52 protein-coding genes and 5 tRNA genes (1 of these 57 running past the window's edge) are annotated in these 57,671 nt (G+C 23.2%); 20 read left to right on the top strand and 37 right to left on the bottom strand.

What is annotated here, in order from left to right; genetic code table 11:
- The 4 genes from mscS to ACOI1G_RS00270 all read right to left on the bottom strand — a co-directional run.
- Positions 1-513 carry the 5' portion of a small-conductance mechanosensitive channel MscS gene (gene mscS, locus ACOI1G_RS00285; RefSeq protein WP_422667353.1) on the bottom strand. It extends 333 nt beyond the left edge of the window, so 513 of the gene's 846 nt are visible here — the first part of the coding sequence; its start codon is at positions 511-513; the stop codon falls past the left edge of the window.
- A 159-nt stretch (positions 514-672) separates the two neighbouring features.
- Positions 673-1,749: a class II fructose-bisphosphate aldolase gene (fbaA, locus tag ACOI1G_RS00280; RefSeq protein ID WP_422667352.1), complete on the bottom strand. Its 1,077-nt coding sequence runs from the start codon at positions 1,747-1,749 to the stop codon at positions 673-675.
- Between the two features lie 40 nt (positions 1,750-1,789).
- Positions 1,790-2,959 (bottom strand): phosphoglycerate kinase, encoded by a 1,170-nt coding sequence (locus ACOI1G_RS00275; RefSeq protein ID WP_422667351.1) that lies wholly within the window; start codon positions 2,957-2,959, stop codon positions 1,790-1,792.
- A gap of 119 nt (positions 2,960-3,078) precedes the next feature.
- The gene (locus ACOI1G_RS00270; protein WP_422667350.1) at positions 3,079-3,672 is read right to left on the bottom strand and encodes a YhgN family NAAT transporter; all 594 of its coding nucleotides are present in this window, start codon (positions 3,670-3,672) and stop codon (positions 3,079-3,081) included.
- Between the two features lie 402 nt (positions 3,673-4,074).
- Here ACOI1G_RS00270 and asd point away from each other — a divergent pair, with 402 nt between their 5' ends.
- Positions 4,075-5,190 carry an aspartate-semialdehyde dehydrogenase gene (asd, locus tag ACOI1G_RS00265; protein WP_422667349.1) on the top strand — a complete coding sequence of 372 codons (1,116 nt, stop codon included), beginning with the start codon at positions 4,075-4,077 and terminating at the stop codon, positions 5,188-5,190.
- 95 nt (positions 5,191-5,285) lie between these two features.
- Here the strand turns inward: asd and tusA are convergent, their stop codons facing one another.
- The 12 genes from tusA to prfB all read right to left on the bottom strand — a co-directional run bounded on the left by tusA (position 5,286) and on the right by prfB (position 18,718).
- Entirely contained in the window at positions 5,286-5,519 is a 234-nt protein-coding gene (tusA, locus tag ACOI1G_RS00260; protein WP_422667348.1) for a sulfurtransferase TusA, read from the bottom strand.
- Between the two features lie 54 nt (positions 5,520-5,573).
- A complete protein-coding gene (gene nadD, locus ACOI1G_RS00255; protein ID WP_422667607.1) occupies positions 5,574-6,200 on the bottom strand; it encodes a nicotinate-nucleotide adenylyltransferase in 627 nt (208 codons plus the stop codon).
- A 25-nt stretch (positions 6,201-6,225) separates the two neighbouring features.
- Positions 6,226-7,227: a DNA polymerase III subunit delta gene (gene holA, locus ACOI1G_RS00250; RefSeq protein WP_422667347.1), complete on the bottom strand. Its 1,002-nt coding sequence runs from the start codon at positions 7,225-7,227 to the stop codon at positions 6,226-6,228.
- 66 nt (positions 7,228-7,293) lie between these two features.
- On the bottom strand, positions 7,294-9,885 hold the full coding sequence (gene leuS, locus ACOI1G_RS00245; protein WP_422667346.1) for a leucine--tRNA ligase: 2,592 nt from the start codon (positions 9,883-9,885) through the stop codon (positions 7,294-7,296).
- Between the two features lie 361 nt (positions 9,886-10,246).
- A complete protein-coding gene (corC, locus tag ACOI1G_RS00240) occupies positions 10,247-11,116 on the bottom strand; it encodes a CNNM family magnesium/cobalt transport protein CorC (protein ID WP_422667345.1) in 870 nt (289 codons plus the stop codon).
- Between the two features lie 90 nt (positions 11,117-11,206).
- A complete protein-coding gene (gene ybeY, locus ACOI1G_RS00235) occupies positions 11,207-11,509 on the bottom strand; it encodes an rRNA maturation RNase YbeY (RefSeq protein WP_422667344.1) in 303 nt (100 codons plus the stop codon).
- Between the two features lie 162 nt (positions 11,510-11,671).
- On the bottom strand, positions 11,672-12,994 hold the full coding sequence (gene miaB / locus ACOI1G_RS00230; RefSeq protein WP_422667343.1) for a tRNA (N6-isopentenyl adenosine(37)-C2)-methylthiotransferase MiaB: 1,323 nt from the start codon (positions 12,992-12,994) through the stop codon (positions 11,672-11,674).
- An 84-nt stretch (positions 12,995-13,078) separates the two neighbouring features.
- Positions 13,079-13,873, bottom strand: a complete 795-nt coding sequence (gene thyA, locus ACOI1G_RS00225) for a thymidylate synthase (protein WP_422667342.1) — start codon at positions 13,871-13,873, stop codon at positions 13,079-13,081.
- Positions 13,836-14,738 (bottom strand): prolipoprotein diacylglyceryl transferase, encoded by a 903-nt coding sequence (gene lgt, locus ACOI1G_RS00220; RefSeq protein WP_422667341.1) that lies wholly within the window; start codon positions 14,736-14,738, stop codon positions 13,836-13,838. The genes thyA and lgt overlap by 38 nt, the downstream gene beginning before the upstream one ends.
- Before the next feature lie 51 nt (positions 14,739-14,789).
- Positions 14,790-16,034 (bottom strand): diaminopimelate decarboxylase, encoded by a 1,245-nt coding sequence (gene lysA, locus ACOI1G_RS00215; protein ID WP_422667340.1) that lies wholly within the window; start codon positions 16,032-16,034, stop codon positions 14,790-14,792.
- 83 nt (positions 16,035-16,117) lie between these two features.
- Positions 16,118-17,617 carry a lysine--tRNA ligase gene (gene lysS, locus ACOI1G_RS00210; RefSeq protein ID WP_422667339.1) on the bottom strand — a complete coding sequence of 500 codons (1,500 nt, stop codon included), beginning with the start codon at positions 17,615-17,617 and terminating at the stop codon, positions 16,118-16,120.
- Positions 17,618-17,619: 2 nt separating this feature from the next.
- Positions 17,620-18,718 (bottom strand): peptide chain release factor 2 gene (gene prfB / locus ACOI1G_RS00205; protein ID WP_422667338.1). Its coding sequence is split into 2 segments (ribosomal slippage): positions 17,620-18,642 and positions 18,644-18,718, totalling 1,098 coding nucleotides; the frame shifts between segments, so codons are not numbered across the junction.
- 178 nt (positions 18,719-18,896) lie between these two features.
- Between prfB and ygfZ the strand changes: the two genes are divergently transcribed.
- Positions 18,897-19,856: a tRNA-modifying protein YgfZ gene (gene ygfZ / locus ACOI1G_RS00200; protein ID WP_422667337.1), complete on the top strand. Its 960-nt coding sequence runs from the start codon at positions 18,897-18,899 to the stop codon at positions 19,854-19,856.
- Positions 19,857-19,941: 85 nt separating this feature from the next.
- Positions 19,942-20,565, top strand: coding sequence for a guanylate kinase (gene gmk, locus ACOI1G_RS00195; protein WP_422667336.1), 624 nt, complete (start codon positions 19,942-19,944; stop codon positions 20,563-20,565).
- 106 nt (positions 20,566-20,671) lie between these two features.
- On the opposite strand, the gene typA is transcribed toward gmk, so the two are convergent.
- Positions 20,672-22,492, bottom strand: coding sequence for a translational GTPase TypA (gene typA / locus ACOI1G_RS00190; RefSeq protein ID WP_422667335.1), 1,821 nt, complete (start codon positions 22,490-22,492; stop codon positions 20,672-20,674).
- A 239-nt stretch (positions 22,493-22,731) separates the two neighbouring features.
- Here typA and yihA point away from each other — a divergent pair, with 239 nt between their 5' ends.
- Positions 22,732-23,346, top strand: coding sequence for a ribosome biogenesis GTP-binding protein YihA/YsxC (yihA, locus tag ACOI1G_RS00185; protein WP_422667334.1), 615 nt, complete (start codon positions 22,732-22,734; stop codon positions 23,344-23,346).
- A 21-nt stretch (positions 23,347-23,367) separates the two neighbouring features.
- On the opposite strand, the gene ACOI1G_RS00180 is transcribed toward yihA, so the two are convergent.
- Both ACOI1G_RS00180 and ACOI1G_RS00175 read right to left on the bottom strand, forming a co-directional pair.
- Positions 23,368-24,234 carry a 5'-3' exonuclease gene (locus ACOI1G_RS00180; protein ID WP_422667606.1) on the bottom strand — a complete coding sequence of 289 codons (867 nt, stop codon included), beginning with the start codon at positions 24,232-24,234 and terminating at the stop codon, positions 23,368-23,370.
- A 128-nt stretch (positions 24,235-24,362) separates the two neighbouring features.
- Positions 24,363-24,989 (bottom strand): DsbA family protein, encoded by a 627-nt coding sequence (locus ACOI1G_RS00175; protein WP_422667333.1) that lies wholly within the window; start codon positions 24,987-24,989, stop codon positions 24,363-24,365.
- Positions 24,990-25,311: 322 nt separating this feature from the next.
- Between ACOI1G_RS00175 and ACOI1G_RS00170 the strand changes: the two genes are divergently transcribed.
- The 9 genes from ACOI1G_RS00170 to ACOI1G_RS00130 all read left to right on the top strand — a co-directional run bounded on the left by ACOI1G_RS00170 (position 25,312) and on the right by ACOI1G_RS00130 (position 35,235).
- A complete protein-coding gene (locus tag ACOI1G_RS00170) occupies positions 25,312-27,114 on the top strand; it encodes an assimilatory sulfite reductase (NADPH) flavoprotein subunit (protein WP_422667332.1) in 1,803 nt (600 codons plus the stop codon).
- Positions 27,114-28,835 (top strand): assimilatory sulfite reductase (NADPH) hemoprotein subunit, encoded by a 1,722-nt coding sequence (gene cysI / locus ACOI1G_RS00165; protein ID WP_422667331.1) that lies wholly within the window; start codon positions 27,114-27,116, stop codon positions 28,833-28,835. The genes ACOI1G_RS00170 and cysI overlap by 1 nt, the downstream gene beginning before the upstream one ends.
- A gap of 3 nt (positions 28,836-28,838) precedes the next feature.
- Positions 28,839-29,573 (top strand): phosphoadenylyl-sulfate reductase, encoded by a 735-nt coding sequence (locus ACOI1G_RS00160; protein ID WP_422667330.1) that lies wholly within the window; start codon positions 28,839-28,841, stop codon positions 29,571-29,573.
- A gap of 108 nt (positions 29,574-29,681) precedes the next feature.
- Positions 29,682-31,103 carry a siroheme synthase CysG gene (gene cysG / locus ACOI1G_RS00155; protein WP_422667329.1) on the top strand — a complete coding sequence of 474 codons (1,422 nt, stop codon included), beginning with the start codon at positions 29,682-29,684 and terminating at the stop codon, positions 31,101-31,103.
- Positions 31,104-31,112: 9 nt separating this feature from the next.
- Complete coding sequence (cysD, locus tag ACOI1G_RS00150; protein ID WP_422667328.1) at positions 31,113-32,021, top strand: sulfate adenylyltransferase subunit CysD; 909 nt, start codon at positions 31,113-31,115, stop codon at positions 32,019-32,021.
- A 26-nt stretch (positions 32,022-32,047) separates the two neighbouring features.
- Entirely contained in the window at positions 32,048-33,460 is a 1,413-nt protein-coding gene (gene cysN / locus ACOI1G_RS00145; protein WP_422667605.1) for a sulfate adenylyltransferase subunit CysN, read from the top strand.
- A gap of 10 nt (positions 33,461-33,470) precedes the next feature.
- The gene (gene cysC / locus ACOI1G_RS00140) at positions 33,471-34,082 is read left to right on the top strand and encodes an adenylyl-sulfate kinase (RefSeq protein WP_422667327.1); all 612 of its coding nucleotides are present in this window, start codon (positions 33,471-33,473) and stop codon (positions 34,080-34,082) included.
- Positions 34,083-34,152: 70 nt separating this feature from the next.
- On the top strand, positions 34,153-34,317 hold the full coding sequence (locus ACOI1G_RS00135; protein ID WP_422667326.1) for a cell division protein FtsB: 165 nt from the start codon (positions 34,153-34,155) through the stop codon (positions 34,315-34,317).
- A 183-nt stretch (positions 34,318-34,500) separates the two neighbouring features.
- A complete protein-coding gene (locus ACOI1G_RS00130; protein ID WP_422667325.1) occupies positions 34,501-35,235 on the top strand; it encodes a peptidoglycan DD-metalloendopeptidase family protein in 735 nt (244 codons plus the stop codon).
- Positions 35,236-35,318: 83 nt separating this feature from the next.
- Here the strand turns inward: ACOI1G_RS00130 and eno are convergent, their stop codons facing one another.
- From eno to glnS, 3 genes are all read right to left on the bottom strand, one after another.
- A complete protein-coding gene (gene eno / locus ACOI1G_RS00125) occupies positions 35,319-36,626 on the bottom strand; it encodes a phosphopyruvate hydratase (protein WP_422667324.1) in 1,308 nt (435 codons plus the stop codon).
- Positions 36,627-36,646: 20 nt separating this feature from the next.
- Positions 36,647-38,257, bottom strand: a complete 1,611-nt coding sequence (locus ACOI1G_RS00120) for a CTP synthase (protein WP_422667323.1) — start codon at positions 38,255-38,257, stop codon at positions 36,647-36,649.
- A gap of 226 nt (positions 38,258-38,483) precedes the next feature.
- Complete coding sequence (gene glnS / locus ACOI1G_RS00115; RefSeq protein ID WP_422667322.1) at positions 38,484-40,190, bottom strand: glutamine--tRNA ligase; 1,707 nt, start codon at positions 40,188-40,190, stop codon at positions 38,484-38,486.
- Between the two features lie 171 nt (positions 40,191-40,361).
- Here glnS and ACOI1G_RS00110 point away from each other — a divergent pair.
- The 4 genes from ACOI1G_RS00110 to rpiA all read left to right on the top strand — a co-directional run bounded on the left by ACOI1G_RS00110 (position 40,362) and on the right by rpiA (position 41,480).
- Positions 40,362-40,435, top strand: a tRNA-Met gene (locus ACOI1G_RS00110).
- Between the two features lie 10 nt (positions 40,436-40,445).
- A tRNA-Leu gene (locus ACOI1G_RS00105) sits at positions 40,446-40,527 on the top strand.
- A gap of 40 nt (positions 40,528-40,567) precedes the next feature.
- A tRNA-Gln gene (locus ACOI1G_RS00100) sits at positions 40,568-40,641 on the top strand.
- A gap of 179 nt (positions 40,642-40,820) precedes the next feature.
- Entirely contained in the window at positions 40,821-41,480 is a 660-nt protein-coding gene (gene rpiA / locus ACOI1G_RS00095) for a ribose-5-phosphate isomerase RpiA (protein ID WP_422667321.1), read from the top strand.
- Between the two features lie 49 nt (positions 41,481-41,529).
- Here the strand turns inward: rpiA and ACOI1G_RS00090 are convergent, their stop codons facing one another.
- From ACOI1G_RS00090 to ACOI1G_RS00055, 8 genes are all read right to left on the bottom strand, one after another.
- Positions 41,530-42,270: a 16S rRNA (uracil(1498)-N(3))-methyltransferase gene (locus ACOI1G_RS00090; protein ID WP_422667320.1), complete on the bottom strand. Its 741-nt coding sequence runs from the start codon at positions 42,268-42,270 to the stop codon at positions 41,530-41,532.
- The gene (locus ACOI1G_RS00085) at positions 42,267-42,971 is read right to left on the bottom strand and encodes an endonuclease (RefSeq protein ID WP_422667319.1); all 705 of its coding nucleotides are present in this window, start codon (positions 42,969-42,971) and stop codon (positions 42,267-42,269) included. Before ACOI1G_RS00085 ends, ACOI1G_RS00090 begins: the two co-directional genes overlap by 4 nt.
- A 268-nt stretch (positions 42,972-43,239) precedes the next feature.
- Positions 43,240-44,787 carry a glutamate--cysteine ligase gene (gene gshA / locus ACOI1G_RS00080; RefSeq protein ID WP_422667318.1) on the bottom strand — a complete coding sequence of 516 codons (1,548 nt, stop codon included), beginning with the start codon at positions 44,785-44,787 and terminating at the stop codon, positions 43,240-43,242.
- A gap of 148 nt (positions 44,788-44,935) precedes the next feature.
- Positions 44,936-45,009: transfer RNA gene (locus ACOI1G_RS00075), tRNA-Arg, on the bottom strand.
- A 14-nt stretch (positions 45,010-45,023) separates the two neighbouring features.
- A tRNA-Ser gene (locus tag ACOI1G_RS00070) sits at positions 45,024-45,114 on the bottom strand.
- A gap of 141 nt (positions 45,115-45,255) precedes the next feature.
- Positions 45,256-45,441 carry a carbon storage regulator CsrA gene (gene csrA / locus ACOI1G_RS00065; protein WP_422667317.1) on the bottom strand — a complete coding sequence of 62 codons (186 nt, stop codon included), beginning with the start codon at positions 45,439-45,441 and terminating at the stop codon, positions 45,256-45,258.
- A 145-nt stretch (positions 45,442-45,586) separates the two neighbouring features.
- Positions 45,587-48,229, bottom strand: a complete 2,643-nt coding sequence (alaS, locus tag ACOI1G_RS00060; RefSeq protein ID WP_422667316.1) for an alanine--tRNA ligase — start codon at positions 48,227-48,229, stop codon at positions 45,587-45,589.
- Between the two features lie 107 nt (positions 48,230-48,336).
- Entirely contained in the window at positions 48,337-49,071 is a 735-nt protein-coding gene (locus tag ACOI1G_RS00055; RefSeq protein WP_422667315.1) for an outer membrane protein assembly factor BamD, read from the bottom strand.
- Positions 49,072-49,205: 134 nt separating this feature from the next.
- Between ACOI1G_RS00055 and rluD the strand changes: the two genes are divergently transcribed.
- Complete coding sequence (gene rluD / locus ACOI1G_RS00050; protein WP_422667314.1) at positions 49,206-50,141, top strand: 23S rRNA pseudouridine(1911/1915/1917) synthase RluD; 936 nt, start codon at positions 49,206-49,208, stop codon at positions 50,139-50,141.
- A 20-nt stretch (positions 50,142-50,161) separates the two neighbouring features.
- On the opposite strand, the gene aroQ is transcribed toward rluD, so the two are convergent.
- The gene (gene aroQ / locus ACOI1G_RS00045) at positions 50,162-50,611 is read right to left on the bottom strand and encodes a type II 3-dehydroquinate dehydratase (RefSeq protein WP_422667313.1); all 450 of its coding nucleotides are present in this window, start codon (positions 50,609-50,611) and stop codon (positions 50,162-50,164) included.
- 227 nt (positions 50,612-50,838) lie between these two features.
- On the opposite strand from aroQ, the gene tldD reads away from it, so the two are divergent.
- The gene (tldD, locus tag ACOI1G_RS00040; protein ID WP_422667312.1) at positions 50,839-52,290 is read left to right on the top strand and encodes a metalloprotease TldD; all 1,452 of its coding nucleotides are present in this window, start codon (positions 50,839-50,841) and stop codon (positions 52,288-52,290) included.
- Positions 52,291-52,361: 71 nt separating this feature from the next.
- On the opposite strand, the gene rplS is transcribed toward tldD, so the two are convergent.
- The 6 genes from rplS to ACOI1G_RS00010 form a co-directional block, all read right to left on the bottom strand.
- Entirely contained in the window at positions 52,362-52,709 is a 348-nt protein-coding gene (rplS, locus tag ACOI1G_RS00035) for a 50S ribosomal protein L19 (protein WP_422667311.1), read from the bottom strand.
- A 38-nt stretch (positions 52,710-52,747) separates the two neighbouring features.
- Entirely contained in the window at positions 52,748-53,500 is a 753-nt protein-coding gene (trmD, locus tag ACOI1G_RS00030) for a tRNA (guanosine(37)-N1)-methyltransferase TrmD (RefSeq protein ID WP_422667310.1), read from the bottom strand.
- Between the two features lie 40 nt (positions 53,501-53,540).
- Complete coding sequence (gene rimM / locus ACOI1G_RS00025) at positions 53,541-54,077, bottom strand: ribosome maturation factor RimM (RefSeq protein ID WP_422667309.1); 537 nt, start codon at positions 54,075-54,077, stop codon at positions 53,541-53,543.
- The gene (gene rpsP, locus ACOI1G_RS00020) at positions 54,064-54,312 is read right to left on the bottom strand and encodes a 30S ribosomal protein S16 (protein ID WP_422667308.1); all 249 of its coding nucleotides are present in this window, start codon (positions 54,310-54,312) and stop codon (positions 54,064-54,066) included. Before rpsP ends, rimM begins: the two co-directional genes overlap by 14 nt.
- Before the next feature lie 105 nt (positions 54,313-54,417).
- The gene (gene ffh / locus ACOI1G_RS00015) at positions 54,418-55,767 is read right to left on the bottom strand and encodes a signal recognition particle protein (protein WP_422667307.1); all 1,350 of its coding nucleotides are present in this window, start codon (positions 55,765-55,767) and stop codon (positions 54,418-54,420) included.
- 86 nt (positions 55,768-55,853) lie between these two features.
- Positions 55,854-57,011: a chorismate mutase gene (locus ACOI1G_RS00010; protein ID WP_422667306.1), complete on the bottom strand. Its 1,158-nt coding sequence runs from the start codon at positions 57,009-57,011 to the stop codon at positions 55,854-55,856.
- 231 nt (positions 57,012-57,242) lie between these two features.
- Between ACOI1G_RS00010 and rplM the strand changes: the two genes are divergently transcribed.
- Entirely contained in the window at positions 57,243-57,671 is a 429-nt protein-coding gene (gene rplM, locus ACOI1G_RS00005) for a 50S ribosomal protein L13 (RefSeq protein WP_422667305.1), read from the top strand.

The raw sequence follows: 57,671 nt of genomic DNA, 5'->3' as shown, positions 1-57,671 counted from the left end.
AATAATTTTATTATTCGGTACTACAACCATTTTTCCATCTAAAGTTCGTAATGTAGTATAAAAAATATGAATATTTAATACAGTTCCTGATACATTTCCTAAATTAACATATTCTCCAGTTTTAAAAGGTCTCAATGCAACAAGTAATACTCCAGCTGCAAAATTTGATAAAGATCCCTGTAAAGCTAGTCCAATTGCCATACCGGCAGCACCTAATATTGCTATAATAGATGTAGTTTGAACACCAATTCTTCCCAATGAAGCGATTAATGTAAAAGTAATCACAATATATCGTATTAATGCAGAAAGAAATCCAGAGATAGTAATATCTATATGACGAGTAATTAATACTTGATTAACACCTGTAGATAACATTTTACCTATAAATATACCAGTGATTAAAATAAATATAGATGATGTAAGATTTATTATATATTCTAGTAATAGTTCTTGATTACGTATTAACCAGTTTCCAGCGTGATTAATATCATTTACTACATTTAATTCATGCATTTTGATCTCTATAATTAATTTTTGATATTTTTATAATTTATTTTTTACAAATAGATTTAAAATATTAATATATTTATATTTATTTAAAATATGATTCTTTCGGAGAATATTTTTTATTCCCCGCAATAATATTTAAATTAATTTATTATAATATTATATCTATAATATGTTAAAAGCATTTAATTCTTTAAATGCTTTTTCTAATCTAATAGACATAGATTCTTGTGCTTCTCTTATCCAAGATCGAGGATCATAATATTTTTTATTAGGTTGATTTTTTTCATTTTCGCTACCTAATTGATTTTGTAAAAATTTTTTGTTTTTATTATAAAATTTTAATACACCGTTCCATGTTGCCCATTGCATATCAGTATCAATATTCATTTTTACTACACCATATCTAATAGATTCTTGTATTTCTTTTAGATTAGAACCGGAACCACCATGAAATACTAGATTTAGTGGTAGTTCATTTAAGTGATGTTTCATAGAAACATATTCTTGTGATTGTTTTAAAATGATTGGTTTTAATTCAACGTTTCCCGGCTGATATACACCATGTATATTACCAAATGAAGCTGCAATACTAAAATTATTACTAATCTTGCTTAATTTTTCATATGCATAATTTACATCATTTGGGTGTGTATATAATAATTTTTTATCTATCTTACTGTTATCTATACCATCCTCTTCACCACCAGTACATCCTAATTCTATTTCTAGCATCATATTAATTCTTTTCATTTTTTTTAAATATTGGCTACAAATAGATATGTTATTTTGTAAGGACTCTTTAGATAAATCGATCATATGAGAGGTAAATAAAGGTTTTCCGTAATTTTTATAATAATGAACACCTTCTTCTAATAGTCCATCAATCCATTCTAAAATATCTTTTGAACAATGATCAGTATGAAGAATAACAGGTACATCATAGTCTTTTGCAATTAAATGTGTATGCTGCGCACCAGATATAGCTCCTTTGATCGCTGATTCTTGTTTTTTTTTAAATCTATTTTTATAACCTGAAATAAAAGAAGATCCACTATGAGAAAATTGTATAATAATTGGGGATCGTACTCTTGCTGCTGTTTCTAATACAGTATTAATAGAATCTGTTCCTATGCAATTTACAGCTGGTATTGCAAATTTATTTTTTTTAGCTATATTAAATATTAATTGAGCTTCATAACCAGTTATAACACCAGGTTTAACAAAATTTAAAATATTCATTTTTTTCCTGTGATATTTTTATAAAACATGTATAATTTTATTATAATTGATTTTGAAAATGATTTTCTAGCATTTGTATAGAAGGTAATTTTTTACCTTCTATAAATTCTAAAAAAGCTCCTCCTCCAGTAGAGATATAAGAAATATTATTTTTAATATTAAACATATCAATAACAGATAATGTATCACCACCTCCAGCGATGGAAAAAGCATTACTATCAGAAATGGCTTTAGCAATCATTTCAGTACCTATTCTAAAATGTTTAAATTCAAATACTCCTACCGGACCATTCCAGATAATAGTTTTGGCTTTTTTTATAATATCAGTAATTTTTTGAATAGTTTTATCACCAAAATCCATAATTTCTTCATTATCTTTAATATTAGAAATTAATTTAATAACTGCTTTTTCTTTATGAGAAAAATTTTTTCCTACTCTAGAATCAATAGGTACAATAATATTATATTTATCATATAATTTTTTTGCTTTTAATATAAAATTTTTTTCATATAGAGATTTTCCAATTTTATTATTTATTGCTAAAAATGTATTAGCTATTCCACCTCCTACTATTACAGTATCTGAAATTTGTGATATTTTATTTAATATATTAAATTTTGTTGATACTTTTGATCCTCCGATAATAGAAATTAAAGGACGTTGAGGATTTTTTATAGCTTTTTTTAAAGAATTAATTTCAGATATTAAAAGTGGTCCAGCACATGCAATTTTAACAAAATTTCCAATACCATAAGTAGATGCTTGTATTCTATGTGCACTACCAAAAGCATCCATAACAAAAATATCACATAGATTAGCATATTGTTTTGATAACTTATGATCATTTTTTAATTCTCCACAATTAAATCGAACATTTTCTAATATATATATTTCTCCAGGATTAATATCAATACCATTTAAATAATCATTAGAAAAGTATATTTTTTCTTTTTTAAAATAATTTTTTAAGTACTGAAAGATTGGAAATAAAGAATATTTTTTTGTATATATTCCTTCTTGAGGTCTTCCTAAATGGGACATGATCATAATTTTAGCATTATTTTTAATAGCTAATTCAATAGTTGGTAAAGTTGCAATAATTCTTGCATCAGATGTAATTTTTCCATCTTCAATAGGTACATTTAAATCAACTCTAATTAATACTTTTTTATTATTTAAGTCTAAATCGACCATTTTTTTAATATTCATAAATTACCATTTTATATGATGTTTCATGTAAATATAAAATTTTTTATTTTTTAATAAACACTTTAAATTGTAATATTATTAAAAATATATTTTTATATATTATTCTGTCAATTAGTATTTTAACGATTTAACCAGATTTTAATTCCATCTAAAAACATTTGTGTTGATAACATGATTAAAATTAATCCCATAAGACGTTCTAAAGCATTAGCTCCTTTAATGCCAAAAAATTGTAAGAAAAAACCAGATAATAAAAGTATTATTAATGTTAATAACCAAGAGATAAATAATGATAGAACTAAAGAAGAAATATTATTTAAATATTGGTGAGATAGTAACATTAATGTTGCAAGTAAAGATGGTCCGGCTACTAAAGGAATGGCTAAAGGGACTAAAAAAGGTTCTTCATCTAAAGACATAGAATTATTTTCTATATTTTCAGAAGGAAAAATCATACTTAAAGCTATAAAAAATAAAATAATTCCCCCTGATATTGATACAGTTTCAGTTTTTAAATTTAGAATATTTAATATTTTTTCTCCAATGAATAAAAATAGTAACATAATAATTAATGCAATAATCATTTCTCGTATAACTATAATTTTTTGTCTTCTGGGTTCTATTTTTTTTAATATTGCCATAAAAATTGGAAGATTACCTAAAGGATCCATAATTAGAGTTAATAATATAGTGGTAGAAATTATTTCAGTCATTTTAATTTATTATACCCTTTATATACTTATTATATTTTATTAAATTTTTTATTAATATAGAAAATAATTTTCTATATAAAATAGTTAAAAAATATACATTATATATTATGATATATGATCTGTAATAATAATTTATATGAATAAATTATAAAATTTCTTTAAATATATGATAATTTTATAGTAAATTTAAAATTAAAATAGATTTTTTTATTTTAATTTTTTTAATAAATATTTTTTAATAATTTTATTTTATAACGAAATTTTTTAAAAATATAAATGATATATTTTATTTATATTAAAAATTTTTAGTAATAAAATTTTTATATTTTTTTGGAGGCCGATAAATATCATTAAATTATTTAAAAGTAAAAATAATTTATTTAAATAATCGTGTATTACTTTATGCTAAAATCTGTTGGTTTGGTTGGCTGGCGTGGTATGGTTGGATCTGTTTTAATACAAAGAATGAAAGAAGAAAATGATTTTTTAAATTTTCATCCTTATTTTTTCTCTACTTCTCAATTCGGTAGTAATGGTCCATTAATTAATAATATTTTATATAAAAATTTAAAAAATGCCTATGATATTGATTTTCTAAAAGAAATGGATATTATTTTAACTTGTCAAGGAGGAAATTATACTAAAGATGTATATTTTAAATTACGTAGTATTGGTTGGAATGGATATTGGATAGATGCAGCATCTACTTTAAGAATACATAATGATGCTATTATTATATTAGATCCTGTGAATAATGAATTTATAATAAATTCTATTAATAATGGTATAAAAACTTTTGTTGGAGGAAATTGTACTGTTAGTTTAATGCTTATGTCATTAGCTGGTTTATTTCAAAATGAATTGATTGAATGGATTTCAGTATCTACTTATCAATCTGCTTCTGGAGCAGGTGCTCAATATATTAAAGAATTATTAAAACAAATGGGAAAATTATATAATGTTGTTTCTGATTCATTATATAATGATTCTTTTTCTATTTTAGATATTTTAAATCAAGTGACAAATTCTATACACAGTAAAAATTTTCCTATAGATTATTTTTCAGTTCCATTAGCTAGTAGTTTAATACCATGGATTGATTCAAAAATGGAACATGGACAAACTCGTGAAGAATGGAAAGGAGAATTTGAGACAAATAAAATTTTACAATCTAGAAATCCTATTTTAATTGATAGTTTATGTGTACGTATCAGTTCGTTAAGATGTCATAGTCAAGCATTTACCATTAAGCTTAAGAAAAATTTATCTATCCAAAATATTGAGGAAATTATTAAAAATCATAATATTTGGGTTAATGTTATTCCAAATACTAAACAAGACACATTATTAAAACTTACACCTTCTGCTGTTACGAATACATTAAATATACCTATAGGTCGTATAAAAAAACTAAGCATAGGAAATAAATATATTTCTGCATTTACTGTAGGTGATCAATTATTATGGGGTGCTGCAGAACCATTAAGAAGAATGTTAAATTTGTTAATTAATTTATAATTTTTATATTTTTTTATTATTATAATTACAGTATACACTATTCTTAACATATTCATTTAATTTATATAACATATGTTAAATTTAGTGTATATTTTTTATTCTTTTTTTTTTAATAAATATTTATAAGGTTTTTGTTTAATATTACATGTTAATAATTTATATTTCATAAAAAAACAAAATTTAGGAATATCTCTTATAGTTGCAGGATCATCAGATAAAATCATTATAATTTCATTTATTTTCATTTTTCTTAATTCTTTTCTAATAATCATAATGGTTTCAGGACATCTTAATCCAATGACATTTATAGTTTTATCTTTTTTTTTCATTATTTTTTTTTGCGTATCTTATATTTAAATGTTATTTATTATTTTGTAGATAATTTATAAATATAATTTTTTTAAATTAATATATTGTTGGACAGCATATGGTAATAATTGAGAAGAATTTTTTCCTTGAAAATAATTATCTCTTATTTGGCTAGATGAAATATTAATTAATGGTATTTTAGAAAAAAAAATTAATCCAGCAGTTTGATAATGTAATAACTTAATATTATTTGTCATATGAGAATTAATCCACTTTTTTAAAAAAATATTTTTTTTTTCTGTACATTTTCTAGGTAGTATTATTAAATGAGTCAATAATAGTATTTTTTTCCAATCTTTCCATGTATCAAATAATTCTAAATTATCCTGTCCTATTATAAAAAACAATGGTTTTAAATATCCAATTTTTTTTCTAATTTTTTTTAAAGTATCTATAGTATAAAAAATTCTTTTATCTTTAGATTCTAAAATACTTATTGTAAATAAATAATTATTTTTAATAGCTAATTTAATCATATTAATTTTATCTATAATCGATATTTCTGTTATTTTTTTATGAGGCGGGTTTCTATTAGGTAATAATATAATTTTTTTAATTTTTATTTCTTTAGCAATATTTTGCGCAGAATAAATATGTCCATAGTGAATAGGATTAAAATTTCCACCAAATATTGCATAAATTTTTTGATTTTTTTTTTCATAGAAATCATTGTGAAATTAATAGTAATGTTAATGTTTTTAAATATAACCAGATATCATTATCATATTTTTTTTTAATTTTTATTTCTATTTGTACTAGTATTTTGATAGCTTTTATACATTGATCAACCTGAATATATTTACAAGCATGTATAAAAAATACAGATCTGGTGTGTGAAAAATATTTTTTTTGAATAAATTTATTTATATTAATTTTTTTTTCTTTTTTCATAAATAATAATTTTAATATATCTTTTTGTAAACAACGTATTAAAATAAGAGGATTATACTTTTGCATAGAAAAACTATGTAATATATCAAGAGATTTTTTTTTATCACCATTAAAAATAGAATTGATCCATTCTATAGGAGAATAAATAGAAAAATTATTAATAATTTTTTTTGTTTCTTTTATTGTAATATGTTTTTTAGGCCAGATCAGAAATAGTATATCTAATATTTGTGAAACAAAGATAGTATTTCCTTCATAATTTTTACAGATTAATAGATAAGATTTTTGATCTATATTGATATTTTTTTTTTGTATTTCATATTTTACCCATTTTATAAATTGATATTTTTTTAGAGTAAAACAAGATATAATTATACCTGGTGTATATAACTTATGAAGATTATTTTTTTCTAGAAAGATACTAGATAATTTATAACATTTTAAGATTACTAAATTATCTTTATGAAATAATGGAGATATTTGATTAATATTTTTAATTAGTACGGGAGTAGTTATTTTTATTAAAAGATTAATGATTAAAATATTTTTTTTATCAAATAGATTTCTCGTTTGATAAAAATTAATAATTTGATTCCAATCTATATTTTTTTCTATATTAATAATATTTTTTTTAATAAATCCTTGTTTATATGCTAATTGACAGATCATTTTTTGATTATTTTTTAAAAAAAGAATATCTTCTCCTAAAAATATATAATATAAATGCAATTTTTTATTTAATTTATTTTTTAGTATTTCTGGATATATATTGTTCATACTTAGATTAACACCAAACAAATTATAAAATATTAATTTTTTATTATAAAGATATAATAATAGATATTATATTTTAGAAGTTATAAAATTAATTATTTTATGTGGAATATAGATAAAATTATTAAAATTAATATTATTTATATTTTTTTGAATTATAGTATTACTTTTTATTTGTGATAAAATTTCTTCTTGAGTAGACCGATGAGATACTTTTATAACGCATTTTGTTTTTCCATTAATTTGAACAATTATAGTACTAAAATTTTCAAATAATATTTCTTTTTTAGCTATGGGCCATGTTTCATGATCAATATCATTAATGCTATTTGGATTTATGTTTCTCCATAGAATAAAAGAAAAATGTGGTGTAAAGGGATATAGCATTTTTATAATGGAAATTAAAGATTCTCGCATAATAGACTGATCTATTATACTATTAATTGAGCTATTTATTAATAAATTGACAAATTTCATGATTGCAGCAATGGCAGTATTGAATGTTTTTCTTTTTTTCATATCATGTGACACTTTTTCAATAGTTTTATGTAAATAGCAGTATAGTGTTTTTTGTTTTTGATTTAATTCTTTAATGTTGATTATTGTATCTGTATGTTTTTTTTGAATATAATGGTATGTTAATTTCCATATTTTCTTTAAAAAACGATGCATTCCCTTCACTCCTGATTCTTTCCATTCTAGTGCAGATTCTACTGGTGCTGCAAACATAATAAATAGGCGAATAGTATCTGCGCCATATTGATTAATCATTAATTCTGGTTCAATACCATTATACTTTGATTTAGACATTTTTATCATTCCAGCATAAATAACTTTTTGTCCTGTATTGGTATATGATTTTGTAATTTCCCCCATTTTATTTCGCTCTATTAATACTGATGATGAAGGTACCCAATGACGATAAGAGTCTTTTCCAATGTAATAAAAAGCTTCTGATAGAACCATTCCTTGACAAAGTAAATGATTTACTGGTTCATCAAAATCTACTAGTTTAAAATCACGAAGTAATTTATGATAAAATCGAAAATACATTAAATGCATAATTGCATGTTCTATTCCGCCGATATATTGATCAACAGGCAACCAATATTTTGCTGCATTTCGATCAACCATTCCTTTTGTATAATGAGGACAAGTATATCTTACATAGTACCAAGATGATTCCATAAATGTATCAAAAGTATCTTTTTCTCTAATGGCTTTTTGACCATTTATATACATTTGTTCATTTAATTTATCATTGTAAGATTGTGACAGATTTGTGATAAATTTTTTATTTTTTTTTAACAGTACTGGTAATTGATTATCAGGTATAGGTATAATTTTTCCATCCTCTAATGTTGCCATCGGAATAGGAGTGCCCCAGTAACGTTGTCTAGAAACGCACCAATCTTGTAATTTATAATTTATTTTTTGTTTAATAATTGTTTTTTGTGATAATATTTTTTTAATTTCTTTTATGCTTTGATTATAATCCAAATTATCAAATTGTTTAGAGTTAAACAATATTCCTGTATTGGTATTGCATTTATTATCAGTGTTATCTTTTTTTGTAAAAGAGTTTTTAATAACATATTTTATACATAAATTATTTTTAATGGCAAAATTATAATGATCTTGATTGTGTCCTGGTATGGCTAAAATAGATTTAATACCATATTCTTTTGTAATATTATCTTCAATCCATATGGGTATTTTTTCTTGTGTGATTGGATGTAAAGCAAATAGTTGAGTATTAATACCTAAATATTTGTTTTTTTCTGTTTTTTCTATTGAAAAAATAGAATTTAATTTAATTAATTTTTTTATTTTTATATTTTTTTTACATATTTTTTCAAATAATTCATGTTGAGATGATATTAAAATAAATGTAGCGCCCATTAAAGCATCTAGTCGATCAGTAAAAGCAATTAATATTTCTTTATATTTATGAATATTTAAAGTTACTTCAAATCCTTTTATCCTTCCAATCCAATTTTTTTGCATATTTTTTACTTTTTCAGGCCAATTTTTTAATTTATCAAGATCATTATGTAAAGATTCAGCATATTTTCTGATTTTTATAAACCATTGAGGTATTTTTTTATTAATAATCTTGTTTTGACATCTCCAACAATGCCCGTTAATTACTTGTTCATTAGCTAATACAGTCTTATCATAAGGGCACCAATTAACAATGCTCTTTTTTTTATAAACTAATTTTTTTTTATATAATTGATTAAAAAACCATTGTTCCCAACGATAATATTCTGGTTGACATGTTGTAATTTCTCTACTCCAATCATAACTAAAACCAAGTGATTGAAGCTGTTTTTTCATATATTGTATATTTTTTTCCGTCCAATGAGAGGGTATTGTGTTATTTTTAATCGCAGCTTCTTCTGCAGGTAATCCGAATGCATCCCATCCAATGGGTTGTAAAACATTTTTTCCTAACATTCTTTCATATCTTGCAATTACATCGCTAATTGTATAATTCCTTACATGTCCCATGTGTAATTTTCCTGATGGATATGGTAACATGGGCAAGCAATAATATTTTGTTTTTTTAATATCTTCTTTGACTTGAAATGTTTTTTTATTGTTCCAATGTGTTTGTACATAACATTCAATATTTTTTGGTAAATATTCTTTTTGCATCGTTGTCTCATATAAGATGTTTACATATAGTATTATATTTTTTATTATTATTAATATAATTTTAAAAATAAATATAATTGTATACTTAATAATATTTTTACTATATAGATAAAATAAACAATTATAATTAATAAAATATAAATATTTTATATTTGATCGAATTTTTTTAAATATATTACTTTTATTAAATATATTGTTATTAGAAATCATTTTTCATAACTATTTATATTAAAAATATTTTTTATTAAATAAATATAGGAATTTATCAAATAAAAAATAAATAAAATGTATAATTATATATTGATAATTATCATATTTTATAGATTATTTTCATATAAATAATAATATTAGAAGTAATATTTTATTTTTTTAAGATAGTATTTTTTTCTGGAACAGTAACGTGTAATTGTATTACTTTACGACTATCTGCGATAGAAATTTTAAAAGTATAATCATGAATAGTAATAGTATCACCATAGCTTGGTAGATGTCCAAATGCTTTCATAACTAATCCACCAATAGTATCTACTTCAGAATTGCTAAAATTAGTATTAAAAGTATCATTAAATTCTTTAATTTCTGTTAATGCTTTAATGGCAAATGTAGATTTATGTAATTTTCGAATATTAAATTTTTCTTTATTATCATATTCATCATCAATTTCACCTACAATAAGTTCTAGTATATCTTCTATAGTAACTAATCCTGAAACAGCACCAAATTCATCAATTACTACTGCCATATGATTTTTTTTTAAACGAAATTCTTTTAACATGGTATCAACGTATTTACTTTCTGGAACAACAACGACAGGTCGTAATATTGTTTTAATACAAAAAATATTTGTTGATTCTTTCATTAAAGGCAGTAAATCTTTAGCAATTAAAAAACCTTCAACATAATTTTTATCACTACTCATAACAGGAAATCGAGAATGTGCAGATTCAATAATGATATCAAGACATTTTTTTAAATTAAAATGTAACTTTAGTGTTATCATTTGTGTTCTAGGAATCATAATATCTTTAATTCTTTTTTTTGCAATATGCATTACTCCTTCAAGCATATCACATGTATCTTGATCAATTAATTCATTTTGTTCTGCATCACGAATTAATTCTAATAGTTCTTCTCTATTTTTAGGTTCATCATGAAATATGTGATTTAATAAAATAGAAAAAAAACCTTTTCTATTGATTTTATCGTCATTTTGTGAAGAATTATCACTCATAATTTTTATTTTTTATTTTTTTTTGAATACGTTTTACTATTCTATGGTAGAATTCTATAATTTTAAATGATTTTTATAAAATATTAATATTTATGTTATAAGATAAGGCATTGAATAATTAAAATATAACATAATCTCATTTTCTATTTTTTCCATTTTGTCTTTTTCTTTTTTTGTTTTATGATCATAGCCGATTAAATGTAATGTTCCATGTATAATCATATGAGCCCATCGAGAATGTAGATTTTTTTTATATTTGATAGCTTCTTGTTCAATAATATTTTTACATATGATGAGATCACCTAATAGTATATAGTTTTTTTTTATTAATTGATTATATCTAAAAGATAAAATATTTGTTGAATAATTATATCCTCTGTATAAAAAGTTCAATTTTTTTATTTCTTCTTCATCTACTATACGGATAGTAATAATATTATTATTTTTTTTTTATATAATACTTTTGTTATCCATTTTTTAAAATCTATTTTTTTAGGTATAGATTTTTTATTACGACATTTTTTTTGAATATATAAAATAATTTTTTTCATAATGTTATTCAATTATTTGACCTTTTAATGTGTGAGTATGTGCTTCAGTAATTTTTAATAATATAAATTTTCCAATCATTTTTGGTGACCCTTTAAAAGTAACAATTCTATTATTTTCTGTACGACCAGATAATTCCATAATATTTTTTGTAGATACTCCTTCTACAAGAATAGATTGTATGCTGCCTAACATTTTTTGGCTCCATATCATAGTTTGTCTATTAATAGTGTTTTGTAAAATTAATAAACGTTTTTTTTTCTCATTATATTTAGTATCATCAATCATTTCTGATGCAGGTGTACCTGGACGATGTGAATAAATAAAACTAAAGCTCATATCAAAATTAATTTTTTTAATAAAATCTATAGTTTTTTGAAAATCTTCTTGAGATTCTCCTGGAAAGCCTACAATAAAATCAGAACTAATTTGAATATTAGGTCGAGCATTGATTAATTTATGAATAATGTTTTCATACTCTTGTGTTGTATATGAGCGTTTCATTAATTTTAATATTTTATCGGAACCACTTTGTAATGGTAAATGAAGAAAACTAACTAATTTTGGAGTATCAGTATAAACATCAATAATATCATCAGTAAATTCTAAAGGATTACTTGTAGTAAATCGAATTCTATCAATTCCATCAATTTCTGAAACTAATCGTAATAATTCTGAAAAATAACAAATTTTTTTATTGAAAGTAGGCCCTTGATATGCATTTACATTTTGTCCTAACAAATTAATTTCACGAATACCATTTTCTGCTAATAATGATATTTCAAATAAAATATCATCGCATGGTCGGCTAATTTCTTGACCTCTTGTATAAGGAACAACACAAAATGAACAATATTTATTGCATCCTTCCATAATAGATACTGAAGCTGTATATCCTTTTTGTTTATTGTAAAATATATTTTTAAATTTTTCTAATTTTGGAAAACTAATGTCTATTATTGAATCATCAGATTTTTTAATGCCTTGAATCATCTTTGGTAATTTATGTAATGTTTGCGGTCCAAATATAATATTTACATAGTTAGCTCTTTTAAATATTTCTTGACCTTCTTGAGTTGCAACACAACCTCCTACAGCAATAATAATATTTGGATTTTTATTTTTAATTTTTTTCCATCTTCCTAATTGATGAAATACTTTTTCTTGTGCTTTTTCTCTTATTGAGCAAGTATTTAAAATTAAAATATCAGATTTTTCTGGAATATGAGAAATTTTATAATTATATTTATTTTCTAATAAATTGGTTATCATGGATGAATCATATTCATTCATTTGACAACCCCATGTTTTAATATAGACAGTTTTCATAATTTTTTATTAAATATCAGTTGATGTAAAATATGCTAAAATTATTATTGAAATAATATTATTATTATAATTTAAACTTATATGTTAAATAGATATTTTAGCTTTGATAGTAGGATATGGATTATATCCTAAAATTTGGAAATCTTTAATAGTATAATGAAATAATGAATCAGGTTTTCGTGTAATTAGTAATTTTGGAAGAGTTCTAGGTATTCTATTAATTTGTTGTTTAGCTAATTGAATATGATTTTTATATAAATGTACATCACCTCCAGTCCAAAAGAAATTTCCTACGTGTAAATTACATTGTTGTGCAATCATATGCATAAAAATTGAATAACTTGCAATATTAAATGGTAATCCAAGAAATACATCACATGACCGTTGATATAACTGACAGCTTAAGGTTTTTTTGCTAACATAAAATTGAAATAGTACATGACAAGGTGGTAAAGCCATTTTTTTAATGTCACTAACATTCCAACTAGATACTAATATTCTACGAGAATTAGGTTCATTTTTTAATTGATTAATTATATTTTTTATTTGATCAATTTGTATTCCATTTGATGTATCCCAAGATCTCCATTGTTTTCCATATATTGGACCTAAATTTCCATTTTTATCAGCCCATTCATTCCAAATTGATATATTATTTTCATTTAAATATTTTATGTTAGTATCACCCCTGAGAAACCATAATAATTCATGAACAATAGATGGTATATGACATTTTTTTGTTGTTAATAATGGTAATCCTTTTTTTAAATTAAATTTCATATGATAACTAAAAATAGACAATGTTCCTGTACCGGTTCGATCTTTTTTTAAATTTCCATTTTTAATAATATTTTTTATTAATGTTATGTATTGTTTCATTTTTTATAAACCACTTAATGTGAGTATTATAAACCGATTTAATTACAATAATTATTCCTATAATAATCATAGGTATAGATAATATTTGACCCATAGTAATTATATTATTTAATAATCCAATTTGCGGATCTGGTTCTCTAAAAAATTCGATCGTTATTCTAAATGTACCGTATAAAATTAAAAATAGACCACTTATACTGCCTATTGGTCTTTTTTTTCTATTAAATAAATAAATTATTATAAATAATACAATACCTTCTAGAAAAAACTCATATAATTGGGAAGGATGTCGTGGTAATGCTCCATATTTTTCTAATAATGGTTGTAATTGTGGATTTTTTTTGATAAATTTTAAATCTTCATATATAGAATTTGGAAATAACATAGCATATGATATATTTGGTGCTACTCTTCCCCATAATTCACCATTAATAAAATTACCTAATCTTCCAGCTGCTAAACCAAAAGGAACTAATGGTATGAGAAAATCAGATATTTCTAGAAATTTTTTTTTATATTTTAAAGAAAAATAAAAAATTACGATTATAGCTCCTAGTAATCCTCCATGAAATGACATTCCACCTTCCCATGTTTTAAATATAGATAATATATTTTTAGAAAAATATGAAAAATTGTAAAAAATAATATATCCAATACGCCCTCCAATACAGACTCCTAAAAAAACAGAATAAAATAATTTGTTAATATCTTGTTTATTCCATAGATTATTTTTATTTATATTGTTTTTATTTCCAAACCATATCGCAAATAGAAAACTAATAATATACATTAATCCATACCAATGTGCGGATATAGGTCCAATGGAAAAAATAATAGGATTGAAATTAGGAAAATTTATATACATATATAAAAATATAATCCTTTTTTTAAAAAAATAATTAAATGATATTAATTTTTATTTTTCTAAATTTAATATTTCTTGAATTGTTTGACGTCTTCTAATAACTTTAAATTGATGCTTATTTAATAATATTTCAGGAATCAGTGGTCTAGTGTTATAATTAGACGACATAGAAGCACCATACGCTCCGGTATCATGAAAAATTAAATAATCTCCTATTTCTATGATAGGTAATCTTCTTTTTTGTATTGTTCCATCTTCTTGTTGTGTGAAAATGTCACCTGATTCACATAATGGTCCAGCTATAATTGTATCAATTGTTTTTTTTTCATTAATTTTTCTATTATTTCCAGGGATGATAGAAATATAATGGTAACTACCATACATAGTCGGTCGCATTAAATCATTAAATCCTGCATTAATTAAAACAAAATTATTTTTTCCCATTTTTTTTACTGTTCTTACTTGCGTAATCAGCATGCCTGATTCTGCAACTAAAAACCTTCCTGGTTCAATTTCTAATTTAATGTTTGTATTTAATAATGTTGATATTTTTTTTCTCGCGATGTTCCATACTTTAAAATATTGATTGATATCGATTGGTTGATCATCAAATGTATAAGGTATTGGCAGTCCTCCACCGGCAGAAATAAAAGATATTTTTTGATTTATTAGAAGAGCGTTATCAATCATTGATTGGCAAACTTTTTGTAAATGGTCAAAATTAACACCTGAACCAATATGCATATGAAGTCCTATTAATTTTAAATGATATTTTTTTATAATAGGCAAAGCTAAATTTGGCTCCCATATTCCATGTTTACTATTTTCTCCACCAGTATTTGTTTTTTTACTATGTCCATAACCGAATTTAGGATTAATTCTTAACCATACATGATGACCTGGAGATTTTTTTCCTAATTGTTCTAGCATATCTAAAGATCCGGCATTTACAGGAATTTTGAAATCTACTACTTTAGACAAAGTATCATCATCTAAAATATCTGCTGTAAAAATAATTTCTCCATTTTGTGGATTAAAACCAGAAAATAAAGCTCTTTCAATTTCCCCTAATGAGACGGCATCTATTTTGACATTATTTTTTTTCATTAAACGTAATATGTGAGTATTAGAACAAGCTTTTTGTGCAAATCGAATAATATCAAATTCTTTTAATAGATGAATTTTTTTTAAGATAATGTCTGCATCATAAATCCAAAATGGAGATTTATATTTTTGAATTAATAATTTTATGTTTTTTATATTTAGATTGTTATTATTATTAAGTAATTGTGGCATTATTATATCTCTTTATTAAAATAAATATTATTTTCTCTAAATTAGTATATTATGAGAGGATATTAAATAATTTTATATATTTCTTATATTGAACGTAGTGTTGGAAATAAAATAACATCACGAATATTTATTTGATTAGTAAAAATCATAATCAAACGATCGATTCCTATTCCCATTCCGGATGTAGGTGGTAATCCATATTTTAGTGCTTCTATATAGTTTTTATCATAAAATATTTCTTTCTCAGATTCATGATTTAACATATTAATTTGATTTAAAAATCTATTTTTTTGATCATCAACATCATTTAATTCCGAAAATCCATTTGCTATTTCATATCCTGCAATAAAAAATTCAAATCTATCAGTAACATTAGAATCAGTATTATTACGTCTTGCTAATGGTGAAACATCTACTGGATAGTGAGTTATAAACGTAGGTTGAATTAGTTTTTTTTCTACAGTTTTTTCAAAAATTTCATTTTTTATTTTTCCAATTTTCCATTGTGGATCAACATCAATTCCATTTTTTTGCGCAATTTGTTTTATTTTTTTTAGATTATTTAAATCATCTATATGAATGGTCTGATTGAATTTTAAAATAGCATCAGTCATACTTAATTTAGAAAAAGGAATTTCAAAATTAATTAAGTATTCATTATATGGGATTATTTTTTTTTTAAAGAGAGATATAGATATATATTGACATAATTTTTCTATGATATGCATCATATCTTTATAATCAGAATAAGCTATATATGCTTCCATCATAGTAAATTCTGGATTATGTCGTGTTGAAATACCTTCGTTTCGAAAATTTCTATTTAATTCAAAAATACGTTGAAATCCACCAATAATTAATTGCTTAAGGTATAATTCTGGAGCAATTCTCAAATACATTTTCATATCTAGTTCGTTATGATATGTAGTAAATGGACGAGCAGTAGCTCCACCAGGTATATTTTGTAGCATAGGAGTTTCTACTTCTAAAAATTCATTTTGAATCATAAAATTTCTTATATTCATAATAATATCAGATCTTTTTTTAAAAATATAAAATAATTTTTTATTGCTAATTAAATCTAAATATCTTTTTCTATATCTTTTTTCTTGATTTGATAAACCGTGAAATTTACCTGGAAGAGGTTTTAAAGATTTTGTTAAAATATTTACTTTTGTGCAAAAAATTGATAATTCTCCTGTTTTAGTCTTAAATAACGTACCTGTTGCGCTTAAAATATCTCCAATATCCCATTTTTTATAATTTTTATTATTATTGAAATAAGAATTATTTTCTTCTTTGATATATAGTTGTATAGTTTCTTCCATATTTTGCAACGTAAAAAAAGATGCTTTTCCCATAATACGTTTTTGTATCATTCGACCAGAAACAGCGCAATATATATTTAATTGTTTTAATTCTATTAAATCTTTTTTTTGATATTTTATTCGTATTTCTTTTAATGTAATATTTTGTTTAAAGTCATTAGGAAAAGAAAAACCATTTTTTTTCATTTCAGTTAGTTTTATTTTTCTTATATTTTCTTCGTCATTTGATATAATAGTGTTGTTTTTTTTAATCATTTTTATAATCCCATTTTTAAGCTTTTTTCTATAAATTCATCTAAATTACCATTTAATACAGATTGTATATCATTTGTTTCAACACCAGTACGAAGATCTTTTATTTTAGAAATATCTAGTATATATGATCGTATTTGACTTCCCCAAGTTATATCAGATTTATCTTGTTCTAATATTTTTTTTTCATCTTGTTGTTTTTTTTGTTGTATTGCATATAATTTTGCTTGCATTTGTTTAATGGCTTGTTCTTTATTTTTATGTTGTGAACGATTACTTTGACACTGAGTGACAAGATTAGTAGGTAAATGTGTAATGCGTACAGCAGATTCAGTTTTATTTACATGTTGCCCTCCTGATCCAGAAGCGCGATAGACATCAATTCTTAAATCAGATAAAGAAATATTAATATCAATTGAATTATCTATATCTGGATATACAAAAGTAGAACTAAAAGAAGTATGTCGACGATTTCCAGAATCAAAAGGACTTTTTCTAATTAAACGGTGGACTCCTGTTTCAGTTCGCAACCATCCAAAGGCATATTCTCCAGATATTTTGATAGTAGCTGATTTAATGCCGACTTTTTCTCCAGGAGATTCTTCAATAATTTCTGTTTTAAATTTTTTTTTATCAGCCCATTTTAAATACATTCTAAATAGTATATAGGCCCAATCTTGAGCTTCTGTTCCACCTGAACCTGATTGTATGTCGATATAGCAATTAGAATTGTCATTTTTTTTTGAAAACATACAATAAAATTCTAGTTTATTAATATTGATTTCAATTTTTTTTATTTCTATCATAATATCTTGAAGTAGCGTATTATCTTTTTCTTCCATAGATAATTGTAAATAAAAATTTGTTTCTTTAATTTTTTTTTCTATTTCATGAATATTGTAAACAATAGAATATAGTATGGATTTTTCCTTATTTAATATATGAACAGATTTTTTTATTTTCCATGTTTCTGGTAATGATAATTCAAAATTAATTTCTTGTAGACGTATTTCTTTTTTATTATAGTCAAAGATACCTCTTTAAATTTTTTATACGTTTTATAAAATGATTAATTTGATTAGTGATATTTTTTTTGTGCAGCATTTGGAAAGAATTCTCTTATTTTTAATATAAAATTTAAATGATTTTTAATTTATTTTATTGGAAAAAATGTTTACTGTATAATTAAAAATTTTTATTTTTTAGTTATCTTAATATTATTATATATACTAATTAATTTTATTATTTAAAAATATAATAAAAATATTTTTTAGGAGAATACATGTCATTTTTTAATTTTTCATCAAATATTGTTTATTCTTCATCAAAATTACCTTTAACATTAATGACTCTTGAGGACTGGTCGTTTATTACAGTGGAAGGTCAAGATAGTAAAAAATATCTACAAGATCAATTAACAATAGATATCTTGCAATTGAAAAAAAAACATTATACATTATGTGCGCATTGTAATTTTAATGGAAAAGTATGGAGTACTATGTATTTGTTTCATTATAAAAAATATTATGCTTATATTGAACGTGCTAGTGTTGCTGATAAACAAATAAAAGAGTTACAGAAATATTCTATTTTTTCCAGTGTTACAATTAAAAAAAAGAATAATATTTGTTTATTAGGTTTATCTGGATTAAATGCAAGAGTAATATTATCTTATTATTTTAAAAAAATACCAAATATTATTTATCCTATAAGTATTGAAAATGGAACAATAATATTATGGTTTAATAATCCAATAGAAAGATTTTTATTGGTATTGTCTTTTGATAATGCTATTTTATTAAAAAATAAAATAGAAAAATATGCTCTTTTAAATAATAGCAAGCAATGGTTATTATTAGATATTGAATCTGGGTTTCCAATTATTGATCATATATCTTCTGATAAATTTTTTCCTCAAGCAATTAATTTAGATAAACTTAAAGCTATAAATTTTTATAAAGGGTGTTATTATGGGCAAGAAATAATATCGCGAATATATTTTAAAAATTTAAATAAACGTTATTTATGTTATTTAATAGGTAAAGGTAATATTTCACCTAAGATTGGATCATTAATTGAAGTAAAAATAGAAAAAAAATGGTATAGAATTGGAATATTAATTGCTTTTGTTTGTGTTAATATTAATGAAATATGGATACAAGTCGTTTTAGATCGTTTTATTTGTCAGAATAGTCTTTTCCGAATTGATTCATTTAAAAATATTTTTTTTATAAAAAATTAAATATTTCAAATAATTATATTAAAGTGTTTTTATTTTTAAAATATGTTTATATTATAAATACTTAGAATTTATATTGAATAATATCATGGCTCAAGGCATTCTTTTTATTATTTCGGCTGCTAGTGGAACAGGAAAATCAAGTTTAATTCAAAAATTATTAAAAGAAAAATTACTATGTAATATAGAAGTGTCTATTTCACATACTACTCGAATAATACGACCAGGTGAATATAATGGAAAGCATTATCATTTTATTTCACATCCAGAATTTAAATTTATGATTCGCAATAAATATTTTTTAGAATATGCTCAAGTATTTAATCATTATTACGGAACAGCACGGCATACAATTGAAAAGATGTTAATTTCTGGAATTGATGTTTTTTTAGATATTGATTGGCAAGGAGCAAAACAAATTCGTTATAAAATACCAGAATCAAAGAGTATTTTTATATTACCTCCATCTAGAGAGGATTTGTACAAAAGATTAAGATCGAGAGGTCAGGATAGTGATATAATAATTAAAAAAAGAATGGAAAAATCTATAGAAGAAATGCGTCATTATATAGAATATGATTATTTGATTATTAATGATAATTTTAATCAAGCTGTTCATGATTTAAAAAATATTGTTATTGCAGAGCGTTTAAGTGTATTTTATCAAAAATATAAATATTCACAGCTCATTTCTACTTTGTTAAAAAACTAATATCATAATAATATTTTATTTAGATTAGTTTTATATAATTCTATTTTGAGATAGAATTATATAATATTTTTTAAATATTTTTATAGGATATTAGTTTAATTCAGTATTATGATATTTTTTTTCTATAAGCGCGTTTTCTTTCATTTTCAGTTAAATAACGTTTTCGTAATCGTATTGAATTTGGTGTAATTTCTACTAATTCATCATCATTAATAAAACTTAAAGCGTCTTCTAATGTTAAATTAATAGCAGTAGTTAATGATATTGCTTCGTCTGTCCCAGAAGCTCGCATATTTGTTAACTTTTTACCAGTTAAACAATTTACAGTTAAATCATTAGAACGATGATGCAATCCAATAATTTGACCTTCATAGACTTGTGCACCATGTCCTAAAAATAATTTTCCTCTTTCCTGTAGATTAAATAATGCAAATCCTACTGCCATACCCATACCATTAGAAATTAAAACGCCATTTTTTCTTTGTCCAATATCATATTTTTGAAATTGATCATAATGGCTAAAAGATGAATAAAAAAGCCCAGTACCAGAAGTAATACTCATAAATTCTGTACGAAAACCAATTAATGCTCGGCTTGTTAGAATATATTCAAGACGAACTCTATTTTTTGTATCCATTATCATATTTTTTAGATCACCTTTTCTTTCACCAATAAATTTCATTACATTTCCTTGATGTTTATCTTCGATGTCTAAAATAACATGTTCAAAAGGCTCTTCTTTAATTCCATTTAATTCTCGAATAATTATTCTTGGTCGAGATACTTCCAATTCAAAACCTTCACGTCTCATATTTTCAATTAATATAGCTAAATGTAATTCTCCGCGTCCAGAAACAGAAAAAATATTTGCATTTTGAGTTTCTTGAACTTGTAAAGCAACATTATGTATTGTTTCTTTTTTTAATCGTTCTAAAATTTGACGTGATGTAATATATTTTCCTTCTTTACCTGAAAATGGAGATGTATTAACTGAAAAAAACATATTAACTGTTGGTTCATCTATACTTAGTTCTGGAAGAGGCTTTACATTTTCTGGATGGCATATAGTATCAGAAATTTTGATTTTATCTAAACCAGTAATAGCAATAATATCTCCTGCTTGTCCTTTTTGTATTTCTTGTCGTTTTAACCCTACATAGTGTAATACTTTATTAATTTTTCCATTTTTTTGATTGTCTTTATTATTAATAATAGTTACTTGATCATTAGGTTGTATAAAACCTTGTTTAATTCTTCCAATTCCTATCACACCCAAGTAGTTGCTATAGTCAAGTTGTGAAATTTGCATTTGAAATTTTTCATGAATGTCTACTTTTGGCGCAGGTACATGCTTAATAATAGCATCATATAAAGGTTTCATATTATCTTGCATTTGAAGATAATTTATTCCTGATGTTCCTAAAATAGCAGAAGTATATATAATAGGAAAATCCAATTGCATATCTGTGGCGTTAAGATTAACAAATAAATCGAATACTTGATCTACTACCCAATCAGGACGACAATTTTGTCTATCAATTTTATTAATTACAACAATTGGTTTTAAACCATATTTAAATGCTATTTTAGTTACAAATCTTGTCTGAGGCATTGGTCCATCTAATGCATCTACTATTAATAAAACTGAATCTACCATAGACATAACTCTTTCTACTTCTCCTCCAAAATCAGCATGTCCAGGAGTATCAACGATATTAATTTTATATCCATCCCATTGTATGGAAGTGTTTTTTGATAAAATAGTAATTCCACGTTCTTTTTCTAAGTCATTAGAATCCATAATGCGTTCTGTTTTTTCTTCATGTTCTTGAAATGTTCCAGATTGTTGAAGTAATTGATCTAGTAAAGTTGTTTTTCCATGATCAACATGTGCTATGATGGCAATATTTCTTATTTTTTGATGCATTTTATTTCCTTTTTTAGTATTAAAAATATTTTTTATTAATTAAGAGATATTATTTTTTAAGGATAATATAGTTTACAATTTACAATGATAATAATCTAAAAATTATTCAGATTTTATTATTAGTACAATATTTTAGAATGATTTGGAAATATGATAGAATGTATTATAATGATAAGTATTAATAATAAAGAATTGATAATATTTAAAATTAAATAATTTTTTATAGTAAGGGTTAAAATATGCACGTATTTGATTACAATAAAACTAATTTTTTAAAAAGTTTTTCTAATATTATTGATATTCCACATTATTATGGTATTGAAATTGCACTTATCGGGTATTCTAATGCTGGAAAATCTAGTATTATTAATTCTTTAACGAATCAAAAAAAATTAGCTCGTTTTAGTAAAATGCCTGGAAGAACTCAATTAATTAATTTTTTTGAAGTAAGTTCTAAATTTAGAATAGTCGATTTACCTGGATATGGATATTCTAATGCTCCTGAAGCAGTTAAATTGAAATGGCAAAAAACATTATATGATTATTTAGAAAAACGCGATTTATTACAAGGAATAGTACTTGTTATGGATATCAGACATCCTTTAAAAATACTAGACTATAAAATTCTTAATTTAATAATACAAAAAAAATATTTTCTTATAATTGTATTAAATAAGTGCGATAAATTAACAATAAGCAAACAAAAAATTCAATTTGATATAGTTCAAAAAAAAATACGTTCTATAATAGATACTTTTCAGATAGTTATTTTTTCTTCTACACACGGTATTGGAACGAATACATTAAGAAAGATTCTTAATATTTGGTATAATAAAATTTATTATTCAAATTAATTTTATTTTTAAAAAATATATTTATTTATTTTCTAGATAAAATTTTTTAAAAAAATAAAAAAAATTTTTTTTATAATAATGATTGATTATCATATCTTTAATAGTAATTTGAATATCAAGATGAATTTGTATTTTTGCTAATTTATAAGAAAGAAAAGCTATTTTTTTATTTTTTTTTAATTCTTGTATAATATTTTTTATGTTACGAATAGGCAAATTTTCAATTTTTTCAATATTTTTATAGATATTTTCAAGGTTATTAAAAGTATGTAATAAAGATAATGCTGTTTTTTTTCCTATTTTAGGAACACCAGGAATATTATCAGAAGAATCTCCCATTAATGCTAATAAATCAATAAATTCTTTTGGATTAATTCCATATTCTTTTTGAATATAATCTGGTTTGATAATAGGATAATTGATTTTTTGAAGAACATAAATATTATCTGTAACAAGTTGTAACATATCTTTATCATGACTAACAATAAGTACTTTTTCTCCAGCATTTTCTAATTTATGAGATAAACTGCCAATAATATCATCAGCTTCTATTCCTGGAATAGATAGTGTTTTAATACCAATTTTTTTTATTTTTTTTATTAGAGGTTGTATTTGAATTGATAGTAATTTTGGCATGTGTGGTCTATTTTTTTTATAGTCTGGAAATAAAGTTGTTCTAAATGTTTTTTTTGATTCATCAAAAATAATGATCATATTGGAAGTATGATTATACTTTTTTAAAAGTGTATATAGCATCTTGAGCATTCCATATATTGCACCAGTTGGATTACCTGTTGTATCAATATATTGTGGAAATGCATAATAGGCACGATAAAGATATAAACTACCATCTATAATAAGAATTGGTTTTTTTTTAATATACAACATTTGAAATGAATTAGATTTCATATTTAATAATATTAAGTGTAAACATTAAAAATATAAAAGTATAGTATTAAATAAAAAATTATATTAATAATCTGCTAAATATAAAAATTAATATTATGTAGAATATTTTATTTTTTTATTAATGATTGAATCATCTGTATATATTTTTTAGAATGATTTTCTTGAAAATATTTTTCTAAAAAATAATTATCAAGTATATATTGTCCATTTATAATAATTGTAGGAATATAGTCGATTTTCATTTTATTTACATTTTGTATGTTTTTTTGTAATATCATATTAATACTAAAACTATTCCATAACTGATCATATTTTTTTTTATTAATATTTGTTTCTTTAATAAATAATGATTTAATGTGATCTTCATTATGAATAGTATGTGTTTCTTGTATAGCTTTAAAAAAAGGAATGATAATTTTATCTTCAACACCTATTATTTGCGCTATAATCCAAATTTTTGTTAGTAGAATACTTAATGGGTCATTTTTAAAAGATAGGTGATATGAAATAAAATGATTTTTTTTTTCAAGGTTATTTTTCATAAAGTCTGTTATATGATATTTTTTTTCAAATAAATAACAATATGGACAAAAAAATGAAAAGAAATGCATAATTTTTGGTGCATTTGATATTTTTTGGTTTAATTGATGGTATTCTAACGGTTTATTTAATGCGAAAGCATATGAATTATATAAAAAAATTATACTCAATAAAATAATCAATATTTTTTTCATTTTTCTCCTTTTTTTATATCATTTTATTATTTTAAAATACAATTTCTGTATTCATAAGATAGATTTATAACATTTTATATATAAAAATATCATATTTTTGATATTATTTGCAATTTTTATATATAAAATTTAATTATTTTAATAAAGTTAAAATATTAATTAAATATTTATGGATAATATAAAAATATCATAATTATGATATAAATTATTAACATTCTTAAATTTATATAATTTGAATTTTTATTAGTCCAATATATGGTGGATAAAAATTTATATTTTCTGTAAATTATACTTTATTGAATAAAAATGAGAATTTAGTATAATGAAAAAAAATAATCTATCTGATGATAGTTTTCCATTACATATAAATCAATTGCAGGATTTAAAAAAAATTATAGGTACTTCGTCTCCTCTTCAGCTTGCTTGGATTTCAGGATATTTATGGAAAATAGCAAATGAAGAATCTATTGCATTACCCTCTCACTCTAAAACAATTAAAATAGACAAAAATATTACAATAATTTCAGCTTCACAAACTGGAAATGCTAGATTATTATCTAAAAAATTAAATGATTATTTAACCAATAGTGGGATTTTCAGTCATGTAGTAAATGCTAATGATTATAATTTTAAAAAAATTGGAAACGAAAAAATATTAATTTTAATTATTTCTACACAAGGTGAAGGAGAACCACCAGAAGAAGCATGGTCTTTTCATCGTTTTATTATGTCAAAAAAAGCTCCAAAATTGAATAATTTAAATTATAGTGTATTTGCATTGGGAGATACATCCTATGATTTATTTTGTCAAGCAGGTAAAGATTTTGATATGAGATTAAAATTATTAGGAGGTAAACCTTTATTAGATCGAATAGATGCTGATATTGAATATCAAGATGTTTTTGAAAAATGGTCTAAAAAATTATTGATGCATCTTGGTGAAATAGATACATGTTTTAGTACATCTTCAAAAGTATCTGATAATATCCAAAAAAATACTAAATCAAATCTTCTTTTTACAAAAGATAACCCTGCTATAGCTTCTATATTAACTAATCAAAAAATCACCGGTCGTTATTCAATAAAAGATATTCATCATATTGAAATTGATATTACTGGTTTAAATATTACGTATCAACCTGGAGATGCATTAGGAGTATGGTATAAAAATGATTTAAGCTTAGTTAAAGAAATATTAGATTTATTATCAATCAACTATTCGGATAAAGTTATTTTAAATAATAATTCTATAACTATTCTATATGCTTTAGAAAATTATTTTGAATTAACTAATAATACTGAATCTATTGTGAAAAAATATGCTTCTTTAATTGATAATAATTTTTTAAAAAATATTATATATAATAAAAAAACATTAAAAAAATATGTTATTGACACTCCTTTTATTAATATGATTCGTAATTATCCATCTACAATTTTACCAAAAGACTTAATTGGTTTATTGCGTCCTTTAACACCTCGATTATACTCTATTTCTTCATCTCAAGACGATTGTGAAAATGAAGTTCATATTACAGTAGGTGTTGTAAAAAATTTATTTAATGGTCAATTTCATTTAGGAGGTTCTTCAGGTTATTTATCACATTTTTTAAAAGAAGATGATAAAATAAAAATTTTTATTGAACAAAATAATAATTTTCGTTTACCTTTAGATGATAATATTTCTATTATTATGATTGGACCTGGTACAGGTATTGCTCCATTTCGTTCTTTTATTCAGCATAGAGATATTCATAGATCCAAGGGAAAAAATTGGATTTTTTTTGGAAATCCAAATTTTACTGAAGATTTTTTATATCAAATAGAATGGCAAAATTATATAAAAAAAGGAGTGTTAACTAAATTTACTGCAGCATGGTCACGAGATCAAAAAGAAAAAATATATATACAAGATATAATGCGAAATCATTCCAAAGATATATGGTCATGGATACAAAGTGGTGCATATATATATGTGTGTGGTAATGCATCTAAAATGGCTAAAGATGTAGAACAATGTTTAATAGAGATTATTTGTGAAAATACTGGTATGAATCATCAAAATTCTTGTGAATTTTTAAATAATTTACGTGGCAAGCGACGTTATCAAAGAGATGTATATTAATGAAAAAAAAAGATAGTGATATAAAAATATTAAAAAAAAAAATGACTGATGCTGAACGTATTAAAATAGAAAGTAATTATTTAAGAGGTACAATTGCTGAAGATTTAAAAAATAATATAACTAATGGATTTAGTGGAGATAATTTTTCATTAATTCGGTTTCATGGAATGTATCAGCAAGATGATCGCGATTTGCGTTTAGAACGTAATCAGCAAAAATTAGAACCACGTTATGCAATGATGTTGCGATGCAGATTACCTGGTGGTATCATTCAAGCAAAAAAATGGTTAAAAATTGATTTTTTTGCGAGTAATTATACATTATATAAAACCATTCGATTAACAAATCGTCAAACTTTTCAATTTCATGGTATTTTAAAAAAGCATTTAAAAAATGTTCATAAAATGTTACATGATATAAATTTAGATTCTTTAGGTACTGCTAATGATGTTAATAGAAATGTTTTATGTACATCTAACCCTATGGAATCTATTATACATTATGAATCTTATATATGGGCAAAAAAAATATCAGAACATTTATTACCAAAAACTAAAGCTTATGCAGAAATTTGGTTAGATAATAAAAAAATTGATATTAAAAATAGTGATGAAGAGCCTATTTTAGGTAAAAGTTATTTGCCTAGAAAATTTAAAACAACAGTAGTAATTCCTCCATATAATGATGTTGATTTATATGCGAATGATATGAATTTTATATCTATTGTAGAAAATAATCATGTGATTGGATTTAATATATTAGTAGGCGGAGGTTTATCTATTGAACATGGTAATAAAATGACATGGCCTTTTCCTGCGGTAGAACTCGGTTATATTTCAGTAAAAGATACTTTATCTGTTGCAGAAGCCATTGTTACAACACAACGTGATTGGGGTAATCGTTGTAATAGAAAGCAGGCTAAAACTCGATATACAATAAATAATTTTGGTTTATCTGTTTTTAAAAAAGAAATTGAAAAAAGGGCTAATATAAATTTTCAATCAATTCGTCCTTATCATTTTCTTAGTAGAGGAGATAGATTTGGTTGGATTAAAGGGATTGATAATTATTGGAGTTTAACTATTTTTATTAAAAATGGACGTATATGTGATAATGAAGATCAGTTATTAAAAACAGGATTGTTAAAAATTGCTAGCATACATGATGGAAATTTTAGATTAACATCAAATCAGAATATAATCATATCTGAAATAGAATATAAGAACAAGGATAAAATAGAAAAGATTGCTATAAAATATGGATTAATGAAAAATTTTAGTAATATACGCAAAAATTCTATGGCTTGTGTATCTTTTCCTACATGTCCTTTAGCCATGGCTGAGGCGGAACGGATGATATCTAATTTTATTGTAAAAATAGAAAACATAATGAAGCAGTATCAAGTAGATGATCAATCTATTATTATTCGAATATCCGGTTGTCCTAATGGTTGTGGTAGATCTTTATTGGCAGAAATTGGTTTAATTGGAAAATCTATTGGAAAATATAATTTATATTTAGGTGGTAATAAAATTGGTAATCGTATTGCGAAAATGTACAAAGAAAATATTAATGAAAACCAAATATTAATTTATTTAGAAAATTTTATAAAAATATGGTCGTGTCATCGTAAAAAAAATGAAGATTTTGGAGATTTTATTATTCGTTATGGAATTATACAAGAAGTAATTAATCCCATTAATGATTTTTGGGGAGAATAAAAAATGTCTTTATTTGATTTTGAAGATATTCACTTATTAAATGATTATGAAAAAAATTTAATATTGTTAAAATTTAATATTCTTTTAGAAAATTTTTCTGCAGAACAGAGAATTACCTGGTCATTAAAAAATCTTCCTAGTGTACACATTATGTCATCTAGTTTTGGTATTCAGTCTGCTGTTCTTTTACATCTTATTATTAAAAATAAACCAAACATTCCTGTTATTTTAATTGATACTGGTTATTTATTTCCACAAACATATCATTTTATTGATACATTAAGTAAAAAATTTAAAATAAATTTAAAAATTTTTCGTTCAGATATATCACCAGCATGGCAAGAAGCAAGATATGGAAAATTATGGGAACAAGGTATTAATGGAATCAACTTATTTAATAATATTAATAAAGTTGAACCTATGAAGCGTGCTTTTCAAGAACTATCAGTTAAAACATGGTTTTCAGGATTACGCCGTGTTCAATCTAAAAGTCGTAATTTTTTACAATACATTTCTATTCAAAATAATATTATTAAAATTTTACCTATTTTAGATTGGTCTAATTATCAAGTAGATGAATATATATTAGATAATAATTTAGATCATCATCCTTTATCTCAAGAAGGTTATATTTCTATAGGAGATATTCATACAACAAAAATATATAAAAAAGGAATGTTAGAAGAAGATACTCGTTTTTTTGGATTAAAACGTGAATGTGGTTTACATGAAACATAAATATTATTTTTTTAAAAAACAATATTTTAATTCATAAAAATAGAATTATTGAATTTTTATTTATGATTTTTATATTATTCTAAAATATTTTATTTATATAAGGTCAATGTGAATTATCTCCCTCTTTTTTTTAATTTAAAATCTAAAAATGTATTAGTCATAGGCGCTGGATTAGTAGCTTTTAATAAAATTACATTATTACTACGTGCTGGAGCAAATATTAAAATTATTGCTAAAAATATTTCTAAAGAAGTAAAATGTTTATTATATGAAGAAAAAGTAATGTTTATAGCTAAAGAGTTCAATAAAAAATATTTAAAAGAAATATTTTTAGTTATCTCTGCTACAGGTGATACTGATTTAAATAATAGAATATTTCAAATTTGTAATGATCTTTTTTTATTTGTTAATATAGTAGATGACCAGTCTAAATGTTCTTTTATTTTTCCTTCTATTATTGATCGTTCTCCAATTATTATGGCGATTTCTTCTGGTGGAACTGCGCCGGTTTTATTGCGTTTATTACGAGAGAAAATTGAATCTATTTTACCTATGAAATTAGGTAATATTGCAAGAATATCAGGTAAGTTAAGACAATTTATTAAAAAAAGGTTTACAAATACTTTTGAAAGACGTCGTTTTTGGGAAAAACTTTTTAAAAGCGTATTTATAGATCAAATAATTAATGGACAAATTAAAAAGGCAATAAATACTTTTAGAAAATATAGTACTAATTATATTAAATCTATAGGTCAAATTATTATAGTAGGAGCTGGACCTGGAGATAGTGGTCTTTTAACTTTAAGAGGATTACAAGTTTTACAAAAAGCTGATATTGTTTTATATGATTATTTAGTTACTTCTGATATTTTAGATTTAGTTCGTCGTGATGCACAACGTATTTGTGTAGGTAAGCGTGCAGGTATAAAAAGTATTTCTCAAGATGAAATTAATCATTTGTTGGTTTCATTAGCATCTAAAGGAAAAATAGTAGTTCGTCTAAAAGGGGGTGATCCTTTTATTTTTGGTCGTGGTGGTGAAGAATTAGAAATAGCAAAAAAATATGGTATTGATGTACAAATTGTACCTGGTATTACATCTGCTATTGGTGTTTCAGCTTACTCAGGAATTCCATTGACACATCGTAAATATACTTCAGGTGTTATATTTATTACTGGACATAAATGTTCTAATTTTAGTAAAAATAATTGGTTGCTTTTATCTGAGTCGATTTATACTTTAGCAATATATATGGGTAGTGTAAAAGCAGTAGAGATTGCTAATAAACTCATTTTTTATGGTCGTTTACAGTCTACTCCAGTGGCTCTAATTGGAAAAGGTACAACATTAGATCAAAAAGTTATCATTGGAAGATTAGATGAGATGAATAAAATTATTACATTAAATATTCAGCCATCTTTACTAATTATAGGTGATGTTGTTAATTTACATAAAAAATTAAAATGGTTTTGTAGTGAAAATACATTTGATATAGTTAATTATAAATCTTCTATAGTAAATTTGTTATAAGGATAAAATATGTTTAAAAAAAATTTTACACATCTTCGTGAATTAGAATCGGAAAGTATTTACATAATGAGAGAAGTAATGTCTGATTTTGATTATCCTGTTATGTTATATTCTATTGGAAAGGATTCTTCAGTAATGTTACATCTTGCTAAAAAAGCTTTTTATCCTGGAAATATTCCTTTTCCTTTATTGCACATTGATACTGGATGGAAGTTTAAAGAAATGTATGATTTTAGAGATTCTATTTCTAAAAACATGCAGATTGAATTAATTGTACACTCACATGTACAAGGAACGTTATTAAAATTAAATCCTTTTATACATGGAAGTTCTAAATATACAGATATTTTAAAAACAGAAGGATTAAAAGAAGCAATAAATAAATATCAGTTTGATGCAGCATTTGGAGGAGCAAGAAGAGATGAAGAAAAATCACGTGCTAAAGAGCGTATTTATTCTTTTCGAGATTCATTACATCAATGGGATCCTAAAAAACAAAGACCAGAATTATGGTCTAATTATAATGGAAAAATAAATAAAGGTGAAAATATTCGTGTTTTTCCTCTTTCTAATTGGACTGAATTAGATATTTGGCAATATATTTTTTTAGAAAATATTGAAATTGTTTCTCTTTATTTTGCTGCAGTCAGGCCAGTATTAAAAAGAAATGGTATGTTAATTATGGTTAATGATGATCGTATTAATATTCAGCCTGGTGAAATAATTGAAGAAAAAATGGTAAGATTTCGTACATTGGGTTGCTGGCCTTTAACTAGTGCAATTGAATCACAGGCTATAAATATTTTAGATATTATTAAAGAAACATCAATTGTAACTACTAGTGAACGTACTGGTCGATTAATTGATCATGATCAAAAAAATTCAATGGAATTTAAAAAAAGACAAGGTTATTTTTAATATTAGGTCAATAATATAAAATGAATATGAATAATAAAAAGAAAATAGAAAAAAAAGATAATTTTATATCTGGAGAAGATTTAGATAATAATCCTTTGTTAAAGTGCTTAACTTGTGGAAGTGTAGATGATGGTAAAAGTACATTAATTGGTCGTTTATTACATGATACAAAACAGATTTATGATGATCAATTGTTTTCTTTACAAAATGATAGTAAACGATATGGTACTCAAAATAATAATACTATAGATTTTTCACTTTTGGTTGATGGTTTACAAGATGAACGTGAACAAGGTATTACCATTGATGTAGCATATCGTTATTTTTCTACTTGCAAAAGAAAATTTATTATTGCAGATACTCCTGGTCATCAACAATATACACGTAATATGGTTACTGGTGCATCCACATGTGATTTGTCTATTTTATTAGTAGATGCTAAAAGAGGTTTATCAGAACAAACTTATCGGCATGCATTTATTTCTTCATTATTAGGAATTAAAAATTTTATTATTGCTATTAATAAAATGGATTTAATAGGATATAAAGAGAAAGTATATTTAGATATAAAAAATAGTTTTCTTTCATTTTCTAAAAAAATTGATAGTGATTTAAATATTTTTTTTATTCCAATATCTGCATTAATAGGTGATAATATAGTATCTATGAGTGATTTTATGCCTTGGTACAATGATACAACGTTATTACATATTTTAGAAACAATTAAAATTAAAAAAAATATTAATAAAAAAGAAATAAGATTTCCTGTTCAATATATTAATCGTCCTAATTCAGATTTTCGCGGTTATTCTGGAACGTTATTTTCTGGTCAAATTTTTGTTGGTCAAAAGATTAAAATATTACCTATTAATATTAATTCTTATATTTCACGAATTGTAACTTTTGATAAAGATTTACAAGTAGCTAATAGTGGACAGGCTATTACAATAGTTTTAGAGGATGAAATAGATATTAGTCGCGGAGATTTTTTTGTTAATATTGATTCTTCTTTAAAACCTACAAAAGAGGCTATTGTAGATATTGTCTGGATGGTTGATGAAATATTATTACCGGGTCAATCATATAATGTAAAATTATCTGGTAAAAAAACAGGTGTTTACATACAAGAAATTTTATATAAAATAGATATTAATCATTTAACTAAAATAAAAACCAATTCATTATCTTTAAATAATATTGGTCGGATAAAAGTTATTTTTAATGAACCCATGGTTTTTGACCGTTATAAAGATAATCGATTTACAGGAAATATGATATTTATTGATTTTTTTACTAATAATACAGTAGGTGCAGGTATGATATATTCTAGTATATTTAAAAATAATAATACAAAATTACATAATATGAAACAGTTTGAATTAGATTTATATAATTTAATATCTCGGTACTTTCCTCATTGGAATATTAATAAAAAATGAGAATTAAAAAATGTTTAAAAGTAATGAAAAAAATATTATTTGGCAAGAATATAATATTACACGTTTAAAACGTGAAAAAAATAATAATCATAAGTCTATTTCTATATGGTTTACTGGATTGTCAGGTTCAGGAAAATCAACTATTTCTAATGCGGTAGAAAATTTTTTATTTAATCTTAATATTAAAACATATTTATTAGACGGCGATAATATTCGATCCGGTTTATGTTCTGATTTAAAATTCAATATTTCTGATCGGAAAGAGAACATTAGAAGAATAGGTGAAGTAATCAAATTAATGTTAGATGCAGGAATTTTAGTATTAGTTTCTATCATTGCTCCTTGTAAAAATCATAGAGAAATGATTTATAGATCTTTAGGAAAAAAAAATTGTATAGAAGTTTTTATAGATACTCCAATTAATATTTGTGAAAAACGTGATCCTAAAGGGTTATATAAAAAAGCACGGTCTGGAAAAATTTCTAATTTTACTGGTTTACAATCTATTTATGAAATTCCAGATAAACCAGATTTATATTTAGATGGAACATTAGTTATAGAGAAAAATGTAAAAAAAGTAATTCAAATATTATATGATCGAAATATTATTTCATTAATATAGATAAATATTAAAAAATATTTTATTAACAATAAAAACAGTAATTTGATCTTTTAATTATATAGAGTAATATATGCAATTATTAAAAATCTTTTTATTATTTATTTTTTGTATACTACAATATTCTCTTTGGTTTGGAAAAAACGGAATTTTAAATTATATTAATTTATATCATGATATTGAAATTATAAAAAAAAATAATAATGTTTTAAAGTCTCATAATTATAATGTAGAATAAAAAATTGAAAAAAATAAAATAAAAAATTAAGTATTTTTATATATTTTTGATATACAATACTATTACTTTTTTTGTATACAAATTATTAAAAAAATATAAATATATTGATTAATATAAAAATATTTTTAAAATTTCATTTGATATAAAAAATAATTTTTTATCTTTATAACATGGTCTTATTTAATGAAATATAAATATTTATTGTATTATTTTTTTATTTTTATCATTTTTATGAATTTTAATGTAGTATTATCTTTTTCTATTAAAGATTACATGTTTTCTTCTTTTTACTTAAAAAGTAATCTTATTAATATAAATAATAAAAAAATAGTTTTTCATAAAAAAAATAACAATTTTTATATTGTGCAATCAAAAGATACAATATATTCTATTGCTAAACGATATGGTTTTAATTATCATGATATTTTAAAAAAAAATCATATTAATAAACCATATACAATAGTCATTGGACAAAAAATATGGTTTCCATCTTCTATCTTAAAAAATATCCTTACTTTTCATAATAAATCAGAAAAAATATTTATTCCATGGATATGGCCAATGCATGGAACTATTGTAAAATATTTTTCTAATTTAAAATATGGTGGTAATAATGGAATAGATATTTTGACTTTAAAAAATCAACCTGTTTTTGCTTCTAATTCTGGAGAAGTAGTATATATAGATAATTTTATTAATAATTATGGTAAAATAATTATCTTACAGCATAAAAATAATTATTTTAGTATATATTCTTCTTTTAATTCTTTTTTAATTAAAATAAAAGATAAAGTAAAAAAAAATCAAAAAATTGCCATGATTAAATCATCTAAAAAAAACCCAATTTTATTTCATTTTGAAATTCGTAATAAAGAAATACCTGTTAATCCATTACATTATTTATCTAAAAATAAATAAAAATCAATGTTTTTTATGAGAAACAGGTTTAAAATATACCTGATTCTCTTTGGATTAAATTAATAAACGTGATTAATTAAGTATTAAAAAGATATTTTTTTAATTTGCTCTAAACCCCAAAATGGAGCTTTTTTAATGCCTATCATTTCTTCTATTCTAATTAGTTGATTATATTTTGCAGTTCTATCTGAACGACTCATAGATCCAGTTTTAATCTGACCTGCAGATGTTCCAACAGATAAATCAGATATAAATGTATCTTCTGTTTCACCAGATCGATGAGAAATAATAATATTATATTTAGCTTTTTTTGCCATTTTAATTGCAGATAAAGTTTCTGTTAATGTACCAATTTGATTTGGTTTAATGAGTATTGCATTAGCAATGCCCTGATCTATTCCTTTTTTAAGTAATTTTGTATTTGTAACAAATAAATCATCACCAACTAATTGCATTTTATGACCTAGATGATTAGTTTGGTATAAAAAACCAGTCCAATCAGATTCATCTTGCCCATCTTCAATAGAAATAATAGGATATTTATTAGATAAATTTTCTAAATAATGTGTAAATTCTATAGAATTTAAATTACTTTTATCACTTTTTAGTTTATATGTTTTATTATTTTTATCATAAATTTCTGATGCAGCACAATCTATGGCCAATGTTATATCTTTTCCTAATTTATATTTAGTTTTTTTAATAGCATGGAAAATTAAATCAAAAGCTTCTTCATTAGATTGTAAATTTGGAGCATATCCTCCTTCATCTCCTACTGTTGTACTCATATTTTTTTCTTTTAATACTTCTCCTAAAGAATGAAAAATCTCACATCCTATATGAATAGCATTTTTTATTGTTAACGCTCCAATTGGTTGAATCATAAATTCTTGCAAGTCAATATTATTATTAGCATGCTTTCCTCCATTAATAATATTTATCATAGGCAATGGCATAGAAAAAAGATTATATGTATTATTTATATCTGAAATATGTTGATACAAAGGCATTTTTTTTGATATTGATGCTGCTTTAGCTGTAGCTAAAGAAACAGCTAAAATTGAATTTGATCCTAATATAGATTTATTCTCAGTATTATCCAATTTGATCATAATATTATCGATGTCTTTTTGATCATATGAATCTTTATTTTGTAATGCAGAAAATATTACATTATTAATTAATGATATGGCTTTTTTAACACCTTTTCCCATAAATCTATTTTCATCATGATCTCTCATCTCTAAAGCTTCATTAGATCCTGTTGATGCACCAGAAGGAACAGAAGATCTTCCTATAGAACCATCTTGTAGAGAAACTTCAGCTTCTACAGTAGGATTTCCTCGAGAATCTATGATTTCACGAGCAATAATATTTTTTATTTTTGACATTTTGTAACCTTATTAATTTTTTATTTTTTATTTTTTGCAATACATTTTATAAAATCTGTGAATAATGGATGTCCATCACGTGGTGTTGAAGTAAATTCTGGATGAAATTGACAAGCTATAAACCATGGATGGTGCAAAATTTCAATAATTTCTACTGTTTTTTGATTTTTTGAACGACCTGTCACTATTAATCCATTTTTTTCTATTTTTTTGAGCAAAATATTATTTACTTCATATCGATGTCTATGTCTTTCTATAATTATGTCTGTTTTATATAAAGATCTAGATAAGCTATTTTTTTTTAATTTACAAATTTTATTTCCTAATCTCATCTTTCCATTAAAATTTTTATTTTTTTGTGTGGTATTATTTTTTGTATCTTCAATTAAATTGATAATTGGAAATTTGCATTTTGGATCAAATTCTGTAGAATTAGCATCTATAATTCCCATAACATTTCTTGCAAATTCTATAATAGCTACTTGCATACCTAAACATATACCAAAATATGGAATATTATTTTCGCGTGCATATTGAACAGATAATAGTTTCCCTTCAATACCTCTATCACCAAAACCTCCTGGTATTAAAATACCATTAAGATTTTGAAGTGGTATATATTTTTTATTTTCTATATCTTGAGAATTAATTAATTTTATTTTGACTTTAATTTGATTTTGTAATCCTCCATGTTTTAGAGCTTCTATAACTGATTTATAAGCATCAGGTAAAGTAATATATTTTCCAATAATTCCAATTATAATTGTATTATGAGAATTTTTTTCTTTGTAAATGACTTTTTCCCACTCTTCTAAATTAGCTTCAGGAGCATTTATTTGAAAATATTCACAAATATATTTATCTAATTTTTGATTTTTTAATAATTTGGGTATTGTATATATTGATTTAACATCTTTCAAAGAAATTACAGCATTCACTGGTACATTACAGAATAATGCAATTTTTTTACGTTCTTTTTTTTTAACATTTTTTTCAGATCGACAAATTAATACGTCAGGTTGTATTCCAATAGAAAGTAATTCTTTAACTGAATGTTGAGTAGGTTTAGTTTTAATTTCTTCAGCCGTAGCAATATATGGAACTAATGTCAAATGTATATATATTATATTTTTTCGACCAATATTGACTGCCATTTGACGAATTGCTTCTAAAAAAGGTAATGATTCAATGTCACCAACCGTACCACCTATTTCTACTAAAATAATATCACTATTTTTAGAACATAAAATAATTCTTTCTTTAATAGCATTGGTAATATGTGGTATTACTTGAATTGTTGCTCCTAAATAGTCTCCTCTTCTTTCTTTTTTTAAAACTTCAGAGTAAATACTACCTGTAGTAAAATTATTAAGATGAGTCATTTTAGTTTTAATAAAGCGCTCATAATGTCCTAAATCTAAATCGGTTTCAGCACCATCTTCTGTAACAAAAACTTCTCCATGTTGCATCGGACTCATTGTTCCTGGATCTACATTTATATATGGATCTAGCTTTATAATAGTTACTTTTAAATTTCGTGCTTCTAATATTGCACCTAACGAGGCAGCTGTAATACCTTTTCCTAAAGATGATACTACTCCACCAGTAATAAAAATATATTTTTTAGTCATTCTAAATAAAAATATCAGTTAAAATGAATAAATAATTCATTATAAAATAAATGTTAATAAAAATTATTTTTGAATTTATTTATTCAATATTTTAGGAGTATAAATAATATAAAATTTATTTTTAAAGAAATTGAGAATAAATAATTTTTATATTTCTAATAAAATTTTTATATAAATTATATTTTATTTAAAATTAAATATTATTTTATAAAATTTTATATTTTTATTAATTATTAATAATTTTTTTATTTTTTTCATTCCATGTATCTCTTAAGCTAACAGTACGATTAAATATTAAATAATTTCTTTGTAAAGTATCAATATCAGTACAAAAATAACCAATTCTTTCAAATTGAAAAAATAATTTAATATTATTTTGAATAATTTTTTTGTGTATTTTTTTTGCTATATTCTTTTCAATAAAACCTTTTTTAGTAACTAAAGATTGTGAATTTAAATTTAATAAAAAATCTTCTTTTTTATCTAAACTTTTAATATTGAATAAAGGTTCATATAATCTAAATTGCGCTGGAAAAGAATATTTTACTGATATCCAGTGTATAACTGATGGATTTTTCTTATCAATTGGCTTTTTTCCTAATGTTTTTAAATTACATGAGCATATTATATAAATAATATTTTCATTTTTATCTTTTTTTATTTTTTCTGCTTTAATGATATAAGCGTATCGTAATCGAATTTCACAACCAATTTTTAATTTTTTATATTGATTGTTATATTTTTCTTGAAAATCATTTCGTTCAATATATAAAATTTTAGTAAAAAAAATTTTCTGAGTTCCTAATTTATCGTTATATGGATGCTTAGGAATAATTAAAACTTCTTCATGATTTTCATTTAAATTATATAAATATATTTTAATTGGATCTAATATTGCCATAGTTCTTATTGCAGTTTTATTTAATTCATTTCTAATAGAATATTCTAACATGGATAATTCTATTAAATTATTTTGTTTTGTTATTCCAATATTTTTACAAAATTCTTTAATAGAAGAGGGTGTATATCCTCTTCTGCGCATTCCTGAAAGTGTTGGCATACGTGGATCATCCCATCCTGAAACAATTTTTTTTTCTACAAGTATTTTTAACTTTCTTTTGGATAAAATAGAATATTCTAAATTTAATCTAGAAAATTCATATTGTTTAGGACGATGTGGTGTATTAATATTTTTTAAAATCCAATTGTATAAATTTTTATTATCCTGAAATTCTAATGTGCAAAGAGAATGCGTGATTTTTTCAATAGCATCTGAAATACAATGAGCAAAATCATACATAGGATAGATGCACCATTTTTTTTTTGTTTGATGATGCTGACAAAATATAATACGATATAAAACAGGATCTCGCATAATTATACAAGCGGAATTCATATTAATTTTTGCTCTTAAAGATGCTTTTCCTTCTGCAAATTCTCCGTTTTTCATTTTTTTAAAAAGTGTTATATTCTCTTCAATACTTCTATTACGGTAGGGACTATTTATTCCTGGTTTTTTTAATGTACCTCGATATTTATGTATTTCTTCTTTTGTTAGTTCATCAACATAAGCTAGTCCTTTTTTAATTAATTTTTTTGCATATTGATAAAATATTTCAAAATATTCTGAAGCATAGTGAATATTTTGATATTTTTGATATCCTAACCATGTGATATCATACTTAATTGCATTGATATATTTAATATTTTCTTTTATTGGGTTTGTATCATCAAATCGTAAATTACATTTTCCTTGATATATTTTTGCTAATTCAAAATTTAAACAAATTGATTTTGCATGTCCTATATGAAGATATCCATTCGGTTCTGGTGGAAAACGTGTATGAAAAAACATTTTTTTTTGTTTTTTTAAGTCATGATCAATTATATGACTAATAAAATTATTATTATATTCATTAATTGTAGTATTCATTTTTTTCCTATATATAATTTTGATAAAAATATTCTTTTATAATATATTATTTAATTCATTATTTTATTAAAATTTATTGATAATATTAAAAAATGTTGTTGATTATTCAATATATCTCATATAAAATATATTATTAATTTTTAATATATAAAAAATATTTTAAAATATATAGGCTATGTAGCTCAGTTGGTTAGAGCACAGCACTCATAACGCTGAGGTCATGGGTTCAATTCCCATCATAGCCAATAAAGTTTTACGGGAGTGGCGAAATTGGTAGACGCACCAGATTTAGGATCTGGCACCGAAAGGTTTGCGAGTTCAAGTCTCGCCTCCCGTATTTTTAAAAATATAAAATATTAAAAATAATTAAATAAAAATGGGGTATAGCCAAGTGGTAAGGCACCGGTTTTTGATACCGGCATCCCTGGTTCGAATCCAGGTACCCCAGCCATTCTAGATATTATCTTCTTTTTTTCTTATATAATCAATTTACCTGTAATAAAAAATCGTTATTTTTAAAATAAATATTTTTATATTTAAAAAATATGAGATTTATAGTAAACAAATAGAATAAAATATATGATTTTTTATTTTAATGTATTTATTTAAAATAAAATAGGTTTTTGATATATGAATATAAATTTATTGAAAAAAAAAGCAGCATGGGAAGCGTTAAAATATATACGTCCAAATACAATTGTAGGAGTAGGAACGGGAAGTACTATATATTATTTTATTGAAGCCTTAAGTACAATAAAACACTTCATTACTGGAGTAGTTTCTAGCTCTCATGTCTCTACTTTATTATTACAAAAACAAGGAATAAAAGTATTTAATGTAAATGATTTTCATTCTATAGATACATATGTTGATAGTGCTGATGAAATTAATAATAAAATGCAAATGATTAAAGGTGGAGGCGGGGCTTTAACTGGCGAAAAAATTATATCTTCAATGTCAAAAAAATTTATTTGTATTGTTGATGCATCTAAGCAAGTAACAACATTAGGAAAATTTCCTCTTCCAATTGAAATTATTCCTATGGCTAAATCCTATATTGCAACAGAAATAATAAAAATAGGTGGTTATCCAGAATATAGAAAAAATTTTTTTACAGATAATCGAAATATTATTATAGATGTTTATAATTTAAATATTCAAGATCCCATTGCCATGGAAAAAAAAATTAATTCTTTATCTGGTGTAGTAACTGTTGGATTATTTTTTTTAAGAAAATCTGATATTGTTATTATTAGTGCAAAAAATGGAATAAAAACTTTAAAAAAATAAACTGTAATTTCACTTTTAACATATGAATATTTATTTTTTGAAATATTTTTTATTTGAGATCTCCCAATCTATATTGTAAGATAGAAATTGCAGTAATAGATGCGGTTTCTGTTCTTAAAATTCTAGGTCCTAAAGAAAGAGAAATAAATCCATCATTAGTAATTTTTTCAATCTCATTATCAGAAAAACCTTTTTCAGATCCAATAAGAATACGAATTTTTTTTATAGATTTTTTTAAACTTTGTATTTTTAATATTGATTTTGGATGAAAAACTACTTTAGTTACATTGATTTGATATTTTTTGCACCATGAATGTAAACTAATAGGTTCTTCAATTTTTGGAATAATATTTCTTTTACATTGTTGACATGCAGCAATTGCGATTTTTTTCCAATGTATCATTTTTTTTGAAATACGTTTAAAATTTTTTTTTAAATTACATTTTTCAGAAAATAATGGTGTTATAATATTGACTCCAAGTTCAATAGATTTCTGAATAGTAAAATCCATTTTTTCATTTTTTGAAATAACTTGTCCTAGATGAATGTCTAAAGCAGATTCTACATTTTTATATTCTTTTTGAAATATTAAAATAGTCACTGTTTTTTTATGAATATTAAATATTTTTGATAAAAAAATATAATTAGTATTATTAAATACTTCTAAAATATCATTAATATTCATTCTTAATACATTGATAATATAGTGAGATTCAGATATAGACAATATAACAATTTTATTAATTTTTAAAGACAATTCTATAAAGATACGTGGTGTATTTTTTTTCATTTTTTTATATTATAGCATTGATGATAAACATAATAATTATGATTACCTTGTATTTTAAATATTTCTTTTTCTCTTAAACATTCCCATTTAGTTACAGGAAACTTATGATCCCACATTATAAATAATTTTTTTTGATTTTTAGATAAAGAAATAGAATATTTTTTATGCATATAAAAATAAGTTCTAGCTATTATTCCTTTAGATCGATCAGGTGGTTCTATTCTTTTATTTTTAAAATCTATTTTTATTTTACATTTTCCATATTGGTAAGAAATATCATTCCATTGACTATACATGAAATTTGAACGATCACCATTAATTTCCCCAATAGCCGGTTGTAAATTATGAAGATCAGATTCAATTTTTTGGTATTTTTTATCATGATCACAACCTTTTCTTCCTCCTTTTTTCCAACATTGTTTCATATGTCCAAATTGCCATGCTGGAACTATATGTTCCCATTCAATTCTCATTGCACGATTTTTATTTTTTCTAATTTTGTATCCACAAGATGATAAATCTGGTATACCTTTTTTATTTTTCCATATAATTTTACATCCACAATAAAAAGATCCAGGTATTTTTTGATGAATTTGACTAGCTATGATTTTAGCTTGATAAAAAGTATTTATATTTTTTTTACTTTGTTCTGGTTTTTTTGAATATAAAAAAAAAATAATATACTTATTATAATTATACATATTATTTTAAACATATTTATCTCAGATTGATAAAAAATAAATATTAACATGATAGATTTATATTTTAAATAAAAATTTTATTATTAATATTTTATTATATTAATAGTACATAATAATATCTTGAAGATTTTATATTATAAATATAGTTATTAATAATAAAATTTTTATTTTAGACATAATATTAAATAAACTAATTAAAATAAAAATATTTTATATAGACGTATAAAATTATGTAATGAATATTTATATTTTATAAAAAAATATTTTTTTATTTATATATATATTCTTCAAAAGATAAAATATCTTCTTTTTTTATTTTTTTTTGCTTATTATGTGATTCTATTACTTCTTTTTTAAAATCACTTTTCTTTAAAATAGAAAAAGGAGTATTGATAAATGTATTATAATATTTTTGAGCTAATAATAATCCCGTTTTTTCAATTCCTTTATTAATAAAAAGATTTAAACATTTTGCTGAATAAGTAAGTTCTGGATTTTGAAAACATAGTATTTTTTTTTGACATACATTTTGATATAATTTATATGGTGTATTATAATCAAGTGTTTTAGCAATTTCTTCTAAATCTTGAAATATTATTTTGCTAATTTCTACTAGTGTTATTTTTTCTTTTTTTATATTTTTATAAATAGTTTGATTAGGTTTTCTTCCTTCAAAAATAATTCTTTTCCAATTTTGATTAATTAATAGAAAATCTTTTTTATTGATTTTAGGAGAATCTATTAAAGCACACCAAATTAAAAATAAATCTAATAATAATATTTGATTTTTACTAATTCCAATAGGAGAAAAAGGATTAAGATCTAAAGATCTTATTTCAATATATTCAATACCTCGGTTTTTAAGAGCATCAGATAATAGCTCTCCATGTTTTACATTTCTTTTGGGACGTATTTGTGTATATAATTCGCTTTCCATCTGTAAAATATTTGTATTTAATTGTTGAAAATTTCCATTTTTATCTTTTACTCCTATTTTAAAAAATTTTTTTGATGTTGTTTTCATAGCATTTTTTAAAGATTGAATATATGTATCTAAGTTATTAAAAGTAATATTTAAATCTAATATCGATGTACTAGTATATCCAACATCACTTAATCTGAGTGAAGTAGACCAAGGTAAATATAGTGTATTATCTTTATTTTTTTTAAATTTATAAATATTATTTTTTAAAAAACATGATGATATTGCAGGAGATGCACCAAACAGATAAGGAATAATCCATCCAAATCGATAGTAATTTCGAATTAAATGTAAATATCCTGATGAGATATATTCTTTTTCATTTGTTATATTTTTATTTTTATTCCATTTTTTCCAAAATGATATCGGTAATGAAAAATTATAGTGTACTCCTGAAATAGTATTGACTAATGCTCCGTATCTATTTTTTAATCCTAATCTATATATATGTTTCATTTTTCCAAGATTAGAATCTCCATATTGCGCTATTTTAATATTATATAAATTTTTTTTTATATATGGAATACTTAATGGCCACATAAGTTCATTTTTAATCTTATGTGTTACAAATTTATGAAGATCGTGTAAAAAGAAAATTAAATAATCTATATCATTGCTTTTAGGAGTAATAAATTCTAGTAAATTTTCTGCAAAATCAGTTGTTATCCATTTATGTGTTAATGCTGATCCTAAAACATATGGATGTTTTTTTAAAGAAAAATTTCCATTTTTTTGTATTCTTAAAGTTTCACGTTCAATTCCTCGAAAAATACCTTTTAATATTTTGGGATTTTTTTTAATCCAGGAAATGTTTTTCGAGATATTGTATATCAATTTTTTCTCCTATATTAATTTTTTGGTTTATAGAATGTTTTTATGCATTTATTTAATATTAAAATTTACAATAATGGTAACTATATAATTTTGAGGTAATATAGATGTGATTGAGTAATGAGATATTAATAGACTATTTTTTACATTTTGCATCCGGAAGGATTTGAACCTCCGACCTCTCGGTTCGTAGCCGAGTGCTCTATCCAACTGAGCTACGGATGCAATTTTAAAATAAGTGGCGGTGAGAGAGGGATTCGAACCCTCGATGCAGTTTTACTACATACTCCCTTAGCAGGGGAGCGCCTTCATCCTCTCGGCCATCTCACCTGATTTTATATAATATTAAATTAAAAATTTTTGTTTTCTATGATATTACTTTTTTACTTTATAAGTCAAATATTTTTTATATTTTTAGAAAATAAAAAAATAAACTGCATCTTACTTAATTGTAGTAAGACGCAGTTTTTATCAAGAGTTTTTAGATTGTTTTTTTTCCGCTTGAATACGCTGATAAATTTCTTCACGATGTACTGAAATTTCTTTAGGAGCATTAACACCAATACGAACTTGATTACCTTTTACTCCTAGTACTGTTACAGTTATTTCATCACCAATAATTAGTGTTTCACCAACTCGTCGCGTAAGAATGAGCATTCTTTATTCCTTGAAGAAGTAAAATAGTTTAGTTTATTTATACTATTATTATGATAATATAGAATTAAATATAGACCATAAAAATATATTAATAATATATTGATATAAAAATATCTGTTTTTTATATCCTTAATTTTATTTACAATCATTGATTAAGTATTTTTTTATGAATCCATAATTTAATATGTTGTAAAGCTAAAGGTAATTTTTGAATATTGATGCCACCACCTTCGGCCATTTCATTATTACCTCCTCCTTTTCCATGAGTTTTTTGTAAAAGTTCTTGAATAATTTTTTTTGCTGTTATGCAATTAATTAAATTTTTTGATACATAAGATATAGCTGTAATATTTTTATCTTTTTTATTAATGAATAAAATAATTCCTTTTTCAAATTTATTTTTTAATTGATTTATAATAGTTCTTAATGTTTTTAAATGATTTTCATATAATATTTCTATTAAAATTTTTACGTCTTGTATATGTTCAATTTTTTCTATTAATTTTTTAATTTGATATTTATTTGTTTTATCTTGTAATTGTTTTACTTGTTTTTCTAAAGAATATATTTGAATAATTAATTTATTTATGTTTTCTTTAATATTAGAATTGTTAGATTTTAAAATAAGAGAAATATCTTGGATATCATGATCTATTTTATGTAGATAATCGATAGTGCTTTCTCCAGTTATAGCTTCTATTCTTTTTATTCCTGATGCTATACTAGAATAAGATATAATTTTAAAATATCCGAGATCGCCTGTTCTTGTAGCATGAGTACCTCCACATAATTCTATAGAGAAATCATTAATAGATATTACACGAACTATAGGTTTATATGAATATTCAAATAAAGAAATTGCTTTTCGTTTTTTTGCCTCCTTTAAAGATATTTCTTGACTGGTAATTAAAATATTATTTTGAATTTTTAAATTAATTATTTTTTCAATTTTTTGTAGTTGAGATAAGTTAATGTGTTTAGGATATGAAAAATCAAATCTTAAATATTTATCAGTTACTAATGAGCCTTTCTGAGCAACATTATCACCTAAATTGCATCTTAATGCTGCATGTAATAAATGTGTTGCTGTATGATTTAATTGAATATTATTTCGATGTACTGTATCAATCTTACTATAAATATGATCATTAATTGTCATCTTACCTATAATTAATTTTCCAATATGTCCTATTGTATTTCCATATTTTTTTGTATCTTCTACTTTAAAATAAGATTCAGTATTATATAATTTACCGATATCCCCAATTTGACCGCCTGATTCTGCATAAAAAGATGTTTGATTAAGAAAAATTATTCCTATTTGATTTTTTTCAATTTTTTTTACTTCTTTATTTTGAATAAAAATTGTTTTTATTACTGCATGAGTTTTATATTTTTGATAACCTTGAAAATAGCATGTATCATTATTATTTAAAATAATTGCTTCATTATAATTTTTATAAAATTTATTACTAAGACTAGATTTTTTTTTTTGTTTTTCTTTTTCTTGGTTATATTCTTGGTAATTTATTTTAATTTTATGTTCATAACAAACATCAGCTGTTAAATCAATGGGAAATCCAAATGTATCATATAAATAAAATGCTATATCACCATTTAATATACCATTTTTTGTTTTTTGAATTTCTTTTTTTAATAATTTTAGCCCTTTATCAAGAGTTTTGGTAAATTGAATTTCTTCTATTTTTAGTATATTTTCAATCTTTTCTTTGTTACAATTTAGTTTATTATGAAATGGTTCCATAATTTTAATAACAGAAGGAATTAGTTTATAAAAAAATATCTCTTTTATTCCTATTTTATGTCCATGTCTTAATGCTCTGCGAATAATTCTTCTTAAGACATAACCGCGATGTTCATTAGAAGGAATAATATTATCAGAAATAAGGTATGCACAAGATCGAATATGATCTGCAATTATTTTAAATGAAGGATGATTTAAATCTTTAATAGGGCTAAAATAAGATATAGATTTAATTAATTCCTGAAATATATCAATTTTATAATTAGATAGTACATTTTGTAAAACAGAAGCAATTCTTTCTAGTCCCATTCCAGTGTCAATAGACTTAGCTGATAATGGAATAATTTTAGTGTCAGAAATACGATTAAATTCTATAAAAACAATATTCCAAATTTCAAGTAAATAATCTTGTTTTTTTTCAAATGTATCAAGATGATGGTTTAATGTATTTTGTTCGCAATCATAAAATATTTCAGTACATGGACCGCATGGTCCAGTATCTCCCATTTGCCAAAAATTATCAGAATTATATTGAATATTATCTTTATCACCTATTATAATGATTCGATCAGGAGGTATTTCAATGATCTTATTCCATATTTCATAACTTTCTTTATCATCTTTATAGACAGAAATCCATAGTTTTTTTTTAGGGATATTAAACCATATTGGAGATGTTAGTAATTCCCAAGCATACATAATAGCTTCTTTTTTAAAATAATCATTAAAACTAAAATTTCCTAACATTTCAAAAAATGTATGATGACGTGTTGTATATCCTACATTTTCTATATCATTATGTTTGCCTCCTGTTCTTAAACAACGCTGTACAGTAGTTACACGTGGATGTGGTCTTTTTTTTTCATTTAAAAAAATATCTTTAAATTGATTCATTCCTGCATTTGTAAATAATAATGTATTGTCATTATGAGGGACTAAAGAACTGCTAGGTAATACTATATGTCCTTTTTTTTTAAAAAAATTTAAAAAATTACTACGTATTTCATTAGTTGTTTTATTCATATGATCTCTTAAAATAGATTAAATTTATTGTATAATAATGCAATAATATTGAATTTTTTATATTATTTTATAAATATATCAGTTGATTAATTATAATGATTATTTTTTTAAATAGGGTTTGATTTAATAATATTAGATATTGTATTGGCAGTTTTAATAATATGTAATATGCGATAAGATTTTTCCATTAATAATAGTGTTTTTTGTATAATTAATGTATCTGGATATTTTTTAATTATATCGTCTCCACGATTAATAACTGATATATATTCTTTTTTTAAGAAATAATATTTGAGTATTTGGAAGTAATGCATAGCTAAACGATTTTTTACACATGCTATATCTTTTTTTATATTAATTAAATATACACTGTTTGGATAATTAAAAATTATATTTTTGAGTTGGAAAAATGCTTTCATGGCATAAATTGGATCTTGTTGATAATATTTTATAGGTATATATTTGAAATATATATTTTGATCTAATTTTATATAAATTAAACTTTCTATATATAAAATATAATCTATATTTTTATGTTGAGGATATAATTTTTTAAATATTTTTATTTTTTCTTGTGCTTTATAAAAATTAGAATTTTTATAATAGGCATAAATTAGATTCATTTGAATTTTATCATTATCAAATTTCATTACATTAATTTTGTTTATATTTTTTAATATTGTTATAGCATCAATAAATTTTTGATTTTTTAGTTTATTTTGTGCTTGTATATATAAAGCATGAATATTAATAAAATTATTTTTATGTAATGGTTGACATTGTAATGTAAAACTAAAAAAAATAATAATGGTAATAAATATAATATTTTTTATTTTTTTCATTTGTATATAATCAGTATAAATTAATAATTTTTATTTATTAATGTTTTTAATAGATACAATATAGAATATCATATTATATAAAAATTAAAGATTTAGATTTAAATAAAAAATTTTATATATTTAGGATAATGACGTTGAAAAAAAATAAATTAAGTGTTATTTTACCCTATTTTTTGTTTTTCGGTAAAAGAATAGATCAAATTTTATCACATTTTTTTCAAGAATATTCTCGTTCTTTTTTAAAAAAATGTATTCTTAATAATCAGGTATTGGTTAATGGAAAAATTGAAAATCATCCTGATAAAAAAATGATTGGTGGTGAAAAAATTGTTGTTTTACTTTTTAATATTGAACCTATGATTGATATTCCTGAAAATATTTTTTTAGATATTGTTTATGAAGATGAAGATATATTAGTTATTAATAAACCAGCTGGTTTAGTTGTGCATCCTGGAGCTGGTAATAGAAACGGAACATTATTAAATGCTTTACTTTATCGTTATATAACTATTCATAATTTACCTCGGGCTGGTATTGTACATAGATTAGATAAAGATACTAGTGGATTAATGGTTATTGCAAAAACAATTATTTCTTATACATATTTATTTAATTTATTAAAAAATCGAAAGATTATTCGAAAATATCAAGCTATTGTACAAGGTAGTATGATTTCAGGTGGAATAATAGACGCGCCTATCATGCGTCATCATATTAAAAGAACATGTATGATGGTAAATGATTTAGGAAAAAAATCAGTTACACATTATAAAATTATTAAAAAGTTTTCGTTATATACACATATTTCTGTACAGTTAGAAACTGGGAGAACACATCAGATTCGTGTACACATGTTACATATTGGTTATCCTATAGTTGGAGATTCTGTATATAATCGAAACTTTCATCATCCTATTACTAACATAAAACAGAAAAATCAAAAAATTTTTTTTCCTCGTCAAGCATTGCATGCTTATCATCTTTCTTTTTGTCATCCTATTACAAAAAAAAAGATGAAATGGATTATTTCATTACCAAAAGATATGATTACTTTACTTAAAATACTATAATTTATTTAAGAAATGATTTTTTATAATAATAGTCTTTTTGCTGCTGTCTTCAAAGCCCATGTATATCCATCTATTCCTAAACCACAAATTACACCTTGAGAAATATCAGACAGCCATGAATGAGATCGAAAATGTTCTCGAGCATAAATATTAGAAATATGCACTTCGATAAAAGGAATATTTACTGCTATTAATGCATCTCTAATTGCAATACTAGTATGAGAAAAAGCAGCAGGATTAATAATAATATAATTAATATTATTTTTAGAAGCGTGAATATGATCAATTAAAACATGTTCTGCATTGGATTGAATATGACTTAATTCTATATTTAATTTTTCAGCTTCTTTTTGTAGTTTTATTAATAAATTAGATAATGTATTATTGCCATAAATATTAATTTCTCTACTTCCTAAAAGATTGAGGTTAGGCCCATTAAGTAATAAAATTTTTATTTTATTTTGTTTCATATTTTATCGCTTTGTTTTAATATTATGAAAAATAAACTTTTAAAAATAATGGTATTATATTCTGTATAATGTATTCTTTAAATAAAGAATACTATATTATATATTTTATGTATTCGAAATATTTTTTTGAATAATAATATATTAACTTCATTATTGTAATATAATTATACATTTATTACACATTTTAATAAATTTTATTAACATGATTACCTAATAAGTGAGTAAAAATGACATTTGAATCAGTTACTGAATCTTTATTAATGATGAATAAAATAAATATTCAGGATATTTTATCATCTTTAGATGAATTATATATAAAAGATGTAGATTTTGGCGATTTTTATTTTCAGTCTAATATTAATGAATCTTGGTCTTTAGAAAATAAATTAGTGAAAGAAGGATATTATCATTCAGATCAAGGTCTCGGTATTAGAATAATTCAAGGGGAAACAACTAGTTTTGCATATGCGGATCAAATATCATTAGATTCATTAAGAAAAACCATGCATATGGCTCAGAGTTTTATGAAGATACAAAAAAAGAATAAAAATATATCATATATAAAAAAAAAAATAAATCCATTTTATAATATCATTAATCCGTTGAATACTCTTTCATCACGAGAAAAAATAGATTTATTATATAGAATAGATAGTCTAGCAAGAAAAATAGATCATCGTGTAACCGAAGTTAATGCTCATTTAACTAGTTCTTATGAAAAAATATTAGTTGTTGCTACAGATGGTGATTTAGTAACAGATATTAGACCATTAGTTCAAATTTCTATTCATGTTTTAGTAGAAGAAGATGGAAAAAGAGAATCTGGTAAGAGCGGTGGAGGTAGTCGTTCTGGTTATCAGTTTTTTTATGATCAAGATGATGTTCATAGTGATATTAGAATTGATTATTGGACAAAAGAAGCTGTTCGTATAGCATTGTTAAATTTATCATCTAAAAATGCTCCTTCAGGTAGTTTTCCAGTAGTATTAGGATCTGGATGGCCAGGTGTTTTATTACATGAGGCAGTAGGTCATGGTTTAGAAGGTGATTTTAATAGAAAAGGAACTTCAATATTTAGTAATATTATCGGAGAAAAAGTAGCTTCAGAATTATGTACTATCATTGATGATGGAACAATGTATGGAAAAAGAGGTTCTTTAAACATAGATGATGAAGGTGTTCCAGGGCAGTATAATATATTAATTGAAAAAGGAATTTTAAAAAAATATATGCAGGATAAACTAAATGCGCGTTTAATGGGAACAAAATCTACAGGTAATGGACGGCGTGAATCTTATGCTCATGTTCCGATGCCTAGAATGACAAATACTTACATGTTATCTGGCGAATCTAATATAGATGATATTATTAACAGTGTAGATTATGGTATATATGCAGTAAATTTTTCTGGTGGACAAGTAGATATTACTTCGGGAAAATTTGTATTCTCTACTTCAGAAGCATATTTAATTGAAAAAGGAAAAATTACTACTCCTATTCATAATACTATGCTTATTGGATCAGGTTTAGAAGTTATGAATAATATCTCAATGGTAGGAAATGATTTTAAAATGGATGATGGTGTAGGAATGTGCGGAAAAGATGGTCAAACTATTCCGGTAGGTATTGGGCAGCCGTCTATGAAAATTGATAAATTAACGATAGGTGGAATAAGTTAATTATATATGTATTTATAATATAGATGCAGTCAATTGTAATATCATGACTGCATATTAATTTTTATTGAGCACTACTTGACTCGTTCTTTAATTCTTGCAGATTTTCCAGTTCTTGTTCTTAAATAATATAATTTTGCCTGTCTGACAAATCCTTTTCGTTTAATAACAATACTATTAATACTATGTGAATGAGTTTGAAAGACTCTTTCTATACCTTCTCCATTGGATATCTTTCGTACTGTAAAAGATGAATTTAAATGACGATTTCTAATAGATATAACTGTACCTTCAAAAGCTTGTAATCTTTTTTTTGAACTTTCAATAACCCATACTTTTACTTCAATAGTATCTCCAGGACGAAATTTAGGGATATTATTTTTTAGTTGTTCTTTTTCTATTGTTTGAATGATATTATTCATGTTTTTCCTAAAAATGAAATTTATTTTTATTAAATTATTTATGGTTTTTTATTTTGATTATAAAAATTATTTTTAAATTCGTTTAAAAGATTTTCTTCTTCTTTTGTTAAGGAGATATTCTTTAATATATCTGGTCGTTTCATCCATGTTTTTCCAATGGCTTCTTTTAAACGCCAGATACGAATATTTTTATGATGTCCAGATAATAATATTGAAGGTACTGTCATATTTTTTATAGTTTGTGGACGGGTATAATTAGGGTAATCAAAAAATCGATTAGAAAAAGAATCTTCTTCTATAGATTCTGTTTTTTCAATTACCCCTGGAATCAATCGAGATGTAGCATCAATAATATTCATTGCTGCTAGTTCACCTCCTGTTAAAATATAATCTCCAATAGACCATTCTTCATCTACTTGATGATTAATAATACGTTGATCTATACCTTTATATCGACCACATATAAAAATAATTTTTTTGTTGTTTAATAGGTATTTTATTTCCTTTTGTTTAAATTTAATACCTTGTGGTGATAAATAAATAACTTTTGTATTTTTTTCTAAAGATTTTGCTTTTTGAATAGCTGCATATAATGGTTCAAAACTCATTAACATACCAGGTCCTCCTCCATAAGGACGATCATCTATAGATTTATATTTTTTATTTGTAAAATCTCTTGGATTAAAAAAATTAATTATTATGCGTTTTTTTTTAAATGCTCTTCCAATAACACCATAATTTGTGATAGCACGGAACATTTCTGGAAAAATAGTAACAATATGAAAATACATTATGTTTTTTTTATATTTTTTTTTATTTCATTATTCATAATTAATTCCAATTTACATAAATTATTTTATTAGTATTATCAATTTTTTTAATTATTTTATAATAAATAATAGGAATTAATATTTCTTTTTTATTTAATAATTGAAATTGATTTTTTATAATTAATATATCGTTATATGCTGTTCTTATTAAATTAATAACATTACCTAAGTATATATTTTTTGTATTAAATACTTTATAATTAATAATATCTTGCCAATAATATTCGTCGTTTTTTAATTTAGGTAACTGATTTGCATAAATTAATATATTTTTATTTGTAAATTGTGTTGCGATGGAACGATTAATAATATTTTTAATATTAACAATAAAATTATTTTTATGTTTTTTCCAAGTATTTAAATCAATTTTTTTAAAATATTTATCTTCTATGATAAACCATGGAGAATAGTGAAAAATATTTTCTTTTTTTTCTGTAAAGGAAAATAGTGTTATCCATCCTAATATTCCATATGTTTTTCCAAATTTTCCTATTATTATTCTGTCATTTTTTTCTTTTATAATATTATTTTTTTTCATTAGCAATTTTGATTATTTTTTTCACTCTCTCTGACATTTGTGCTCCTTTTTTAATCCAATATTCAATTCTTGGAATATTTACTTGAATTTTACTTGATTGACCTGTAGCTATTGGATTAAAATAACCTATTTTTTCAATAAATCGACCATTTCTAGAAAATCTACTATCAGCGATAATCATTTTATAAAAAGGACGTTTTTTTGTTCCATGTCGAGCTAATCGAATTTTTACCATGTTTATCTCACTTAATCAATTATATAATTTATTGATATATGTATTATATTAAATTTTATTTTACATCAAAGTAGAAAAAAATCATAATTAGATACATTATATTTATTATTTTTTTGGTAAAATATTTTTTATTCCCTTCATTATTTTACTTATTCCTCCTGTTTTAATTTTTTTCATCATTTTTTTTACATTATCAAAATTTTTTAATAATTTGTTAAGATCTTGAATTGTTGTTCCTGAACCTAATGCAATTCTTTTTTTTCGAGAACCTTTTATTATATTTGGTGTTATTCTTTCTTTTGGTGTCATAGAAAATATCATTGCTTCTATTTTAGTTAGTATATTTTCATCATAATTTAACATTTTATTTTTAGATAATGTATTTTTTTGAGAAAATTTTTCTATTAAATAGTTTAGTCCTCCAATTTTTTTCATTTGTTTAATTTGTATTAAAAAATCATTTAAATCAAAGTTATGACCTAATTTTATTTTTTTAGTTAATTTTTTTACCTGTAATTTATCAATTTTATTTTCTATATTTTCAATCAGGGAGAGTACATCTTCCATTCCTAAAATTCTATTAGCCATTCTTTCAGGATTAAAAATTTCTAATTGTTCTATTTTTTCCCCAGTGCCAATAAATTTAATTGGTTTTTCAATAATATATTTAAGAGATAATGCAATTCCTCCTCTTGCATCACTATCAGTTTTTGTTAAAATAATACCTGAAATATCAATATAATTTTTGAAAATTTTAGCCATATTAATAGAATCTTGACCCATCATTGAATCAACAACTAAAATCGTTTCAATCGGTTTTGATAAATTTTGTATTTCTTTAATTTCATTCATTAAAATTTCATTAATATGTAAACGTCCTGCAGTATCAATTAACAAAATATCATATAATTTTTTTTGAGCATAGATAATAGATTTTTTTGTAATTTCAATTGGATTTTGATAATGGAAAGATGGAAAAAAATCTATGTTTATTTGTTTAGACAATATTTCTAATTGTTTAATGGCAGCAGCACGATATATGTCTGTAGATACAGTAAGTATTTTTTTTTTATATTTATTTTGAATAAATCTTGCTAATTTTGCTAAACTTGTAGTTTTTCCTACTCCTTGTAAACCCGTGATTAAAATAATTGCTGGAGGTTGAGTAGAAAAATTTAAATTATTATTTGATTCTCCCATTGCTAATATCAATTCTTGTTTTACAATTTTTATAAACTCTTGTCCTGGTGTTAAGCTTTTATTAATTATATGTCCAATAGATTTTTGTTTTACATTGTTTATAAATATTTTAATAACTGATAATACTACATCTGCTTCTAATAATGCTTTACGTACTTCTCTGATTGTATCTTTGATATTATCTTCTGTTAGTCTTCCTTTGTTAATAATTTTTCGAAAAGTTTGTGAAAGACGTGCAGTTAAGTTATCAAACATTTTTTTTACTCATTTTAAAGTGAATAATAATTATAAAAATTATTATAATGATGATGATATATATAAAGTTTAATTATTATATATTTTTATAAGACAACAGATGTGATTTTTTCATTAGGATAACAACCTAAAATTTTTACAAAATTACTATTTTTTTTAATTTTGTTTAATATTTTTTGCATAGATAATAATGATATGTTTAATAAGATATCAATATATACTAATTCTTCTTTTAAATTATTGATGTTTTTTTGAATAGATATGATTCTCATAATTATATTTTCTTGTTGTAATATTGAGGATATTTTTATCAAATCTTCTGAATTATTTTTTATACTAAATATTAGTGTTGTTTTAGAAGGAATATGTGGAGAAATTTGTATTTTATGTTTAGTTAATAATACAAATCTTGTAATATTTTTTTCTTGATTGGTTAATTGAGTAGCTAAGGTACTTAGTTTATAAATTTTTCCTCCTATTTCACTGCCAAGAGCTGCGTTAGTAATGCTATTATAATGTATGACTTTTTTTATTGCATCTGCTGTACTTTTAGTGTATTTAATCTTCCAATGTTTAAATTGACTTAAAAATTTACTACACTGTTTCAGTGGTTGTGGATGACTATATACTGTTGTTATATTTTTAAACTGAGCATTATCTATTGCTAGTAAACAATGATTAATATGAATATTAATTTCTCCTATAATGGATAAATTAGTTTTTTCTAATATATATAATACTTCATCAATTGCTCCAGAAGAACTGTTTTCAATAGGTAAAAATGCACAATCTATTTCGTTTTTTTCAACTGAGTTAACGATTTCTTGAAATGTTAAAAATGATTTTTCAATAATTTTTTTATAATTTATATCTGTATATTTACGAACGGCAATATGTGAATAAGAACCATTAGGTCCTAGAAAACCAACTTTTAATATATTATTTTTGTCGTGATTATAAAGTTTTTGTAATGATTTATATTGTGTTAATACTGATTCTTTAATGATTAATTGAAAAATCTGTATTATATATTCTTGACTAAAATGATATTTTTTTCCTAAAGTAATTAAATTTTTTAACATTTTTTTTTCACGGTCTATATCACGTACATCTTGATGATTTTTAATTTTAGTTTCAGAAACAGATAAAATTAATTCTTTTCTTTTAAATAATAATTGAATAATTTTTTCATCAATATTATTAATTTTATCTCGAAGATGTGATAAAGAAAGCATAGAATTCATAATTAATAACCTATAAATATAAAATGAATTATTTATTATATATCATTTTTATGAAATCATATTTCATTTTTTTATAATGAATATTATTAAATACTAAAATTTTTTACAATAATTTTAGATATTTCAATATTTAATAAATATTTTTAGTAAAAATATATTAACTATATCTTATTCATTATAATCATAGTATTATTTCCCATTATAAATAATTATTTTTGAAGTGGATTTTATATGACAACTTTCTCTACTAAATTAGCGGATATAAAAAAAAAATGGTATTATGTTGATGCTACTAATAAAGTGTTAGGAAGACTAGCAAGTGCATTATCAATAAGATTAAGAGGAAAGCATAAAGTAGAATATAGCCCTCATCTTGATACAGGGGATTATATTATTGTACTAAATGCTGCAAAAATATTAGTAACAGGTAAAAAAAATAAAAATAAAATTTATTATCATCATACAGGTTATACAGGCGGGATTAAACAATTAAGATTTGAGGAAATGATAGCTCGTTATCCAGAGCGTGTCATTGAACATGCTGTAAAAGGAATGTTACCTAAAGGATCTTTAGGTCGTGCTATGTTATTAAAATTAAAAGTTTTCTCAGATGAAAAACATATTCATATGGCACAATGTCCACAATTATTACATATTTAA

Source organism: Buchnera aphidicola (Pterocomma populeum), from assembly GCF_049314985.1.
GTDB lineage: Bacteria > Pseudomonadota > Gammaproteobacteria > Enterobacterales > Enterobacteriaceae > Buchnera > Buchnera aphidicola_BQ.
Note: the sequence above shows the minus strand (reverse complement) of the source record. Positions and strands in the feature narration are given on the sequence as shown.

What these genes read in the sequence shown, in the direction of transcription:
- ACOI1G_RS00055 (WP_422667315.1), bottom strand. Translation starts at nt 49,071, where the DNA reads ATGAAAAAAATAAAAAATATTATATTTATTACCATTATTATTTTTTTT.
- ACOI1G_RS00130 (WP_422667325.1), top strand. Translation starts at nt 34,501, where the DNA reads ATGAAATATAAATATTTATTGTATTATTTTTTTATTTTTATCATTTTT.
- ffh (WP_422667307.1), bottom strand. Translation starts at nt 55,767, where the DNA reads ATGTTTGATAACTTAACTGCACGTCTTTCACAAACTTTTCGAAAAATT.
- ACOI1G_RS00120 (WP_422667323.1), bottom strand. Translation starts at nt 38,257, where the DNA reads ATGACTAAAAAATATATTTTTATTACTGGTGGAGTAGTATCATCTTTA.
- cysC (WP_422667327.1), top strand. Translation starts at nt 33,471, where the DNA reads ATGTTTAAAAGTAATGAAAAAAATATTATTTGGCAAGAATATAATATT.
- trmD (WP_422667310.1), bottom strand. Translation starts at nt 53,500, where the DNA reads ATGTATTTTCATATTGTTACTATTTTTCCAGAAATGTTCCGTGCTATC.
- ACOI1G_RS00085 (WP_422667319.1), bottom strand. Translation starts at nt 42,971, where the DNA reads ATGTATAATTATAATAAGTATATTATTTTTTTTTTATATTCAAAAAAA.
- yihA (WP_422667334.1), top strand. Translation starts at nt 22,732, where the DNA reads ATGCACGTATTTGATTACAATAAAACTAATTTTTTAAAAAGTTTTTCT.
- thyA (WP_422667342.1), bottom strand. Translation starts at nt 13,873, where the DNA reads ATGAAACAATACATAACATTAATAAAAAATATTATTAAAAATGGAAAT.
- ACOI1G_RS00270 (WP_422667350.1), bottom strand. Translation starts at nt 3,672, where the DNA reads ATGACTGAAATAATTTCTACCACTATATTATTAACTCTAATTATGGAT.
- cysN (WP_422667605.1), top strand. Translation starts at nt 32,048, where the DNA reads ATGAATAATAAAAAGAAAATAGAAAAAAAAGATAATTTTATATCTGGA.
- cysI (WP_422667331.1), top strand. Translation starts at nt 27,114, where the DNA reads ATGAAAAAAAAAGATAGTGATATAAAAATATTAAAAAAAAAAATGACT.
- corC (WP_422667345.1), bottom strand. Translation starts at nt 11,116, where the DNA reads ATGAGTGATAATTCTTCACAAAATGACGATAAAATCAATAGAAAAGGT.
- fbaA (WP_422667352.1), bottom strand. Translation starts at nt 1,749, where the DNA reads ATGAATATTTTAAATTTTGTTAAACCTGGTGTTATAACTGGTTATGAA.
- asd (WP_422667349.1), top strand. Translation starts at nt 4,075, where the DNA reads ATGCTAAAATCTGTTGGTTTGGTTGGCTGGCGTGGTATGGTTGGATCT.
- tusA (WP_422667348.1), bottom strand. Translation starts at nt 5,519, where the DNA reads ATGAAAAAAAAAGATAAAACTATAAATGTCATTGGATTAAGATGTCCT.
- gmk (WP_422667336.1), top strand. Translation starts at nt 19,942, where the DNA reads ATGGCTCAAGGCATTCTTTTTATTATTTCGGCTGCTAGTGGAACAGGA.
- ACOI1G_RS00275 (WP_422667351.1), bottom strand. Translation starts at nt 2,959, where the DNA reads ATGAATATTAAAAAAATGGTCGATTTAGACTTAAATAATAAAAAAGTA.
- tldD (WP_422667312.1), top strand. Translation starts at nt 50,839, where the DNA reads ATGACATTTGAATCAGTTACTGAATCTTTATTAATGATGAATAAAATA.
- typA (WP_422667335.1), bottom strand. Translation starts at nt 22,492, where the DNA reads ATGCATCAAAAAATAAGAAATATTGCCATCATAGCACATGTTGATCAT.
- ACOI1G_RS00090 (WP_422667320.1), bottom strand. Translation starts at nt 42,270, where the DNA reads ATGAAAAAAAATACACCACGTATCTTTATAGAATTGTCTTTAAAAATT.
- rpsP (WP_422667308.1), bottom strand. Translation starts at nt 54,312, where the DNA reads ATGGTAAAAATTCGATTAGCTCGACATGGAACAAAAAAACGTCCTTTT.
- rplS (WP_422667311.1), bottom strand. Translation starts at nt 52,709, where the DNA reads ATGAATAATATCATTCAAACAATAGAAAAAGAACAACTAAAAAATAAT.
- rimM (WP_422667309.1), bottom strand. Translation starts at nt 54,077, where the DNA reads ATGAAAAAAAATAATATTATAAAAGAAAAAAATGACAGAATAATAATA.
- lysA (WP_422667340.1), bottom strand. Translation starts at nt 16,034, where the DNA reads ATGCCACAATTACTTAATAATAATAACAATCTAAATATAAAAAACATA.
- miaB (WP_422667343.1), bottom strand. Translation starts at nt 12,994, where the DNA reads ATGAAAACTGTCTATATTAAAACATGGGGTTGTCAAATGAATGAATAT.
- rplM (WP_422667305.1), top strand. Translation starts at nt 57,243, where the DNA reads ATGACAACTTTCTCTACTAAATTAGCGGATATAAAAAAAAAATGGTAT.
- ACOI1G_RS00170 (WP_422667332.1), top strand. Translation starts at nt 25,312, where the DNA reads ATGAAAAAAAATAATCTATCTGATGATAGTTTTCCATTACATATAAAT.
- aroQ (WP_422667313.1), bottom strand. Translation starts at nt 50,611, where the DNA reads ATGAAACAAAATAAAATAAAAATTTTATTACTTAATGGGCCTAACCTC.
- rpiA (WP_422667321.1), top strand. Translation starts at nt 40,821, where the DNA reads ATGAATATAAATTTATTGAAAAAAAAAGCAGCATGGGAAGCGTTAAAA.
- holA (WP_422667347.1), bottom strand. Translation starts at nt 7,227, where the DNA reads ATGAACAATATATATCCAGAAATACTAAAAAATAAATTAAATAAAAAA.
- glnS (WP_422667322.1), bottom strand. Translation starts at nt 40,190, where the DNA reads ATGAATACTACAATTAATGAATATAATAATAATTTTATTAGTCATATA.
- csrA (WP_422667317.1), bottom strand. Translation starts at nt 45,441, where the DNA reads ATGCTCATTCTTACGCGACGAGTTGGTGAAACACTAATTATTGGTGAT.
- ACOI1G_RS00010 (WP_422667306.1), bottom strand. Translation starts at nt 57,011, where the DNA reads ATGAATTCTATGCTTTCTTTATCACATCTTCGAGATAAAATTAATAAT.
- lgt (WP_422667341.1), bottom strand. Translation starts at nt 14,738, where the DNA reads ATGTATATAAATTTTCCTAATTTCAATCCTATTATTTTTTCCATTGGA.
- cysD (WP_422667328.1), top strand. Translation starts at nt 31,113, where the DNA reads ATGTTTAAAAAAAATTTTACACATCTTCGTGAATTAGAATCGGAAAGT.
- ygfZ (WP_422667337.1), top strand. Translation starts at nt 18,897, where the DNA reads ATGTCATTTTTTAATTTTTCATCAAATATTGTTTATTCTTCATCAAAA.
- ACOI1G_RS00175 (WP_422667333.1), bottom strand. Translation starts at nt 24,989, where the DNA reads ATGAAAAAAATATTGATTATTTTATTGAGTATAATTTTTTTATATAAT.
- eno (WP_422667324.1), bottom strand. Translation starts at nt 36,626, where the DNA reads ATGTCAAAAATAAAAAATATTATTGCTCGTGAAATCATAGATTCTCGA.
- ACOI1G_RS00160 (WP_422667330.1), top strand. Translation starts at nt 28,839, where the DNA reads ATGTCTTTATTTGATTTTGAAGATATTCACTTATTAAATGATTATGAA.
- lysS (WP_422667339.1), bottom strand. Translation starts at nt 17,617, where the DNA reads ATGATTAAAAAAAACAACACTATTATATCAAATGACGAAGAAAATATA.
- ACOI1G_RS00180 (WP_422667606.1), bottom strand. Translation starts at nt 24,234, where the DNA reads ATGTTGTATATTAAAAAAAAACCAATTCTTATTATAGATGGTAGTTTA.
- ACOI1G_RS00135 (WP_422667326.1), top strand. Translation starts at nt 34,153, where the DNA reads ATGCAATTATTAAAAATCTTTTTATTATTTATTTTTTGTATACTACAA.
- leuS (WP_422667346.1), bottom strand. Translation starts at nt 9,885, where the DNA reads ATGCAAAAAGAATATTTACCAAAAAATATTGAATGTTATGTACAAACA.
- alaS (WP_422667316.1), bottom strand. Translation starts at nt 48,229, where the DNA reads ATGAATAAAACAACTAATGAAATACGTAGTAATTTTTTAAATTTTTTT.